The sequence below is a fragment of the Streptomyces sp. NPDC057854 genome (genome assembly GCF_042797055.1).
Taxonomy (GTDB): Bacteria; Actinomycetota; Actinomycetes; order Streptomycetales; family Streptomycetaceae; genus Streptomyces.
In genome coordinates, this window is sequence record NZ_JBHVMF010000032.1 from 1 (window position 1) to 52,810 (window position 52,810).

At 71.4% G+C, this 52,810-nt stretch carries 68 protein-coding genes (1 of these 68 cut by a window edge); 59 read left to right on the top strand and 9 right to left on the bottom strand.

The window, feature by feature from the left end; all coding sequences use genetic code 11:
- Positions 1 to 109 precede the first annotated feature (109 nt).
- From ACFVQZ_RS32800 to ACFVQZ_RS32810, 3 genes are read right to left on the bottom strand one after another with little or no spacing between them, the layout of a single operon-like run.
- Positions 110 to 319 carry a hypothetical protein gene (locus ACFVQZ_RS32800; protein WP_030494240.1) on the bottom strand — a complete coding sequence of 70 codons (210 nt, stop codon included), beginning with the start codon at positions 317 to 319 and terminating at the stop codon, positions 110 to 112.
- The gene (locus tag ACFVQZ_RS32805) at positions 313 to 1,044 is read right to left on the bottom strand and encodes a hypothetical protein (protein ID WP_383628454.1); all 732 of its coding nucleotides are present in this window, start codon (positions 1,042 to 1,044) and stop codon (positions 313 to 315) included. The genes ACFVQZ_RS32800 and ACFVQZ_RS32805 overlap by 7 nt, the downstream gene beginning before the upstream one ends.
- A complete protein-coding gene (locus ACFVQZ_RS32810; RefSeq protein WP_321192667.1) occupies positions 1,041 to 1,391 on the bottom strand; it encodes a WhiB family transcriptional regulator in 351 nt (116 codons plus the stop codon). Before ACFVQZ_RS32810 ends, ACFVQZ_RS32805 begins: the two co-directional genes overlap by 4 nt.
- Before the next feature lie 256 nt (positions 1,392 to 1,647).
- Here ACFVQZ_RS32810 and ACFVQZ_RS32815 point away from each other — a divergent pair, with 256 nt between their 5' ends.
- From ACFVQZ_RS32815 to tuf, 5 genes are all read left to right on the top strand, one after another.
- Entirely contained in the window at positions 1,648 to 2,097 is a 450-nt protein-coding gene (locus tag ACFVQZ_RS32815) for a helix-turn-helix domain-containing protein (RefSeq protein WP_383628456.1), read from the top strand.
- Between the two features lie 345 nt (positions 2,098 to 2,442).
- Complete coding sequence (gene rpsL / locus ACFVQZ_RS32820; protein ID WP_003948652.1) at positions 2,443 to 2,814, top strand: 30S ribosomal protein S12; 372 nt, start codon at positions 2,443 to 2,445, stop codon at positions 2,812 to 2,814.
- Between the two features lie 2 nt (positions 2,815 to 2,816).
- A complete protein-coding gene (gene rpsG / locus ACFVQZ_RS32825; RefSeq protein ID WP_030494244.1) occupies positions 2,817 to 3,287 on the top strand; it encodes a 30S ribosomal protein S7 in 471 nt (156 codons plus the stop codon).
- Between the two features lie 39 nt (positions 3,288 to 3,326).
- Positions 3,327 to 5,453, top strand: coding sequence for an elongation factor G (fusA, locus tag ACFVQZ_RS32830; protein ID WP_030494245.1), 2,127 nt, complete (start codon positions 3,327 to 3,329; stop codon positions 5,451 to 5,453).
- A 157-nt stretch (positions 5,454 to 5,610) separates the two neighbouring features.
- Positions 5,611 to 6,804 carry an elongation factor Tu gene (gene tuf, locus ACFVQZ_RS32835; RefSeq protein WP_030494246.1) on the top strand — a complete coding sequence of 398 codons (1,194 nt, stop codon included), beginning with the start codon at positions 5,611 to 5,613 and terminating at the stop codon, positions 6,802 to 6,804.
- Between the two features lie 102 nt (positions 6,805 to 6,906).
- Here the strand turns inward: tuf and ACFVQZ_RS32840 are convergent, their stop codons facing one another.
- On the bottom strand, positions 6,907 to 8,847 hold the full coding sequence (locus ACFVQZ_RS32840) for a PIG-L family deacetylase (protein ID WP_383628459.1): 1,941 nt from the start codon (positions 8,845 to 8,847) through the stop codon (positions 6,907 to 6,909).
- Positions 8,848 to 9,159: 312 nt separating this feature from the next.
- Here ACFVQZ_RS32840 and gdhA point away from each other — a divergent pair, with 312 nt between their 5' ends.
- From gdhA to truA, 34 genes are all read left to right on the top strand, one after another.
- Entirely contained in the window at positions 9,160 to 10,533 is a 1,374-nt protein-coding gene (gdhA, locus tag ACFVQZ_RS32845) for an NADP-specific glutamate dehydrogenase (RefSeq protein WP_030494248.1), read from the top strand.
- 139 nt (positions 10,534 to 10,672) lie between these two features.
- Complete coding sequence (locus tag ACFVQZ_RS32850; RefSeq protein ID WP_383628462.1) at positions 10,673 to 11,035, top strand: YciI family protein; 363 nt, start codon at positions 10,673 to 10,675, stop codon at positions 11,033 to 11,035.
- Positions 11,032 to 12,276 (top strand): RNA polymerase sigma factor, encoded by a 1,245-nt coding sequence (locus tag ACFVQZ_RS32855; RefSeq protein ID WP_383628464.1) that lies wholly within the window; start codon positions 11,032 to 11,034, stop codon positions 12,274 to 12,276. Before ACFVQZ_RS32850 ends, ACFVQZ_RS32855 begins: the two co-directional genes overlap by 4 nt.
- A gap of 429 nt (positions 12,277 to 12,705) precedes the next feature.
- On the top strand, positions 12,706 to 13,014 hold the full coding sequence (gene rpsJ, locus ACFVQZ_RS32860) for a 30S ribosomal protein S10 (RefSeq protein ID WP_003948644.1): 309 nt from the start codon (positions 12,706 to 12,708) through the stop codon (positions 13,012 to 13,014).
- A gap of 13 nt (positions 13,015 to 13,027) precedes the next feature.
- Positions 13,028 to 13,672, top strand: a complete 645-nt coding sequence (rplC, locus tag ACFVQZ_RS32865) for a 50S ribosomal protein L3 (protein WP_030494251.1) — start codon at positions 13,028 to 13,030, stop codon at positions 13,670 to 13,672.
- Positions 13,673 to 13,676: 4 nt separating this feature from the next.
- Complete coding sequence (gene rplD / locus ACFVQZ_RS32870; protein ID WP_030494252.1) at positions 13,677 to 14,327, top strand: 50S ribosomal protein L4; 651 nt, start codon at positions 13,677 to 13,679, stop codon at positions 14,325 to 14,327.
- Positions 14,327 to 14,644, top strand: a complete 318-nt coding sequence (gene rplW / locus ACFVQZ_RS32875; RefSeq protein WP_030494253.1) for a 50S ribosomal protein L23 — start codon at positions 14,327 to 14,329, stop codon at positions 14,642 to 14,644. Before rplD ends, rplW begins: the two co-directional genes overlap by 1 nt.
- A 39-nt stretch (positions 14,645 to 14,683) precedes the next feature.
- Positions 14,684 to 15,520 (top strand): 50S ribosomal protein L2, encoded by an 837-nt coding sequence (rplB, locus tag ACFVQZ_RS32880; protein ID WP_030494254.1) that lies wholly within the window; start codon positions 14,684 to 14,686, stop codon positions 15,518 to 15,520.
- Positions 15,521 to 15,532: 12 nt separating this feature from the next.
- Positions 15,533 to 15,814 (top strand): 30S ribosomal protein S19, encoded by a 282-nt coding sequence (gene rpsS / locus ACFVQZ_RS32885; RefSeq protein ID WP_030494255.1) that lies wholly within the window; start codon positions 15,533 to 15,535, stop codon positions 15,812 to 15,814.
- A gap of 43 nt (positions 15,815 to 15,857) precedes the next feature.
- Positions 15,858 to 16,205, top strand: coding sequence for a 50S ribosomal protein L22 (rplV, locus tag ACFVQZ_RS32890; protein ID WP_009327087.1), 348 nt, complete (start codon positions 15,858 to 15,860; stop codon positions 16,203 to 16,205).
- Entirely contained in the window at positions 16,205 to 17,035 is an 831-nt protein-coding gene (rpsC, locus tag ACFVQZ_RS32895) for a 30S ribosomal protein S3 (protein ID WP_030494256.1), read from the top strand. The genes rplV and rpsC overlap by 1 nt, the downstream gene beginning before the upstream one ends.
- Before the next feature lie 5 nt (positions 17,036 to 17,040).
- Positions 17,041 to 17,460 (top strand): 50S ribosomal protein L16, encoded by a 420-nt coding sequence (rplP, locus tag ACFVQZ_RS32900; RefSeq protein WP_030494257.1) that lies wholly within the window; start codon positions 17,041 to 17,043, stop codon positions 17,458 to 17,460.
- Complete coding sequence (gene rpmC, locus ACFVQZ_RS32905) at positions 17,460 to 17,684, top strand: 50S ribosomal protein L29 (RefSeq protein ID WP_030494258.1); 225 nt, start codon at positions 17,460 to 17,462, stop codon at positions 17,682 to 17,684. Before rplP ends, rpmC begins: the two co-directional genes overlap by 1 nt.
- Positions 17,684 to 17,965 carry a 30S ribosomal protein S17 gene (gene rpsQ, locus ACFVQZ_RS32910; RefSeq protein ID WP_030208995.1) on the top strand — a complete coding sequence of 94 codons (282 nt, stop codon included), beginning with the start codon at positions 17,684 to 17,686 and terminating at the stop codon, positions 17,963 to 17,965. Before rpmC ends, rpsQ begins: the two co-directional genes overlap by 1 nt.
- Before the next feature lie 97 nt (positions 17,966 to 18,062).
- A complete protein-coding gene (gene rplN, locus ACFVQZ_RS32915) occupies positions 18,063 to 18,431 on the top strand; it encodes a 50S ribosomal protein L14 (RefSeq protein WP_003956455.1) in 369 nt (122 codons plus the stop codon).
- 2 nt (positions 18,432 to 18,433) lie between these two features.
- The gene (gene rplX, locus ACFVQZ_RS32920; RefSeq protein ID WP_030494259.1) at positions 18,434 to 18,745 is read left to right on the top strand and encodes a 50S ribosomal protein L24; all 312 of its coding nucleotides are present in this window, start codon (positions 18,434 to 18,436) and stop codon (positions 18,743 to 18,745) included.
- Positions 18,742 to 19,299, top strand: coding sequence for a 50S ribosomal protein L5 (gene rplE, locus ACFVQZ_RS32925; protein ID WP_107645419.1), 558 nt, complete (start codon positions 18,742 to 18,744; stop codon positions 19,297 to 19,299). Before rplX ends, rplE begins: the two co-directional genes overlap by 4 nt.
- Before the next feature lie 5 nt (positions 19,300 to 19,304).
- Positions 19,305 to 19,490, top strand: a complete 186-nt coding sequence (locus tag ACFVQZ_RS32930) for a type Z 30S ribosomal protein S14 (protein WP_003956452.1) — start codon at positions 19,305 to 19,307, stop codon at positions 19,488 to 19,490.
- A 222-nt stretch (positions 19,491 to 19,712) separates the two neighbouring features.
- Positions 19,713 to 20,111 carry a 30S ribosomal protein S8 gene (rpsH, locus tag ACFVQZ_RS32935; protein WP_030494261.1) on the top strand — a complete coding sequence of 133 codons (399 nt, stop codon included), beginning with the start codon at positions 19,713 to 19,715 and terminating at the stop codon, positions 20,109 to 20,111.
- Positions 20,112 to 20,131: 20 nt separating this feature from the next.
- Complete coding sequence (gene rplF / locus ACFVQZ_RS32940) at positions 20,132 to 20,671, top strand: 50S ribosomal protein L6 (protein ID WP_030494262.1); 540 nt, start codon at positions 20,132 to 20,134, stop codon at positions 20,669 to 20,671.
- 3 nt (positions 20,672 to 20,674) lie between these two features.
- On the top strand, positions 20,675 to 21,058 hold the full coding sequence (rplR, locus tag ACFVQZ_RS32945) for a 50S ribosomal protein L18 (RefSeq protein ID WP_030494263.1): 384 nt from the start codon (positions 20,675 to 20,677) through the stop codon (positions 21,056 to 21,058).
- A 45-nt stretch (positions 21,059 to 21,103) separates the two neighbouring features.
- On the top strand, positions 21,104 to 21,709 hold the full coding sequence (rpsE, locus tag ACFVQZ_RS32950; RefSeq protein WP_030201551.1) for a 30S ribosomal protein S5: 606 nt from the start codon (positions 21,104 to 21,106) through the stop codon (positions 21,707 to 21,709).
- Positions 21,709 to 21,891 carry a 50S ribosomal protein L30 gene (rpmD, locus tag ACFVQZ_RS32955; protein WP_005313525.1) on the top strand — a complete coding sequence of 61 codons (183 nt, stop codon included), beginning with the start codon at positions 21,709 to 21,711 and terminating at the stop codon, positions 21,889 to 21,891. Before rpsE ends, rpmD begins: the two co-directional genes overlap by 1 nt.
- A 2-nt stretch (positions 21,892 to 21,893) precedes the next feature.
- Positions 21,894 to 22,349 carry a 50S ribosomal protein L15 gene (gene rplO / locus ACFVQZ_RS32960; RefSeq protein WP_030494264.1) on the top strand — a complete coding sequence of 152 codons (456 nt, stop codon included), beginning with the start codon at positions 21,894 to 21,896 and terminating at the stop codon, positions 22,347 to 22,349.
- Between the two features lie 217 nt (positions 22,350 to 22,566).
- Positions 22,567 to 23,886, top strand: coding sequence for a preprotein translocase subunit SecY (gene secY, locus ACFVQZ_RS32965; protein WP_383628470.1), 1,320 nt, complete (start codon positions 22,567 to 22,569; stop codon positions 23,884 to 23,886).
- Positions 23,886 to 24,533 (top strand): adenylate kinase, encoded by a 648-nt coding sequence (locus tag ACFVQZ_RS32970; protein ID WP_383628472.1) that lies wholly within the window; start codon positions 23,886 to 23,888, stop codon positions 24,531 to 24,533. Before secY ends, ACFVQZ_RS32970 begins: the two co-directional genes overlap by 1 nt.
- Before the next feature lie 96 nt (positions 24,534 to 24,629).
- The gene (map, locus tag ACFVQZ_RS32975) at positions 24,630 to 25,481 is read left to right on the top strand and encodes a type I methionyl aminopeptidase (RefSeq protein WP_383628474.1); all 852 of its coding nucleotides are present in this window, start codon (positions 24,630 to 24,632) and stop codon (positions 25,479 to 25,481) included.
- 150 nt (positions 25,482 to 25,631) lie between these two features.
- The gene (infA, locus tag ACFVQZ_RS32980; RefSeq protein WP_003956442.1) at positions 25,632 to 25,853 is read left to right on the top strand and encodes a translation initiation factor IF-1; all 222 of its coding nucleotides are present in this window, start codon (positions 25,632 to 25,634) and stop codon (positions 25,851 to 25,853) included.
- A 64-nt stretch (positions 25,854 to 25,917) separates the two neighbouring features.
- Complete coding sequence (rpmJ, locus tag ACFVQZ_RS32985) at positions 25,918 to 26,031, top strand: 50S ribosomal protein L36 (protein WP_003956441.1); 114 nt, start codon at positions 25,918 to 25,920, stop codon at positions 26,029 to 26,031.
- A gap of 188 nt (positions 26,032 to 26,219) precedes the next feature.
- Positions 26,220 to 26,600 carry a 30S ribosomal protein S13 gene (rpsM, locus tag ACFVQZ_RS32990; RefSeq protein WP_015035595.1) on the top strand — a complete coding sequence of 127 codons (381 nt, stop codon included), beginning with the start codon at positions 26,220 to 26,222 and terminating at the stop codon, positions 26,598 to 26,600.
- Positions 26,601 to 26,666: 66 nt separating this feature from the next.
- Positions 26,667 to 27,071, top strand: coding sequence for a 30S ribosomal protein S11 (gene rpsK, locus ACFVQZ_RS32995; RefSeq protein WP_003956432.1), 405 nt, complete (start codon positions 26,667 to 26,669; stop codon positions 27,069 to 27,071).
- Between the two features lie 147 nt (positions 27,072 to 27,218).
- Positions 27,219 to 28,241 carry a DNA-directed RNA polymerase subunit alpha gene (locus ACFVQZ_RS33000; protein WP_004946635.1) on the top strand — a complete coding sequence of 341 codons (1,023 nt, stop codon included), beginning with the start codon at positions 27,219 to 27,221 and terminating at the stop codon, positions 28,239 to 28,241.
- Between the two features lie 169 nt (positions 28,242 to 28,410).
- Positions 28,411 to 28,881: a 50S ribosomal protein L17 gene (rplQ, locus tag ACFVQZ_RS33005; protein ID WP_030494268.1), complete on the top strand. Its 471-nt coding sequence runs from the start codon at positions 28,411 to 28,413 to the stop codon at positions 28,879 to 28,881.
- A gap of 83 nt (positions 28,882 to 28,964) precedes the next feature.
- Positions 28,965 to 29,822, top strand: coding sequence for a tRNA pseudouridine(38-40) synthase TruA (truA, locus tag ACFVQZ_RS33010; RefSeq protein ID WP_030494269.1), 858 nt, complete (start codon positions 28,965 to 28,967; stop codon positions 29,820 to 29,822).
- A gap of 16 nt (positions 29,823 to 29,838) precedes the next feature.
- Here truA and ACFVQZ_RS33015 read toward each other — a convergent pair whose 3' ends face one another.
- Positions 29,839 to 30,837: a hypothetical protein gene (locus ACFVQZ_RS33015; RefSeq protein WP_383628476.1), complete on the bottom strand. Its 999-nt coding sequence runs from the start codon at positions 30,835 to 30,837 to the stop codon at positions 29,839 to 29,841.
- Positions 30,838 to 30,893: 56 nt separating this feature from the next.
- Between ACFVQZ_RS33015 and ACFVQZ_RS33020 the strand changes: the two genes are divergently transcribed.
- The 4 genes from ACFVQZ_RS33020 (at position 30,894) to glmM (ending at position 35,239) form a co-directional block, all read left to right on the top strand.
- Positions 30,894 to 32,516, top strand: coding sequence for an ABC-F family ATP-binding cassette domain-containing protein (locus ACFVQZ_RS33020; protein ID WP_383628478.1), 1,623 nt, complete (start codon positions 30,894 to 30,896; stop codon positions 32,514 to 32,516).
- A 244-nt stretch (positions 32,517 to 32,760) separates the two neighbouring features.
- Positions 32,761 to 33,204, top strand: a complete 444-nt coding sequence (gene rplM / locus ACFVQZ_RS33025; RefSeq protein WP_030494272.1) for a 50S ribosomal protein L13 — start codon at positions 32,761 to 32,763, stop codon at positions 33,202 to 33,204.
- A gap of 44 nt (positions 33,205 to 33,248) precedes the next feature.
- On the top strand, positions 33,249 to 33,761 hold the full coding sequence (rpsI, locus tag ACFVQZ_RS33030; protein WP_030494273.1) for a 30S ribosomal protein S9: 513 nt from the start codon (positions 33,249 to 33,251) through the stop codon (positions 33,759 to 33,761).
- A gap of 119 nt (positions 33,762 to 33,880) precedes the next feature.
- Entirely contained in the window at positions 33,881 to 35,239 is a 1,359-nt protein-coding gene (gene glmM / locus ACFVQZ_RS33035) for a phosphoglucosamine mutase (RefSeq protein ID WP_030494274.1), read from the top strand.
- Between the two features lie 66 nt (positions 35,240 to 35,305).
- Here glmM and ACFVQZ_RS33040 read toward each other — a convergent pair whose 3' ends face one another.
- Entirely contained in the window at positions 35,306 to 36,256 is a 951-nt protein-coding gene (locus ACFVQZ_RS33040) for a DUF389 domain-containing protein (protein WP_383628481.1), read from the bottom strand.
- Positions 36,257 to 36,274: 18 nt separating this feature from the next.
- On the bottom strand, positions 36,275 to 37,282 hold the full coding sequence (gene coaA, locus ACFVQZ_RS33045) for a type I pantothenate kinase (RefSeq protein ID WP_030494276.1): 1,008 nt from the start codon (positions 37,280 to 37,282) through the stop codon (positions 36,275 to 36,277).
- A gap of 130 nt (positions 37,283 to 37,412) precedes the next feature.
- On the opposite strand from coaA, the gene glmS reads away from it, so the two are divergent.
- The 8 genes from glmS (at position 37,413) to ACFVQZ_RS33085 (ending at position 45,196) form a co-directional block, all read left to right on the top strand.
- Complete coding sequence (gene glmS / locus ACFVQZ_RS33050) at positions 37,413 to 39,260, top strand: glutamine--fructose-6-phosphate transaminase (isomerizing) (protein WP_030494277.1); 1,848 nt, start codon at positions 37,413 to 37,415, stop codon at positions 39,258 to 39,260.
- Positions 39,261 to 39,269: 9 nt separating this feature from the next.
- Entirely contained in the window at positions 39,270 to 39,638 is a 369-nt protein-coding gene (locus ACFVQZ_RS33055; protein ID WP_030494278.1) for a holo-ACP synthase, read from the top strand.
- Positions 39,639 to 39,707: 69 nt separating this feature from the next.
- Positions 39,708 to 41,159 carry an NAD(P)H-hydrate dehydratase gene (locus ACFVQZ_RS33060; RefSeq protein ID WP_383628484.1) on the top strand — a complete coding sequence of 484 codons (1,452 nt, stop codon included), beginning with the start codon at positions 39,708 to 39,710 and terminating at the stop codon, positions 41,157 to 41,159.
- Between the two features lie 91 nt (positions 41,160 to 41,250).
- Positions 41,251 to 42,102 (top strand): L,D-transpeptidase family protein, encoded by an 852-nt coding sequence (locus ACFVQZ_RS33065; RefSeq protein WP_030494280.1) that lies wholly within the window; start codon positions 41,251 to 41,253, stop codon positions 42,100 to 42,102.
- A 21-nt stretch (positions 42,103 to 42,123) separates the two neighbouring features.
- Positions 42,124 to 43,275, top strand: a complete 1,152-nt coding sequence (alr, locus tag ACFVQZ_RS33070) for an alanine racemase (protein ID WP_383628486.1) — start codon at positions 42,124 to 42,126, stop codon at positions 43,273 to 43,275.
- A gap of 6 nt (positions 43,276 to 43,281) precedes the next feature.
- Positions 43,282 to 44,370: an alpha/beta fold hydrolase gene (locus ACFVQZ_RS33075; RefSeq protein ID WP_383628488.1), complete on the top strand. Its 1,089-nt coding sequence runs from the start codon at positions 43,282 to 43,284 to the stop codon at positions 44,368 to 44,370.
- A 10-nt stretch (positions 44,371 to 44,380) separates the two neighbouring features.
- Positions 44,381 to 44,881, top strand: coding sequence for a tRNA (adenosine(37)-N6)-threonylcarbamoyltransferase complex ATPase subunit type 1 TsaE (gene tsaE, locus ACFVQZ_RS33080; RefSeq protein ID WP_030494283.1), 501 nt, complete (start codon positions 44,381 to 44,383; stop codon positions 44,879 to 44,881).
- A 138-nt stretch (positions 44,882 to 45,019) separates the two neighbouring features.
- Positions 45,020 to 45,196 (top strand): hypothetical protein, encoded by a 177-nt coding sequence (locus ACFVQZ_RS33085; RefSeq protein WP_383628491.1) that lies wholly within the window; start codon positions 45,020 to 45,022, stop codon positions 45,194 to 45,196.
- A 32-nt stretch (positions 45,197 to 45,228) separates the two neighbouring features.
- Here the strand turns inward: ACFVQZ_RS33085 and ACFVQZ_RS33090 are convergent, their stop codons facing one another.
- Positions 45,229 to 45,771: a hypothetical protein gene (locus ACFVQZ_RS33090; RefSeq protein ID WP_030494284.1), complete on the bottom strand. Its 543-nt coding sequence runs from the start codon at positions 45,769 to 45,771 to the stop codon at positions 45,229 to 45,231.
- A gap of 145 nt (positions 45,772 to 45,916) precedes the next feature.
- Here ACFVQZ_RS33090 and tsaB point away from each other — a divergent pair, with 145 nt between their 5' ends.
- The 8 genes from tsaB to ACFVQZ_RS33130 all read left to right on the top strand — a co-directional run bounded on the left by tsaB (position 45,917) and on the right by ACFVQZ_RS33130 (position 51,762).
- Entirely contained in the window at positions 45,917 to 46,576 is a 660-nt protein-coding gene (tsaB, locus tag ACFVQZ_RS33095) for a tRNA (adenosine(37)-N6)-threonylcarbamoyltransferase complex dimerization subunit type 1 TsaB (protein ID WP_383628493.1), read from the top strand.
- A 38-nt stretch (positions 46,577 to 46,614) separates the two neighbouring features.
- Positions 46,615 to 47,076 (top strand): ribosomal protein S18-alanine N-acetyltransferase, encoded by a 462-nt coding sequence (gene rimI, locus ACFVQZ_RS33100; protein ID WP_030494286.1) that lies wholly within the window; start codon positions 46,615 to 46,617, stop codon positions 47,074 to 47,076.
- The gene (gene tsaD / locus ACFVQZ_RS33105; protein WP_383628495.1) at positions 47,076 to 48,179 is read left to right on the top strand and encodes a tRNA (adenosine(37)-N6)-threonylcarbamoyltransferase complex transferase subunit TsaD; all 1,104 of its coding nucleotides are present in this window, start codon (positions 47,076 to 47,078) and stop codon (positions 48,177 to 48,179) included. The genes rimI and tsaD overlap by 1 nt, the downstream gene beginning before the upstream one ends.
- On the top strand, positions 48,176 to 48,430 hold the full coding sequence (locus ACFVQZ_RS33110; protein WP_030494288.1) for a hypothetical protein: 255 nt from the start codon (positions 48,176 to 48,178) through the stop codon (positions 48,428 to 48,430). The genes tsaD and ACFVQZ_RS33110 overlap by 4 nt, the downstream gene beginning before the upstream one ends.
- A gap of 56 nt (positions 48,431 to 48,486) precedes the next feature.
- A complete protein-coding gene (locus tag ACFVQZ_RS33115; protein WP_030494289.1) occupies positions 48,487 to 49,329 on the top strand; it encodes a polysaccharide deacetylase family protein in 843 nt (280 codons plus the stop codon).
- Positions 49,330 to 49,433: 104 nt separating this feature from the next.
- Positions 49,434 to 49,799 carry a YciI family protein gene (locus ACFVQZ_RS33120; RefSeq protein WP_319010182.1) on the top strand — a complete coding sequence of 122 codons (366 nt, stop codon included), beginning with the start codon at positions 49,434 to 49,436 and terminating at the stop codon, positions 49,797 to 49,799.
- A gap of 60 nt (positions 49,800 to 49,859) precedes the next feature.
- Entirely contained in the window at positions 49,860 to 51,095 is a 1,236-nt protein-coding gene (locus ACFVQZ_RS33125; RefSeq protein ID WP_383628515.1) for an RNA polymerase sigma factor, read from the top strand.
- Between the two features lie 10 nt (positions 51,096 to 51,105).
- The gene (locus ACFVQZ_RS33130) at positions 51,106 to 51,762 is read left to right on the top strand and encodes a hypothetical protein (protein WP_030494292.1); all 657 of its coding nucleotides are present in this window, start codon (positions 51,106 to 51,108) and stop codon (positions 51,760 to 51,762) included.
- Here ACFVQZ_RS33130 and ACFVQZ_RS33135 read toward each other — a convergent pair.
- Positions 51,707 to 52,810: the 3' portion of a methyltransferase domain-containing protein gene (locus ACFVQZ_RS33135; RefSeq protein ID WP_383628498.1), read on the bottom strand. The gene runs 72 nt beyond the window's last position; only the last 1,104 of its 1,176 coding nucleotides appear in the window; the start codon falls outside the window, past its right edge; the stop codon is at positions 51,707 to 51,709. The genes ACFVQZ_RS33130 and ACFVQZ_RS33135 overlap by 56 nt on opposite strands.

Genomic DNA, 52,810 nt, shown 5'->3' on the forward strand with positions numbered 1-52,810 from the left:
ATGCCGGGCGGGGGGAGGGGGCACTCCCTAACGGGCGCCGCGCCCCGTGTCCGGACCGGACACGGGGCGCTCCGCCGTTCCCGCGCGGGCGCGCGGTCGAGGGGCTGGATCAGGTCGTACGGGGCCGGGCCCGCCGCCGGGCCGCCCGCTCCGCCGCGAAGACGTCCTCCAGGCGGAAGAGCTGGGCGCGGCCCGCGCGGCCCGCGGCCCGCAGGTGGCCCAGCTGGACCCACTTGCGGATGGTCGCGGGCGCGACCCCGGCCTCGGCGGCGGCCAGCGGCCCCGGGATCAGGGCCGGCAGGTGGGGCGTGCTCAGCATGGGGTCTCCTCCGTGTCGTCCATCGCCGCCTCGATCTCCTCCGCGCGGGCGCCGGACGCCGCCGCCAGCTCCCGCCACGCGTCCTCCCGCCACAGGTGCCGGTAGGCCGGGTCGTCCTGGCAGCCGCACACCGGATCGGCGCACACACAGGCCGGGTTGACGCACAGCACCGCCCGGCGGTCCGGGAACGCGCGCAGCGAGACCGAGTCGCACCACGGGCAGCGGCCGGCCACCCGCACCACCGGCTCCGTCGCGCCGAGCGTCCGCGCGCACCGGCGGGCCATCCGCCGCAGCTCGTCCCGCACGTGGCGGGCCAGGTCGGGGTGGGCGGCGACGGCGTCGAGGAGCCCGACGACCCGGCGGACCCGGTCGGTGACCCCGGCGCGCGGCGGCCGCGGCAGCCCGAGCCGCGCGCACACGGCCTCCTCCAGCTCCACCACGCCGTCGGTCACGTCCCGGATGCAGTCGGAGACGTGCAGCCGGATCGGGGCGGCGCCGTGGCCGGGGACGGCGAGCCCGTGCCGCTGCTCCATGAGCAGCGCCTCGCGCCGTTCCTGGCGCAGGAGTTCGGCGTCGCCGGGGCGGGGGACGGCCGGCGCGGCGCCGGCGGGGGAGCGGCGGACGGGGGCCAGCTCCTCGGCGAGTTCGGGGAACTGCCGGACGAGCGCGGCGGCCCAGAGCGTCACGTCCCGCAGGACGGCCTCGGCGGCGGCCCGCCCGGTCACGCGGTCCCCCCGGCGCGGCCGCCGCCCGCGACGGCGGCGAGCGCGGCGTCGAGCTGCGCGGCGACGGCACGGGGGTCGAGGGGACCGGCGGTGCCCGGTGTCGTGTGACGGGTGGCCGAACGGGGCTGCACCGGGCGGCCGTTGCGCCACAGGCGGCCGGCGCAGACGCCGTCGAACCAGCTCTCGGCGGGGGCGACGGCGGCCTCGCACTCACGGGGGACGGGACAGGCGGCGCAGGCCCGCAGGGCGGGGGCTGCCTGCCGCTCGCGGCGGGCGAAGACGACGGCCGGGGAGAGGCCGGCGCACGCGGCGGCGGCCTGCCAGGGGGTCGGGTCGGGCTGGGACAAGACGTTCTCTCCACGGTCCGGGGCCGCGGGGCGCGGGCCACGAGGGCCGGCGTCCGGGGCCGGCGAGTGCGGCGGACAGCAGACTGACATGTTGCGTGCGAGCTCGCAACTAACGCCCAGGCGGTCATCTTGCCGCTCCGGTGGTGGTCTTCATCGTTTCGACACGATTGCGTGCCCGAAAGCACGTAATTCCGTGCGCGCAAGCACGCTAGAGTGAGGGGCCCGGAGGGTGGGGATGATGAGGGAGCGGTAGAGCATGAACAGTCATGGGCTCGACGAGTTCGCCGGCTGGGTCGAAGGCCTGATGAGACGGCGCGGGTACGACATCGACAGCCCGCGTGGCGGCGGCAAGTCCCGGATCGCGGACGAGGCCGGGGTCCACCGGGCCGCGGTGACCCGCCTGCTCCAGCGGCAGAGCATGCCCGACCTGGAGACCATGCGCCGGATCGCCCCGCTGCTCGGGGTCTCCGTCCGGGACATGCTGATCCGCTCCGGCCGGGTCACCCCCGAGGAACTCCCGCTCGCGGCGGACCTGCTCCCGCCGACCGACTGGCAGCCCACCATGGAGGACTTCGCGCGCTGGCTCGGCGTCCCCGACGAGCGCATGGGCGTCTTCGTCAAGGTGGTCAGCCAGTTCCTGGAGCCCGACGCCGCCCCCGAGGCCGAGGACGTCCGCCCCGAATCCCGCCGCACCGCCCGCGACTGACCCCGCCCCGCCGGGCGCCGCGCGGTGCCGGCCGGGCGCTGGTGCGGTGCCGCCGGGGGCCGCCGGGGCGGGTCGTATCAAGATCGGCCCCGGCCGTCCCCGGGCCGCCGGGTTCCTTTTCTTTTGACCGCAGTCCGTGCGGTAGGTACGCTCATGCCTTGTGCCTGGGGTGTGCCTGGGCTCCTGTGCGTGTCCACAACCGCACGTGAGTCCCTAGACCGGCCGCCGTGATCCGCGCCCTTTCCGCGCTCTGTGGAAGTACGCCGGGTCCGACACGCCCGACCGCGTGGGTCGGTGAATGTTCCAGGTTAGTAGTACTTACGGCACACAGAAACCGGAGAAGTAGTGCCTACGATCCAGCAGCTGGTCCGGAAGGGCCGGCAGGACAAGGTCGAGAAGAACAAGACGCCCGCTCTCGAGGGTTCGCCCCAGCGCCGTGGCGTCTGCACGCGTGTGTTCACGACCACCCCGAAGAAGCCGAACTCGGCCCTCCGTAAGGTCGCGCGTGTGCGTCTGACCAGCGGCATCGAGGTCACGGCCTACATCCCGGGTGAGGGACACAACCTGCAGGAGCACTCCATCGTGCTCGTGCGTGGTGGCCGTGTGAAGGACCTGCCTGGTGTTCGTTACAAGATCATCCGCGGTTCCCTCGACACCCAGGGTGTCAAGAACCGCAAGCAGGCCCGCAGCCGCTACGGCGCCAAGAAGGAGAAGTAAGAATGCCTCGTAAGGGCCCCGCCCCGAAGCGCCCGGTCATCATCGACCCGGTCTACGGTTCTCCTCTTGTCACGTCGCTGATCAACAAGATCCTGCTCGACGGCAAGCGCTCCACCGCCGAGCGCATCGTCTACGGCGCCATGGAGGGCCTGCGCGAGAAGACCGGTGCTGACCCGGTCGTCACGCTGAAGCGCGCCCTCGAGAACGTCAAGCCGGCTCTCGAGGTCAAGTCCCGTCGTGTCGGTGGCGCCACCTACCAGGTGCCGATCGAGGTCAAGCCCGGTCGTGCCTCCACCCTCGCGCTGCGCTGGCTCGTCGGTTACTCCCGCGCCCGTCGCGAGAAGACCATGACCGAGCGCCTCATGAACGAGCTCCTGGACGCCTCCAACGGCCTGGGCGCTTCGGTCAAGAAGCGTGAGGACACGCACAAGATGGCCGAGTCCAACAAGGCCTTCGCGCACTACCGCTGGTAGTCGCAACCCCCATCGAGACCGAGAGAAGACTGAAGCCTTATGGCTACCACTTCGCTTGACCTGGCCAAGGTGCGCAACATCGGCATCATGGCCCACATCGACGCGGGCAAGACGACCACCACCGAGCGGATCCTGTTCTACACCGGCGTTTCGTACAAGATCGGTGAGGTCCACGACGGCGCTGCCACGATGGACTGGATGGAGCAGGAGCAGGAGCGTGGCATCACGATCACGTCCGCTGCCACCACCTGCCACTGGCCGCTCGAGAACGTCGACCACACGATCAACATCATCGACACGCCGGGTCACGTCGACTTCACCGTCGAGGTGGAGCGTTCGCTGCGCGTGCTCGACGGTGCTGTCACCGTGTTCGACGGCGTGGCCGGTGTCGAGCCCCAGTCCGAGACCGTCTGGCGTCAGGCGGACCGCTACGGCGTTCCGCGCATCTGCTTCGTCAACAAGCTCGACCGCACGGGTGCCGACTTCTTCCGCTGTGTCGACATGATCGTGAGCCGCCTCGGCGCGACCCCGATCGTCATGCAGCTCCCGATCGGTGCCGAGGCCGACTTCCAGGGCGTCATCGACCTCGTGCGGATGAAGGCCCTCGTCTGGTCCGCCGAGGCGACCAAGGGCGAGATGTACGACGTCGTCGACATCCCGGCCGACATGCAGGAGCTCGCCGACGAGTGGCGCGCCAAGCTCGTCGAGGCCGTCGCCGAGAACGACGAGGAGCTCATGGAGCTCTTCCTCGAGGGCCAGGAGCCCACCGAGGAGCAGCTCTACACCGCGATCCGTCGCATCACCATCGCCTCCGGCAAGGGCGGCGACACCACGGTCACCCCGGTGTTCTGTGGCACCGCGTTCAAGAACAAGGGCGTCCAGCCCCTGCTCGACGCCGTCGTCCGCTACCTGCCGTCGCCCCTCGACGTCGAGGCCATCGAGGGCCAGGACGTCAAGGACGCCGAGGTCGTCGTCCGGCGCAAGCCGTCCGACGAGGAGCCGCTGGCCGCCCTCGCGTTCAAGATCGCGAGCGACCCGCACCTCGGCAAGCTCACCTTCGTCCGGATCTACTCCGGTCGCCTGGACGCCGGCACCGCGGTGCTGAACTCCGTCAAGGGCAAGAAGGAGCGCATCGGCAAGATCTACCGCATGCACGCGAACAAGCGTGAGGAGATCGACTCGGTGGGCGCCGGCGACATCGTCGCCGTCATGGGCCTGAAGCAGACCACCACCGGTGAGACGCTGTGCGACGAGAAGAACCCGGTCATCCTGGAGTCCATGGACTTCCCGGCGCCGGTCATCCAGGTCGCGATCGAGCCCAAGTCCAAGGGTGACCAGGAGAAGCTGGGTGTCGCCATCCAGCGTCTCGCGGAGGAGGACCCCTCCTTCCAGGTGCACTCGGACGAGGAGACCGGCCAGACCATCATCGGTGGCATGGGCGAGCTCCACCTCGACATCCTCGTCGACCGCATGCGTCGCGAGTTCAAGGTCGAGGCGAACGTCGGCAAGCCGCAGGTGGCGTACCGCGAGACGATCCGCAAGGCCGTCGAGCGCGTCGACTTCACGCACAAGAAGCAGACCGGTGGTACGGGTCAGTTCGCCAAGGTCCAGATCGGCATCGAGCCGATCGAGGGCGGCGAGGCGTCGTACGAGTTCGTGAACAAGGTCACCGGTGGCCGCATCCCCAAGGAGTACATCCCCTCGGTGGACGCGGGTGCGCAGGAGGCCATGCAGTTCGGCATCCTCGCCGGCTACGAGATGACCGGCGTCCGCGTCATCCTGCACGACGGTGCGTACCACGAGGTCGACTCCTCCGAGCTCGCCTTCAAGATCGCCGGCTCGCAGGCCTTCAAGGAGGCCGCGCGCAAGGCTTCGCCCGTGCTCCTCGAGCCGATGATGGCCGTCGAGGTCACCACGCCCGAGGACTACATGGGTGAGGTCATCGGCGACATCAACTCCCGCCGTGGCCAGATCCAGGCCATGGAGGAGCGGGCCGGTGCCCGCGTCGTGAAGGGCCTCGTGCCCCTCTCGGAGATGTTCGGCTACGTCGGCGACCTGCGCAGCAAGACGTCCGGCCGTGCCAGCTACTCCATGCAGTTCGACTCCTACGCCGAGGTTCCGCGGAACGTCGCCGAGGAGATCATCGCGAAGGCCAAGGGCGAGTAACGCACCGCGTTCAACGCACCGCGTCCACACGCTTTAGGCTTGTCACCGACCGATGGGGGCTGTCCCGAGAGGGACACCCCCTGTCGGACGGCACCCCAGCAAAGATCACCTGGCGCCGATGAAGCAAGGCGTTCAGAACCACTCCAGGAGGACCCCAGTGGCGAAGGCGAAGTTCGAGCGGACTAAGCCGCACGTCAACATCGGCACCATCGGTCACATCGACCACGGTAAGACGACCCTCACGGCCGCCATTACCAAGGTGCTGCACGACGCGTACCCGGACCTGAACGAGGCCTCGGCCTTCGACCAGATCGACAAGGCTCCCGAGGAGCGCCAGCGCGGTATCACCATCTCCATCGCGCACGTCGAGTACCAGACCGAGTCGCGTCACTACGCCCACGTCGACTGCCCCGGTCACGCGGACTACATCAAGAACATGATCACGGGTGCCGCGCAGATGGACGGCGCCATCCTCGTGGTCGCCGCCACCGACGGCCCGATGCCGCAGACCAAGGAGCACGTGCTCCTGGCCCGCCAGGTCGGCGTTCCGTACATCGTCGTCGCCCTGAACAAGGCCGACATGGTGGACGACGAGGAGATCCTGGAGCTCGTCGAGCTCGAGGTCCGTGAGCTCCTCTCCGAGTACGAGTTCCCGGGCGACGACCTGCCGGTCGTCCGCGTCTCCGCGCTCAAGGCCCTCGAGGGCGACAAGGAGTGGGGCGAGAAGCTCCTCGGCCTCATGAAGGCCGTGGACGAGTCCATCCCGCAGCCCGAGCGCGACGTCGACAAGCCGTTCCTGATGCCGATCGAGGACGTCTTCACGATCACCGGTCGTGGCACCGTCGTCACCGGCCGCATCGAGCGTGGTGTCCTCAAGGTCAACGAGACCGTCGACATCATCGGCATCAAGCCGGAGAAGACCACCACCACGGTCACCGGCATCGAGATGTTCCGCAAGCTCCTCGACGAGGGCCAGGCCGGTGAGAACGTCGGTCTGCTCCTCCGTGGCATCAAGCGCGAGGACGTCGAGCGCGGCCAGGTCATCATCAAGCCGGGCTCGGTCACGCCGCACACCTCCTTCGAGGCCCAGGCGTACATCCTGTCGAAGGACGAGGGTGGCCGTCACACCCCGTTCTTCAACAACTACCGCCCGCAGTTCTACTTCCGTACCACGGACGTGACCGGCGTCGTGACCCTCCCCGAGGGCACCGAGATGGTCATGCCGGGCGACAACACCTCCATGTCCGTCGAGCTGATCCAGCCCGTCGCCATGGAGGAGGGCCTCAAGTTCGCCATCCGTGAGGGTGGCCGGACCGTCGGCGCCGGCCAGGTCGTCAAGATCAACGCCTGATCTTGAACTGACCTGGTGGCTCGCAGGAGCCGCTGAGCAGTAGGGGAAGGCCCCGCACCGGAAGGTGCGGGGCCTTCTCGCGTTCCCGGCCGTACGCCGCCGCTACGGCCGCCAGGACCAGGGCCGCCCGTCCGGGCCGAGCCCCACCACCGTCACCCCGCGCGCGCCCACGTGCAGCGCGGGCGTCCCCACCGCCGGCGGCCCCTCCGTCCGGGTCCGCAGCCGCCCGCCGGCCCGCGCGCACACCCGCCCCGCGGCGTCCGCGCCCACCAGCACCGTGCCCCCGCCGGCGTCGACCGCCGCCCGCACCTCCCCGAAGCCGTCCAGACCCGCGTCCGTGCCGTCCGGACCGGTCAGCCGCGCCGACGCCGGCGCCCGGAGGTAGAGCAGGCCGCCCGCGCTCGCCACCGTCGAACCCGACGGCGGCAGGGCCCCCGGCGCCTCCCGGCCGTCCACCCAGTGCCGTACGGACCGCTCGCCCGCCGCGTACACGTGCGTCCGGCCGGCCGCGTCCGGCGAGACCGCCAGGCCGTCCTGCACCACCGCGTCCCCCGGCAGCGCCCGCCACGGCCCCCAGGTGCCGTCCGGCTCGCGGACCCGCTCGGCGACGCCCCGCGCCGCGTTCCGCACGTACAGCCGCACCCGGCCGTCCGGGGCCGCCACCGCGACCGGGGCGCCCAGCCGGCGGCTGCGGTCCGCGCCCCGGTCCGGGGTGCCGAGACCGCGCCAGGCGAGGAACGGGCCGCCGGGGGACCGCTGTTCGAGCAGGACGACCTCGCGCCGGTTCGGGCCGCCGCGCCCCGCCAGGGCCGCGAACCGCACCCCGAAGAGCAGCACCCGCCCGTCCGGCAGCACCGCCGACCCCAGCACGGGCGCCAGCGGCCCGCCGCCCAGGTCCTCCGGCGCGCTCCACACCCCGGGGGAGGTCTCCCGCCGGCGCACCGCCCGCAGCCCCAGCACCCCGTACGCGGCGAGCCGCCCGTCCGGCTCCTCGGCGAGCGCGAGCGCCGGGCCCGGCCAGCGGCGGTGGGTGGAGCGGACCCAGCCCTTGCGGTTGGTCAGCGGCCGGTCGCCGCCGACCCCGTAGTCGCCGCACCCCGACGGATTGCCGCACGCCCAGGACGGGTCCCCGCCGTACGGCACCAGCCGGGCCGCCTTCGCCGCCAGCACGGCCGGCGGCAGGTTCTTCGGCCAGTGCCGGTTGTAGTAGCCGCGGAAGGCGGTCGCCGTGAACACCGGGACCGGCGCCCCGGCCCGTACCTCCTCCGCCACCCAGCGGACCAGCGCCGCCCACGCGAAGCAGGCCGCCGCCGTGTGGTCGCCGTGGTCCGAGAAGCCCGGCTGCTCGGAGTTCCGGCGGCGGGTCGCCTCGTCGCCGGGCTGGACGTCCGGGTCCGGGTCGAGGGTGTGCACCACCGTCGGCCGGTAGCGGCGCAGCAGCCCGGTCAGCGCCGCCACCAGACCCTCGTGGTCGTACGGCCCCGGGCGGGTCACCGGCGAGCCCGCCGAGCGGTGCGGCGCCAGCTCCAGCGCCCGGTCCTCCCAGAGCGCGGGCAGCGCCATGTAGCGGCGCGGGGTGTGCATCGGCAGGTCCAGGAAGACCAGCTCCACCCGGCGCCCGCCGTGCGCCAGCACCGCGCGCTCGGCGGTCCGGCCGCCGCCGAGCGCCGCCGCCTCCCGCCGCCACGGCGTGAACAGCGGCAGGCCCAGCGCCTCCGCGTAGCTCTGCCGCAGGCCCTGGCGGCGGGCCGAGGAGTACGCGGCCCGGTCCGGCCGCGCCTCCGGCATGCCCGCGACCCGGTTGACGCCGGTGTGCTCGCCGGCCGTCACGTACACACAGACCAGCGGCACCCCGGCGGCGAGCAGCCGCTGCGCGTCCGGGTTCATGAAGTACAGGTCGTCGTCCGGGTGCGCCACGATCTGGAGCAGCAGCGCCCGGCGCGGCTCCCCGCCCGCGAACGGCTTGCCCGGGGCCGGGTCGGCGGCCGGGACGGCGCGGCGCGGAGCGGGTACGGAACAGCCCGCGGCCAGGGCCGTGGTCACGGCGGTGGCCAGGAGCGTACGGCGGGACGGTCGGTGCACGGCGGATGGCCCTTCCCCCAAGGTCGGTCCCTGGCTAGACGGCCCGCGCGGGCCCCGGGTTGCCCCTCCGGCGTGGACCGGCCGCCGTCTTGCATGCCGGGACGGACCGGATCGCTTACTGGTGCGTGCATTCACCTGGATGTCACACTGCGGCAGGCGGCGGTCCCACAGGTGCGGGGGCGCGCGAGGACGCCGCCCGTCAACGCTCGGCAACGGCGCCGAGCTCCGCACCGCTTCCCTGGCGCGCACCGGCGTGCCAGAAGGGGGTACTCCGTGCCGTCCCGTCCCACCGCCGAGACCACCGCCGCCCGGTCCGCGCTCGACGCGCTGCGCGCCGAGATCGAACAGCGCAACCCGGCCCAGCCCGAGTTCCACCAGGCCGTCCACGAGGTGCTCGACAGCCTCGCGCCGGTGCTCGCCGCGCGCCCCGAGTACGCCGAACCCGGCCTCCTGGAGCGGCTGGTCGAGCCCGAGCGGCAGATCGTGTTCCGGGTCCCGTGGCAGGACGACCGGGGCCGCGTGCACGTCAACCGCGGCTTCCGCGTCGAGTTCAACAGCGCCCTCGGCCCCTACAAGGGCGGCCTGCGCTTCCACCCGTCGGTGAACCTCGGCATCGTCAAGTTCCTCGGCTTCGAGCAGATCTTCAAGAACGCCCTCACCGGCCTCGGCATCGGCGGCGGCAAGGGCGGCAGCGACTTCGACCCGCACGGCCGCAGCGACGCCGAGGTCATGCGCTTCTGCCAGTCCTTCATGACCGAGCTGTACCGGCACCTCGGCGAGCACACGGACGTCCCCGCCGGCGACATCGGCGTCGGCGGGCGCGAGATCGGCTACCTCTTCGGCCAGTACCGGCGCATCACCAACCGCTGGGAGGCCGGCGTCCTCACCGGCAAGGGCACCGGCTGGGGCGGCTCCGCGATCCGCCCCGAGGCCACCGGCTACGGCAGCGTCCTCTTCGCCGCCGCCATGCTCCGCGAGCGCGGCGAGGACCTGGAGGGGCAGAGCGCCGTCGTCTCCGGCTCCGGCAACGTGGCGCTGTACACGATCGAGAAGCTGCTCGCCCTCGGCGCCAACCCGCTGACCTGCTCCGACTCCAGCGGTTACGTCTACGACGACAAGGGCATCGACCTCGACCTGCTCAAGCAGGTCAAGGAGGTCGAGCGCGGCCGGGTCGCCGACTACGCCGAGCGGCGCGGCGGCTCCGCCCGCTTCGTGCCCGGCGGCCGGGTCTGGGAGGTCCCCGCGGACGTGGCCCTGCCGTCCGCGACCCAGAACGAGCTGGACGCGGACGACGCCGCCGCGCTGGTCCGCAACGGCGTGAAGGCGGTCGCCGAGGGCGCCAACATGCCCACCACCGCCGCCGCCGTGCACCTCCTCCAGGAGGCCGGCGTCGCCTTCGGCCCCGGCAAGGCGGCCAACGCGGGCGGCGTCGCCGTCAGCGCCCTGGAGATGGCCCAGAACCACTCCCGGACGTCCTGGTCCGCGGCCCGCGTCGAGGAGGAACTGGCCGCGATCATGACCGGCATCCACCGCACCTGCCACGAGACCGCCGAGCGGTACGGCGCCCCCGGCGACTACGTCACCGGCGCCAACATCGCCGGCTTCGAGCGGGTCGCCGACGCGATGCTGGCGCAGGGCGTGATCTGACCCGGTCCCCGTACGGCCTCTCCCCCCGGAAAGAATTCTTCGGAAGATCTTTCCGGAGGATGTCGAGGACCCGGACACCGGCTCCGACCGTAGGGTGACAGCGCGCCGACGGGGCGCGCGGGACGGGGAGGGACCCGGCATGAAGTACGTCGCGATGATCTACGGCAACCAGGCCAAGTGGGACGCGTTCCCGGCCGAGGCGTGGCCGGAGGCGATCGCCCGCCAGGAGGCGTTCAACCGGAAGTACCGGGAGACCGGCGAGCTGATCGGCGCGTACGGACTCGCCGACGCCGCCTCCGCGATGCTGGTCCGCCGCGAGGCCGGCGCCCCCGCCGTCACCGACGGCCCCTACCTGGAGACCAAGGAGTACCTGGCCAGCTTCTACCTGCTGGACTGCGAGTCCCTGGAGCGCGCCCAGGCCATCGCCGCCGACATGCCCTTCGCGGACGTCGACCCGGTGGAGCTGTGGCCGGTGCTGCACGAGTCCGCGGCGGACGTGTGAGCGAGCCGGCCGGCGTCGAGGACCTGCTGCGGGCGAGCGCCCCGCGGGTCCTCGGCGCGCTCGTCCGCCGCCACGGCGACTTCTACGGCTGCGAGGACGCCGTCCAGGAGGCGCTGATCGCGGCGGCCCGGCAGTGGCCGGAGCAGGGCGTCCCCGAGCGCCCCGGCAGCTGGCTGCTGACCGTCGCCCAGCGCAAGTACGTCGACCAGGTGCGCAGCGAGGCCGCGCGCCGGCGCCGCGAGGACACCGTCGCGCTCGCCACCCCGGCGGCCGAGCTGCTCGCGCCGCCCGCCGACCGGGCGGGGGAGGGGGACGCGGACGACTCGCTCGCGCTGCTGTTCCTCTGCTGCCACCGGGACCTGTCGCCGCCGAGCCGGATCGCGCTGACCCTGCGCGCCGTCGGCGGCCTCACCACGGCGCAGATCGCGGCGGCCTTCCTGGTGCCGGAGGCGACGATGGCGCAGCGGATCAGCCGCGCCAAGCAGACCGTCCGGGCCGCCGGGGACGACTCCCTCGCGCTGCCGGAGGGCGAGGACCGCACCGCCCGGCTCGCCGAGGTGCGGCACGTGCTCTACCTGGTCTTCAACGAGGGGTACACGGCGAGCGGCGGCGAGGCGCTGACGGCGCCCGAGCTGTCGTCGGAGGCGATCCGGCTGGCCCGGCTGCTGCACCAGCTGGTCCCGGACGACACCGAGACGGCCGGCCTGCTGGCGCTGATGCTGCTCACCGACGCCCGCCGCCCGGCGCGCACCGGTCCGCACGGCGAGCTGGTGCCGCTGGCGGAGCAGGACCGCGGCCGGTGGGACGCGGCGCTGGTCGCCGAGGGCGTGGCGCTGATCAGCCGGACGCTGCCTAAGGGGCGGGTGGGGCCGTACCAGATCCAGGCGGCGATCGCGGCGGTGCACGACGAGGCGGAGACGGCGGAGGCGACCGACTGGCCGCAGATCCTCGCCCTGTACGACCTGCTGGAGCAGGCCGGCCCGAACCCGATGGTGTCCCTGAACCGGGCGGTGGCGGTGGCCATGGTGGACGGCCCCCGGGCCGGTCTCGCGCTGCTGGACGAGCTGGCCGCCGACAAGCGGCTGGCCCGTCACCACCGGCTGCTCGCCACCCGGGCCCACCTGCTGGAGCTGGCCGGCGAGCCGGAGGCCGCGGCGGCGGCGTACCGGGAGGCGGCGCGGCGGACGACGAGCGCGCCGGAGCGGCGGCACCTGTCGGAGCGGGGCCGGCGGCTGGGCTGAGCGGGAAGGGCGCGTACGGGAATCCGCGCGCCCCCTGCGTGTACCCGGACGTGACGTGGGGTACAGTCTTCGACCCCGATTGGCGGCCCGCCGGGGCCGTATGGCAGACTAGCGGGGTTGCTCGGTTGAGTGCCGATGCTGCGCGCCTCCCGCCGGGAGGACCGGAAGCGAGTCCCACAGTACTCGTCGCCCCTTCTCAGGGGCGGACGTACGGGAATCTTCCGGGAAGCGTCAGCGGGGTACCGGCCAGGCACCCGGTGGGTGTTCTGCCCCCGTTCCGCGGTCCACGGCCCGCACCCCCTTGGTTGGGAAATCCTTCGGGACTTCTTCGTAGAGGGAGTGCGACACGCCCGACCGCGTGGGTCGGAGGAAGAACGCGAACCCCCCGGGTTCCGGAGCGTTACGAAGAGACAGGACTACGAAGTAGCCATGGCGGGACAGAAGATCCGCATCCGGCTCAAGGCCTACGACCACGAGGTCATCGACTCCTCGGCGAAGAAGATCGTCGAGACGGTGACCCGCACTGGTGCGTCGGTCGCGGGCCCGGTGCCGCTGCCCACTGAGAAGAACGTGTACTGCGTCATCAAGTCGCCGCACAAGTACAAGGACTCGCGCGAGCACTTCGAGATGCGCACGCACAAGCGCCTCATCGACATCCTCGACCCCACGCCGAAGACGGTTGACTCGCTGATGCGTCTCGACCTGCCGGCGGGCGTCGACATCGAGATCAAGCTCTGAGGTGACGCGCGAGATGGCTAAGAACATCAAGGGCATCCTGGGCGAGAAGCTCGGCATGACGCAGGTCTGGGACGAGAACAACCGGGTCGTCCCGGTGACCGTCGTCAAGGCCGGCCCGAATGTCGTGACCCAGGTGCGTACGAACGACGTCGACGGCTACGAGTCGGTCCAGATCGCCTTCGGCGAGATCGACCCGCGCAAGGTGAACAAGCCCCTCAAGGGCCACTTCGCCAAGGCCGACGTCACCCCGCGCCGTCACCTTGTCGAGATCCGTACCGCCGACGCCGGCGAGTACACCCTCGGCCAGGAGATCACCGCCGAGGTCTTCGAGGCGGGCATCAAGGTCGACGTGACCGGCAAGAGCAAGGGCAAGGGCTTCGCCGGTGCCATGAAGCGCCACAACTTCCGTGGTGGCAAGGCTTCCCACGGTGCCCACCGCGTGCACCGCAAGCCCGGTTCGATCGGTGGCTGCGCCACCCCGGGCCGCGTCTTCAAGGGCATGCGCATGGCCGGCCGCATGGGCAACGAGCGCGTGACCACCCAGAACCTGACCGTTCACGCCGTTGACGCGGAGAAGGGCCTGCTGCTCATCAAGGGCGCGGTTCCTGGTCCGAACGGCGGCCTCGTCCTGGTCCGCACCGCGGCCAAGGGGGCCTGAGGATATGAGCACCATTGACATTCTGTCGCCCTCCGGCGACAAGGCGGGGACCATCGAGCTCCCGGCCGAGATCTTCGACGCCAAGATCAGCGTCCCGCTGATCCACCAGGTCGTCGTCGCGCAGCTTGCGGCTGCCCGCCAGGGCACCCACAAGACCAAGACGCGCGGCGAGGTCCGCGGTGGTGGCAAGAAGCCGTACCGCCAGAAGGGCACCGGCCGCGCCCGTCAGGGTTCGACCCGCGCCCCGCAGTTCGCCGGTGGTGGCGTCGTGCACGGTCCCGTGCCGCGTGACTACTCGCAGCGGACCCCCAAGAAGATGAAGGCCGCCGCCCTCCGCGGTGCCCTCTCCGACCGGGCGAACCACTCCCGCATCCACGTCGTCTCCGGCGTGGTCGAGGGTGACGTCTCCACCAAGGCCGCCAAGGTCCTGTTCGGCAAGATCTCGGAGCGCAAGAACCTGCTCCTGGTCGCCGAGCGCACCGACGAGGCCGCGTGGCTGTCCGCCCGCAACCTGCCCCAGGTCCACATCCTGGAGCCGGGCCAGCTGAACACGTACGACGTGATGCGATCCGACGACGTGGTCTTCACCCAGGCCGCCTTCGAGTCCTTCGTGTCTGGCCCCAAGGCCGACGACAACGAGGGGAACGACGCCTGATGGCCGAGATCACCAGCAAGACCTTCACGGACCCGCGCGACGTCCTCGTCAAGCCGGTTGTCTCCGAGAAGAGCTACGCGCTGCTCGACGAGAACAAGTACACGTTCATCGTCGCGCCGGGCGCCAACAAGACGCAGATCAAGCAGGCCGTCGAGGCGGTCTTCTCGGTCAAGGTCACCGGGGTCAACACGATCAACCGCCAGGGCAAGCGCAAGCGCACCCGCACCGGTTTCGGCAAGCGCGCCAACACCAAGCGCGCCATCGTGACCCTCGCCGAGGGCAACCGAATCGACATCTTCGGCGGCCCGACCGCCTGACGGCGGTCGAGTCGTCCGATATCGGACGAGGACTGAGAAATGGGTATCCGCAAGTACAAGCCGACTACGCCGGGCCGCCGTGGCTCCTCCGTAGCCGACTTCGTCGAGATCACGCGGTCCACGCCGGAGAAGTCGCTGGTCCGCCCCCTGCACAGCAAGGGCGGCCGTAACAACACCGGTCGTGTGACCGTCCGTCACCAGGGCGGTGGCCACAAGCGCGCCTACCGCGTGATCGACTTCCGTCGTCACGACAAGGACGGCGTGCCGGCCAAGGTCGCTCACATCGAGTACGACCCCAACCGCACCGCGCGCATCGCGCTGCTCCACTACGCGGACGGCGAGAAGCGCTACATCATCGCTCCCAAGGGTCTGACGCAGGGTGACCGCGTCGAGAACGGCCCGGGCGCGGACATCAAGCCCGGCAACAACCTGGCCCTCCGCAACATCCCGGTCGGTACCACGATCCACGCGATCGAGCTCCGTCCCGGCGGTGGCGCCAAGTTCGCCCGCTCCGCGGGTGCCTCCGTGCAGCTGCTGGCGAAGGAGGGCACCATGGCCCACCTCCGCATGCCCTCCGGTGAGATCCGTCTCGTCGACGCCCGCTGCCGCGCCACCATCGGCGAGGTCGGCAACGCCGAGCAGTCGAACATCAACTGGGGTAAGGCCGGCCGCAAGCGCTGGCTGGGCGTTCGCCCGACCGTTCGCGGTGTGGCGATGAACCCGGTTGACCACCCGCACGGTGGTGGTGAGGGCAAGACCTCCGGTGGTCGCCACCCGGTCTCCCCGTGGGGTCAGAAGGAGGGTCGTACTCGTTCGCCGAAGAAGGCTTCGAACAAGTACATCGTCCGCCGCCGCAAGACGAACAAGAAGCGCTAGGAGCGGGTTTAGATGCCGCGCAGTCTCAAGAAGGGGCCCTTCGTCGACGACCACCTGATCAAGAAGGTGGACGCCCAGAACGAAGCCGGCACCAAGAACGTCATCAAGACCTGGTCCCGTCGCTCCATGATCATCCCGGCGATGCTCGGGCACACGATCGCGGTGCACAACGGCAAGACCCACGTCCCGGTGTTCGTCACCGAGTCGATGGTCGGGCACAAGCTCGGCGAGTTCTCGCCGACGCGTACCTTCCGGGGTCACGTCAAGGAAGACCGGAAGTCGAAGCGCCGCTAGTAGCGGATCGCATTCAGACACGTAAGTAACTGAAGGGACAACCATGGAAGCCAGGGCCCAGGCGCGGTACATCCGCGTCACGCCCATGAAGGCCCGCCGCGTGGTGGACCTGATCCGTGGCATGGATGCCACGGAGGCTCAGGCTGTTCTGCGATTCGCTCCGCAGGCAGCCTCCGTGCCGGTCGGCAAGGTGCTCGACAGCGCCATCGCCAACGCCGCGCACAACTACGACCACACGGACGCCTCTTCGCTGTTCATCAGCGAGGCGTACGTCGACGAGGGCCCGACCCTGAAGCGGTTCCGTCCGCGCGCCCAGGGCCGTGCCTACCGGATCCGCAAGCGGACCAGCCACATCACCGTGGTCGTCAGCAGCAAGGAAGGAACCCGGTAATGGGCCAGAAGGTTAACCCGCATGGGTTCCGGCTCGGCATCACCACGGACTTCAAGTCCCGCTGGTACGCCGACAAGCTGTACAAGGACTACGTCAAGGAAGACGTCGCCATCCGCCGGATGCTGACGTCCGGCATGGAGCGCGCCGGCATCTCGAAGGTGGAGATCGAGCGCACCCGTGACCGTGTCCGCGTGGACATCCACACCGCTCGTCCGGGCATCGTCATCGGTCGCCGCGGCGCCGAGGCCGACAAGATCCGCGGCCAGCTGGAGAAGCTGACCGGCAAGCAGGTCCAGCTGAACATCCTCGAGGTCAAGAACCCCGAGGTCGACGCTCAGCTCGTGGCCCAGGCCGTCGCCGAGCAGCTCTCCTCCCGCGTCTCCTTCCGTCGGGCCATGCGCAAGAGCATGCAGTCCGCCATGAAGGCCGGCGCCAAGGGCATCAAGATCCAGTGCGGTGGCCGCCTCGGCGGCGCCGAGATGTCCCGCTCGGAGTTCTACCGCGAGGGCCGTGTGCCGCTGCACACGCTCCGCGCGAACGTCGAGTACGGCTTCTTCGAGGCCAAGACGACCTTCGGCCGCATCGGCGTGAAGGTCTGGATCTACAAGGGCGACGTCAAGAACATCGCCGAGGTCCGCGCCGAGAACGCCGCCGCCCGCGCCGGCAACCGTCCGGCCCGTGGCGGTGCTGACCGCCCGGCCGGCCGCGGTGGCCGCGGTGGCGAGCGTGGCGGTCGCGGTCGCAAGCCGCAGTCGGCTCCCGCTGCCGAGGCCCCCAAGGCCGAGGCCGCCGCCGCTCCGGCTGCCGAGAGCACCGGAACGGAGGCCTGACCGAAATGCTGATCCCCCGTAGGGTCAAGCACCGCAAGCAGCACCACCCGAAGCGCAATGGCATGTCCAAGGGTGGCACGCAGGTTGCGTTCGGCGAGTACGGCATTCAGGCCCTCACCCCGGCCTACGTGACCAACCGCCAGATCGAGGCCGCGCGTATCGCGATGACCCGCCACATCAAGCGTGGCGGCAAGGTCTGGATCAACATCTACCCGGACCGCCCGCTCACGAAGAAGCCTGCCGAGACCCGCATGGGTTCCGGTAAGGGTTCCCCGGAGTGGTGGATCGCGAACGTCAAGCCCGGTCGGGTGATGTTCGAGCTGTCCTACCCGAACGAGAAGATCGCGCGTGAGGCTCTGACTCGTGCGGCTCACAAGCTGCCGATGAAGTGCAAGATCGTTAAGCGCGAGGCAGGTGAGCTGTGATGTCGGCCGGTACCAAGGCGTCCGAGCTGCGCGAGCTGGGCAACGAGGAGCTTGTCGCCAAGCTCCGCGAGGCCAAGGAAGAGCTGTTCAACCTCCGCTTCCAGGCGGCGACGGGTCAGCTCGAGAACCACGGCCGTCTGCGGGCGGTCCGTAAGGACATCGCCCGGATCTACACCCTCATGCGTGAGCGTGAGCTCGGCATTGAGACGGTGGAGAACGCCTGATGAGCGAGAGCAACGTGACTGAGAAGACGGAGCGCAACGCCCGCAAGGTCCGCGAGGGCCTGGTCGTCAGCGACAAGATGGACAAGACCGTCGTCGTCGCCGTCGAGGACCGCGTCAAGCACGCGCTGTACGGCAAGGTCATCCGCCGTACCAACAAGCTCAAGGCTCACGACGAGCAGAACGCCGCCGGCATCGGTGACCGTGTCCTCCTGATGGAGACCCGGAAGCTGTCGGCGACGAAGCACTGGCGCGTCGTCGAGATCCTCGAGAAGGCCAAGTAATCCCTCCTAGGGGGACCCCCTAGGAACAGTTCCGCCAGGCTCGGCAGGGGCACTCCGGTGCCCCTGCCGGGAACCGGCAGACAATCAGGAGATAGACGTGATCCAGCAGGAGTCGCGACTTCGCGTCGCCGACAACACTGGTGCCAAGGAGATCCTTTGCATCCGTGTTCTCGGTGGCTCGGGTCGCCGCTACGCGGGCATCGGTGACGTCATCGTCGCCACCGTCAAGGACGCGATCCCCGGTGGCAACGTGAAGAAGGGTGACGTCGTCAAGGCGGTCATCGTTCGCACCGTCAAGGAGCGCCGCCGCCAGGACGGCTCGTACATCCGCTTCGACGAGAACGCCGCCGTCATTCTGAAGAACGACGGCGACCCTCGCGGCACCCGTATCTTCGGCCCCGTCGGCCGTGAGCTGCGCGAGAAGAAGTTCATGAAGATCATCTCGCTCGCGCCGGAGGTGCTGTAAGCATGAAGATCAAGAAGGGCGACCTGGTTCAGGTCATCACCGGCAAGGACAAGGGCAAGCAGGGCAAGGTCATCGCGGCCATGCCGGCGGAGAACCGTGTCCTCGTCGAGGGTGTCAACCGGGTCAAGAAGCACACGAAGGCCGGCCCGAACCAGGCCGGCGGCATCGTGACCACCGAGGCGCCGGTCCACGTCTCCAACGTCCAGCTGGTCGTGGAGAAGGACGGCAAGAAGGTCGTCACGCGTGTCGGTTACCGCTTCGACGACGAGGGCAACAAGATCCGCGTTGCCAAGCGGACGGGTGAGGACATCTGATGGCTACCACCACTCCGCGTCTCAAGACGAAGTACCGCGAGGAGATCGCGGGCAAGCTGCGTGACGAGTTCCAGTACGAGAACGTCATGCAGATCCCCGGCCTCGTGAAGATCGTGGTCAACATGGGTGTCGGCGACGCCGCCCGTGACTCGAAGCTGATCGAGGGCGCCATCCGCGACCTCACCACGATCACCGGTCAGAAGCCGGCCGTCACCAAGGCCCGCAAGTCCATCGCGCAGTTCAAGCTGCGCGAGGGTCAGCCGATCGGTGCCCACGTCACGCTCCGTGGCGACCGCATGTGGGAGTTCCTGGACCGCACCCTGTCGCTCGCGCTGCCGCGCATCCGCGACTTCCGCGGCCTGTCCCCGAAGCAGTTCGACGGCCGTGGCAACTACACCTTCGGTCTCACGGAGCAGGTCATGTTCCACGAGATCGACCAGGACAAGATCGACCGTGTCCGGGGTATGGACATCACCGTGGTCACCACGGCGACCAACGACGACGAGGGCCGTGCCCTTCTGCGTCACCTCGGCTTCCCGTTCAAGGAGGCGTAAGCGAGATGGCGAAGAAGGCTCTCATCGCGAAGGCTGCCCGTAAGCCCAAGTTCGGTGTGCGTGCGTACACCCGCTGCCAGCGCTGCGGTCGCCCCCACTCCGTGTACCGCAAGTTCGGCCTGTGCCGCGTGTGCCTCCGTGAGATGGCTCACCGTGGCGAGCTGCCGGGCGTGACCAAGAGCTCCTGGTAATTCCCCCTCGCCCTCTGGGCGTTGGGAACGACAGGAGTCTCTCGGTAGGCATTGGGCCGGCGGAGGCCCGACCCGGCATGCCGTAGGCTTGAAGGGTTGGGCGTCCGCCGCCCGTACGACTTACTACGCCGTAGGTCCACCGCACCGCACCCGCCCCGTCTCGGATCGGGGAGAGGGATGGTGCACCAGGAAACCCCGGCGAGAGAGGCCGAAGGCCAATTCATGACCATGACTGATCCGATCGCAGACATGCTCACGCGTCTGCGTAACGCGAACTCGGCGTACCACGACTCCGTGACGATGCCGCACAGCAAGATCAAGTCTCACATCGCGGAAATCCTCCAGCAGGAGGGCTTCATCACGGGCTGGAAGGTCGAGGACGCCGAGGTCGGCAAGAACCTCGTCATCGACCTCAAGTTCGGTCCGAACCGTGAGCGCTCCATCGCGGGCATCAAGCGGATCTCGAAGCCGGGCCTCCGGGTTTACGCGAAGTCCACCAACCTGCCGAAGGTCCTCGGCGGCCTGGGCGTGGCGATCATCTCCACGTCCCACGGTCTCCTGACCGGCCAGCAGGCGCAGAAGAAGGGCGTGGGTGGGGAAGTCCTCGCCTACGTCTGGTAGTCGGGAACGGAGGAATAGCAATGTCGCGAATCGGCAAGCTCCCCATCACGGTTCCCGCCGGCGTGGACGTCACCATCGAGGGCCGCACGGTCACGGTGAAGGGTTCCAAGGGCACCCTGAGCCACACCGTCGCCGCGCCGATCGAGATCGTTAAGGGCGAGGACGGCGTTCTGAACGTCACCCGTCCGAACGACGAGCGTCAGAACAAGGCCCTCCACGGCCTGTCCCGCACGCTGGTGGCCAACATGATCACCGGTGTGACCACGGGATACACGAAGGCGCTCGAGATCAGCGGTGTCGGTTACCGCGTGGCCGCGAAGGGCTCCAGCCTGGAGTTCCAGCTCGGCTACAGCCACCCGATCCTGGTGGAGGCCCCCGAGGGCATCTCCTTCAAGGTCGAGTCGCCGACCAAGTTCTCGGTCGAGGGCATCGACAAGCAGAAGGTCGGCGAGGTCGCCGCGAACATCCGCAAGCTGCGGAAGCCCGACCCGTACAAGGCCAAGGGCGTCAAGTACGCGGGCGAGGTCATCCGCCGCAAGGTCGGAAAGGCTGGTAAGTAAGCCATGGCATACGGTGTCAAGATCGCCAAGGGCGACGCTTACAAGCGCGCCGCGAAGGCGCGCCGTCACCTGCGCATCCGTAAGAACGTGTCGGGTACGGCGGAGCGTCCGCGTCTCGTCGTGACGCGCACGAACCGCGGTATCACCGCGCAGGTCATCGACGACCTCAAGGGTCACACCGTGGCGTCGGCCTCCCACCTGGACGCTTCCGTCCGCGGTGGCGAGGGCGACAAGTCCTCGGTGGCCCAGAAGGTCGGCGCCCTGGTCGCCGAGCGCGCCAAGGCCGCCGGTGTCGAGGCCGTCGTGTTCGACCGTGGTGGCAACAGGTACGCCGGGCGCATTGCCGCTCTGGCTGACGCCGCCCGCGAAGCCGGGCTGAAGTTCTAAGCCCCGGTTCCGGGACTAACGGACGTAACAGAGAGAGGTATTCCAATGGCTGGACCCCAGCGCCGCGGCAGCGGTGCCGGTGGCGGCGAGCGGCGGGACCGGAAGGGCCGCGACGGTGGCGCTGCCGCCGCCGAGAAGACCGCGTACGTTGAGCGCGTAGTCGCGATCAACCGCGTCGCCAAGGTTGTCAAGGGTGGTCGTCGTTTCAGCTTCACCGCGCTGGTCGTGGTGGGCGACGGTGACGGCACCGTGGGTGTCGGTTACGGCAAGGCCAAGGAGGTGCCGGCCGCCATCGCCAAGGGTGTGGAGGAGGCCAAGAAGCACTTCTTCAAGGTCCCCCGTATCCAGGGCACCATCCCGCACCCCATCCAGGGTGAGAAGGCCGCGGGCGTCGTCCTGCTCAAGCCTGCTTCCCCCGGTACCGGTGTGATCGCCGGTGGCCCGGTGCGCGCGGTTCTCGAGTGCGCCGGCGTCCACGACATCCTGTCGAAGTCGCTCGGCTCCGACAACGCGATCAACATCGTGCACGCGACCGTGGAGGCCCTGAAGGGCCTGCAGCGTCCCGAGGAGATCGCGGCCCGCCGCGGTCTGCCGCTCGAGGACGTCGCCCCCGCGGCTCTGCTTCGTGCGCGTGCTGGGGCGGGTGCGTAATGGCTCGCCTCAAGATCACGCAGACGAAGTCGTACATCGGCAGCAAGCAGAACCACCGCGACACGCTGCGTTCGCTCGGGCTCAAGCGCCTGAACGACGTGGTCGTCAAGGAGGACCGTCCCGAGTTCCGCGGCATGGTGCACACCGTCCGCCACCTCGTGACGGTTGAGGAGGTCGACTGATCATGGCGGAGAACAACCCGCTCAAGATCCACAACCTCCGTCCCGCCCCGGGCGCCAAGACCGCCAAGACCCGTGTGGGTCGTGGTGAGGCGTCGAAGGGTAAGACGGCCGGTCGTGGTACCAAGGGCACCAAGGCCCGCTACCAGGTTCCGGAGCGCTTCGAGGGTGGGCAGATGCCCCTCCACATGCGCCTCCCGAAGCTCAAGGGCTTCAAGAACCCGTTCCGCACCGAGTACCAGGTCGTGAACCTGGACAAGCTGGCCGCGCTCTACCCGCAGGGTGGCGAGGTCACGGTGGCCGACCTGGTCGCCAAGGGTGCGGTTCGTAAGAACCAGCTCGTCAAGGTGCTCGGCACCGGCGAGGTCTCCGTGGCGCTGCAGGTGACGGTCGACGCCGTCTCCGGCTCCGCCAAGGAGAAGATCGCCGCCGCCGGCGGCACCGTCACCGAGCTCGTCTGAGACGACTCGATGGCATGAACATCCGACCGGGGATGCCTCCCAAAAGGGGCATCCCCGGTTGGTCGTTCCTAGGGGGGCATGGTCGCCGGTAAGGTGGCGTGCACCGTCCATGCTCATGCGGTATAGACCGCGAGGGCCGGGACCGATCTCTCTCAGTCCTTATCGAATCTCAAGACCGTCACCTCTGACGCTTAGCGCGGGGGTCGCAGGAGGCACCGTGCTCACCGGCTTCGCCCGGGCGTTCAAGACGCCCGACCTGCGCAAGAAGCTGCTCTTCACGCTGGCGATCATCGTGCTGTACCGCCTCGGGGCCCACGTCCCCGTCCCCGGCGTCAGCTACGAGGCCGTCCAGATGTGCGTGGACCAGGCGAGCGAGGGCAACAACAGCCTGTTCGGCCTGGTGAACATGTTCAGTGGCGGCGCACTGCTGCAGATCACCATCTTCGCGCTCGGCATCATGCCGTACATCACGGCGAGCATCATCCTGCAGCTGCTGACCGTCGTGATCCCGCGTCTGGAAGCCCTCAAGAAGGAGGGCCAGAGCGGCACCGCGAAGATCACGCAGTACACCCGCTACCTGACGATCGCGCTGGCGATCCTCCAGGGCACCGGTCTCGTGGCCACCGCGAAGAGCGGCGCGCTCTTCAGCGGCTGCAGCGTCGCGGACCAGGTCGTCCCGGACCCGTCGATCTTCACCATCGCCACCATGGTCATCACCATGACCGCGGGCACCGCCCTCGTCATGTGGCTCGGTGAGCTCATCACCGACCGCGGCATCGGCAACGGCATGTCGATCCTGATGTTCATCTCGATCGCCGCCGGCTTCCCGGGCGCGCTGTGGGCCATCAAGGAGAGCGGCAAGCTCGCCCAGGGCTGGATCGAGTTCGGCACCGTCATCCTCATCGGCTTCGTGATGGTGGCCCTCGTCGTCTTCGTCGAGCAGGCCCAGCGCCGCATCCCGGTGCAGTACGCGAAGCGCATGATCGGCCGCAGGTCGTACGGCGGTACGTCCACTTACATCCCGTTGAAGGTGAACCAGGCAGGTGTGATTCCTGTCATCTTCGCCTCGTCGCTGCTCTACATCCCCGCGCTGATCGCGCAGTTCTCCAGCAGCACCGCCGGCTGGAAGACCTGGATCGAAGCCCACTTCGTCAAGGGTGACCACCCCTACTACATCGCGACGTACTTCCTCCTGATCGTGTTCTTCGCCTTCTTCTACGTGGCGATCTCGTTCAACCCCGAGGAAGTCGCCGACAACATGAAGAAGTATGGTGGCTTCATCCCGGGTATCCGGGCTGGTCGACCTACTGCCGAGTACCTGAGCTACGTGCTCAACCGGATCACTTGGCCGGGCTCGCTGTACTTGGGTCTGATCGCTCTTGTGCCGACGATGGCGTTGGCAGGCTTCGGCGGTGCCAATGCCAACTTCCCGTTCGGCGGGACGAGCATCCTCATCATCGTGGGTGTCGGGCTGGAGACCGTGAAGCAGATCGAGAGCCAGCTCCAGCAGCGCAATTACGAAGGGTTCCTCCGCTGATGCGAATCGTCCTCGTCGGACCGCCCGGGGCCGGCAAGGGAACGCAGGCCGCGTTTCTTGCCAAGAACCTGGCCATCCCGCACATCTCCACGGGTGACCTGTTCCGTGCCAACATCTCGCAGGGCACGGCGCTGGGCCTGGAGGCGAAGGGTTACATGGACCGGGGCGAGCTCGTCCCGGACGAGGTGACCATCGGGATGGCCAAGGACCGCATGAAGCAGGCGGACGCCGCGAACGGCTTCCTGCTCGACGGGTTCCCGCGCAACGTGGCCCAGGCCGAGGCCCTGGATGTCGTGCTGAAGGCCGACGACATGCAGCTGGACGCGGTCCTGGACCTGGAGGTCCCCGAGGACGAGGTCGTGAAGCGGATCGCGGGTCGCCGCATCTGCCGCAACGACTCCTCGCACGTCTTCCACGTGACGTACAACGCCCCGAAGACCGAGGGTGTCTGCGACGTCTGCGGAGGCGAGCTCTACCAGCGCGCGGACGACTCCGAGGAGACGGTCCGCACCCGCCTGGAGGTCTACCACACGCAGACCGAGCCGATCATCGACTACTACCGGGCGCAGAACCTGGTCGTGACGATCTCCGCGCTCGGCAAGGTGGACGAGGTCACGGCGCGTGCGATGGACGCGCTGAAGAAGTAACCCCACGCTCACGCGGTACGGCCGCGGTGCCCCTGACGGGCGCCGCGGCCGTATCGTTGTTCTGTCCCGTACTCCCCTGGAAAGGCCCCCGTCACGATGGTGCAGATCAAGACCCCCGAGCAGATCGCGAAGATGCGCGAGGCGGGGCTGGTCGTCGCCGCCATCCACGCGGCGACCCGCGAGGCGGCCGTGCCGGGCGCCACGACCAAGGACCTGGACGAGGTCGCGCGGAAGGTGATCGCCGACCACGGGGCGAAGTCGAACTTCCTCGGGTACGGCGGCTTCCCCGCGACCATCTGCACCTCGGTCAACGAGGTCGTCGTCCACGGCATCCCGGACGAGAAGACGGTCCTCAAGGACGGCGACATCATCTCCATCGACGCCGGCGCGATCGTGGACGGCTGGCACGGCGACGCCGCGTACACGGCGTTCGTCGGCACCGGCCACGCGCCGGAGCTGATCGAGCTGTCCCGGGTGACCGAGGAGTCGATGTGGGCCGGCATCGCCGCGATGCGGGTGGGCGCCCGGCTGGTCGACATCTCGAAGGCGGTCGAGACGTACATCAAGCGCCAGCCGCGGCCGGCCGTCGGCGAGCACAGCCTCGGCCGGTACGGCATCGTCGAGGACTACGGCGGCCACGGCATCGGCACCGAGATGCACATGGACCCGCACCTGTTGAACTACGTCTCCCGCAAGCGCGGCAAGGGCCCCAAGCTGGTCCCCGGCTTCTGCCTGGCGATCGAGCCGATGGTGTCCCTCGGCACCCCGCGCACGGAGGTCCTGGAGGACGACTGGACCGTCGTCTCCACGGACGGCACCTGGTCCTCGCACTGGGAGCACAGCGTCGCCCTGACGGAGGAGGGCCCGCTGGTCCTGACCGCCGTCGACGGCGGCAGGGCGAAGCTGGCGGAACTGGGCGTCACCGCGGCCCCGGACCCGCTGGCGTAGTCCGGAGTAAGGATCTTCCGCGCTGGGCACACTCCCCGGATTCGTTTTTTCCTGGGGCCTGGCGTAGACTGATGCGTCGGCTCTCGTGTACCCGTGTGTCCGCACCGGAGAACGAGAGTCGATCAAGGTAGCCGATTCGAAGGGCGAAGCGTGGCCAAGAAGCAAGGTGCCATCGAGATCGAGGGCACCGTGATCGAGTCCCTGCCGAACGCCATGTTCAAGGTGGAGCTCCAGAACGGTCACAAGGTCCTCGCGCACATCTCCGGCAAGATGCGGATGCACTACATCCGTATCCTCCCGGACGACCGGGTCGTCGTGGAGCTGTCTCCGTACGACCTGACGCGTGGCCGGATCGTCTACCGGTACAAGTAGATCTTGCCCGCACCCCCGCCTCCGCGCGCGGGTGGTGGCACTGACCCGGAGAACCTCACATCCCATGAAGGTCAAGCCGAGCGTCAAGAAGATCTGCGACAAGTGCAAGGTGATCCGCCGTCACGGCCGGGTCATGGTCATCTGCGACAACCTGCGCCACAAGCAGCGCCAGGGCTGACGCACGCCGACCGAACCTGCATCTCGCAGTTCTTCGCGCGACGCATAGCAACACGTACATACGCAGAGCCCGCCCAGCCCATCAAGGGTCGGCGACACCTCCGGCGGGGGCCGGGGACCCGATCCGTACCTCATACGGCGGTCGGGACCGGTTCTGCGGCAGACCCCCGAGAACACAGGAGCCATTGAATGGCACGCGTTTCCGGTGTTGACATCCCGCGCGAAAAGCGTGTGGTGGTCGCACTCACCTACGTCTTCGGCATCGGGCGCACCCGGTCCGAGGAGATTCTCGCCGCGACCGGCGTGAACCCGTCCACCCGTGTCCGCGACCTTGCCGAGGAAGACCTCGTCAAGATCCGCGAGTACGTGGACGCCAACCTCCAGACCGAGGGTGACCTCCGCCGCGAGATCGCCGCCGACATCCGCCGCAAGGTCGAGATCGGCTGCTACCAGGGTCTGCGCCACCGTCGTGGCCTGCCCGTCCGCGGTCAGCGCACCAGCACGAACGCTCGTACCCGCAAGGGCCCGCGTCGCGCCATCGCCGGCAAGAAGAAGCCGGGCAAGAAGTAGTCCTCAGCGGACGCTTGACCAAGCGGTCTTCGCTGTAGGACCGACCACCTCCCGTAGGAGTAAGAGATGCCCCCCAAGGGTCGTCAGGGCGCTGCCAAGAAGGTGCGCCGCAAGGAAAAGAAGAACGTCGCTCACGGCCACGCGCACATCAAGAGCACGTTCAACAACACGATCGTCTCGATCACGGACCCGTCCGGCAACGTGATCTCCTGGGCCTCCGCCGGCCACGTCGGCTTCAAGGGCTCGCGCAAGTCCACCCCCTTCGCCGCGCAGATGGCCGCCGAGTCGGCCGCCCGCCGCGCGCAGGAGCACGGCATGCGCAAGGTCGACGTCTTCGTCAAGGGTCCCGGCTCCGGCCGTGAGACCGCGATCCGCTCCCTCCAGGCCACCGGCCTCGAGGTCGGCTCGATCCAGGACGTCACCCCCACGCCGCACAACGGCTGCCGTCCCCCCAAGCGCCGCCGCGTCTGACGCGTCGCCTGCTTGACCTGGGCATTCGGGCGGTGCGTCCCCCTCGGGGGGCGTACCGCCCGTACCCTTGCAGTACGCAGTACCCGCAGTACCGCAAGACCCCCGTCGGGCGTCAAATAGTGGGCGTCCACGACTGAAGGAACACACATGCTTATCGCTCAGCGTCCGTCGCTGACCGAAGAGGTCGTCGACGAGTTCCGCTCGCGGTTCGTGATCGAGCCGCTGGAGCCGGGCTTCGGCTACACCCTCGGCAACAGCCTCCGCCGTACCCTCCTGTCCTCGATCCCGGGTGCCGCCGTCACCAGCATCCGCATCGACGGCGTCCTGCACGAGTTCACCACCGTGCCGGGCGTCAAGGAGGACGTCACCGACCTCATCCTCAACATCAAGCAGCTGGTCGTCTCCTCGGAGCACGACGAGCCGGTCGTGATGTACCTGCGCAAGCAGGGCCCGGGTCTGGTCACCGCCGCCGACATCGCGCCCCCGGCCGGTGTCGAGGTGCACAACCCCGACCTCGTCCTGGCGACCCTGAACGCCAAGGGCAAGCTGGAGATGGAGCTGACCGTCGAGCGCGGTCGCGGCTACGTCTCCGCCGTCCAGAACAAGCAGGTGGGCCAGGAGATCGGCCGCATCCCGGTCGACTCCATCTACTCGCCCGTCCTCAAGGTCACCTACAAGGTCGAGGCGACCCGAGTCGAGCAGCGCACCGACTTCGACAAGCTCATCGTCGACGTCGAGACCAAGCAGGCCATGCGCCCGCGCGACGCCATGGCGTCCGCCGGCAAGACCCTGGTCGAGCTGTTCGGTCTCGCCCGCGAGCTGAACATCGACGCCGAGGGCATCGACATGGGCCCGTCCCCGACGGACGCCGCCCTGGCCGCCGACCTCGCGCTGCCGATCGAGGAGCTGGAGCTCACCGTCCGCTCCTACAACTGCCTCAAGCGTGAGGGCATCCACTCCGTGGGTGAGCTCGTGGCGCGCTCCGAGGCCGACCTGCTCGACATCCGCAACTTCGGTGCGAAGTCGATCGACGAGGTCAAGGCGAAGCTGGCCGGCATGGGCCTCGCGCTCAAGGACAGCCCGCCCGGATTCGACCCGACCGCCGCGGCCGACGCCTTCGGCGCCGACGACGACGCGGACGCCGGGTTCGTCGAGACCGAGCAGTACTAAGGGCTCGGGCCTTCGGGTCCGTACTCGGGTGCGGGTGGACTGTGGCTGTTCGCGCAGTTCCCCGCGCCCCTTTCCGGGGCGTACGCCCCGGTCTCCGACAGGTATCCGCCTGCTCGGACACTGACTCCGGTACCTGACACGGCCGGGGCAGACACTAGGAGAAACACCAATGCCGCGTCCCACCAAGGGTGCCCGCCTCGGCGGTTCCGCCGCGCACGAGAAGCTGCTCCTCGCCAACCTGGCGAAGTCGCTCTTCGAGCACGGCCGCATCACGACGACCGAGGCCAAGGCCCGCCGCCTGCGTCCGGTCGCCGAGCGCCTGATCACCAAGGCGAAGAAGGGCGACATCCACAACCGTCGCCTGGTGCTGCAGACGATCACCGACAAGGGCATCGTCCACACCCTCTTCACCGAGATCGCCCCGCGCTACGCGGAGCGTCCGGGTGGTTACACCCGCATCACGAAGATCGGCAACCGTCGTGGCGACAACGCCCCGATGGCCGTGATCGAGCTGGTCGAGGGCGAGATCGCCAAGAAGGCGACCGTCGCCGAGGCCGAGGCCGCCACCAAGCGCGCCGTCAAGGAGGCCGACGAGGCCGCCGCCGTCGAGGCGACCGAGGACGAGGCGAAGGACGCGTAAGCGTTCCGCCGACGTTTCTCACGGAACGGGCCCGTACCCCCTGGGGTGCGGGCCCGTTCCCGTGCGTCTGAGAGGATTCCCCGGTGAGTGATGACGTGCAGCCCGGGTTCGTACGGGTACGGCTGGACCTTTCGTACGACGGCCGGGACTTCTCCGGCTGGGCCAAGCAGGCCCGTGGGCAGCGGACCGTGCAGGGCGAGATCGAGGACGCGCTGAGGACCGTGACGCGGTCCCCGGAGACGTACGAGCTGACCGTCGCCGGCCGGACCGACGCCGGGGTGCACGCGCGCGGGCAGGTCGCGCACGTGGACCTGCCGGCGGAGCTGTGGGAGGAGCACCGCGAGAAGCTGCTGCGGCGGCTCGCGGGACGGCTCCCGCACGACGTGCGGGTGTGGCGCGTCGCGGAGGCCCCCGAGGGCTTCAACGCCCGCTTCTCGGCGATCTGGCGCCGGTACGCGTACCGGGTCACCGACCACCCGGGCGGCGTCGACCCGCTGCTGCGCGGGCACGTGCTGTGGCACGACTGGACGCTCGACATGGACGCCATGAACGAGGCCGCCGCCGCGCTGATCGGCGAGCACGACTTCGCCGCGTACTGCAAGAAGCGCGAGGGCGCCACCACCATCCGCACGCTCCAGGCGCTGCGCTGGGAGCGGCGGCCGGACGGCATCCTGGAGGCCACGGTCAAGGCCGACGCCTTCTGCCACAACATGGTCCGCTCGCTGGTCGGCGCGCTGCTCTTCGTCGGCGACGGGCACCGGCCGGTCGACTGGCCGGGCAAGGTGCTGGCCGCGGGCGTCCGCGACTCCGCCGTGCACGTCGTCCGCCCGCACGGCCTCACCCTCGAAGAGGTCGGCTACCCGGCCGACGACCAGCTCGCCGCCCGCAGCCGCGAGGCCCGCAACAAGCGCACCCTCCCGGGCGTCGCGGGCTGCTGCTGAGCCGGCGGCGACCCGGTCAGCGCGGCGGGGCCGAGGCCGCCGCCGCGGCGTTCGCCTGGCTCTTGCCGCGGGCGTAGATCTGGTTGAAGACGAAGGTGCCGAGGTCGTCGCTGGCCTGGAAGACGGGCTTGTCCTTCGTGGTGACCTTGGTGCCGTCGGTGAAGCCGGCCTGGGTGAAGTAGGCGTAGCGGCCGACGGAGTTGGCGCGGCGGAGGCAGACGGTGGCGTGGCAGAAGGTGTTCACGCCCTGGCCGGCGAGGACCGCGATGCCGCCGGTCGCCTGCTTCTTCGCGGCCAGGGCCGCCTTCCCGGAGGGGAAGACGGCGACGCCGACGGTGATCGCCACCCCGTCCTTGACGTAGGTGGCGCGCAGCACGCGCTCGCAGCCGTTCTTCTGGAGGACCGGGCCGAGGCCGCCCTGGGTGACGGCGGCGCAGTTCTTCGTCGCGGCGGTCGCGCCCTTCTTGTAGGGGCGGCCGAACATGGTGAGCTTCTTGCCGGGGAAGAGCCCTTCGGCGGTCAGCGGCGCCTTGTCCTTCTTCGGGTCGGTGATGTAGTCCTTCGGGTCCGGCGGGGGCGGCGGGGCCACGGAGGAGAAGGTCGGCGCGGGGGTGGGGGTGGTCGCCGTGAGGACCGGGCTGGTCGGGGTCGGGCCGCCGGTCTTGGCCTCGTCGTTCTTCTTGTTCGTCGCCACGACGGCGGTGGCGACGAGCGCGCCCACCGCGACGGTGGCGAGGACGCCGCCCGCGACGAGCAGGCGGCGCTTGCGGCGGCTGCCGGCCTCGGATGCCGCGGCGAGGGCGCTCCAGTCAGGGGTGCCGTCGCCGGGCGCGCCGCCGAAGGGGTCCTGCGGCGGCGGGTAGCCGTACCCGTGCCGCGGCTGCTGCGGCGGCTGCTGCTGTCCGTACGGCCCCGGCTGCGGCGGGTAGCCGTACCCGGGCTGCTGTCCGTACCCCGGCTGCCCCTGCCCCTGCTGCTGCGGCTCCTGCGGCCACTGCGGTCCCCCAAAGCTCATGCCGCGCATCCTAAACCGCTTGGGGGAAGCGGACGTGGGCGGTGACAATGCACCTCATGGGACATGTCGAGGCCGCGCATCTGGAGTACTACCTTCCCGACGGGAGGGTCCTCCTCGGGGACGCCTCCTTCCGGGTCGGGGAGGGCGCGGTCGTCGCGCTGGTCGGCGCCAACGGCGCCGGCAAGACCACCCTGCTGCGGATGATCGCCGGGGACCTCCAGCCGCACGGCGGGACCGTCACCGTGAGCGGCGGACTCGGTGTGATGCCGCAGTTCATCGGCTCCGTACGGGACGAGTCGACCGTCCGCGACCTCCTCGTCTCCGTGGCGCACCCGAGGATCCGGGAGGCGGCGAAGGCGGTCGACGAGGCCGAGCACCTGATCATGACCGTCGACGACGAGGCCGCGCAGATGCGGTACGCGCAGGCCCTCGCCGACTGGGCGGAGGTGCAGGGGTACGAGGCCGAGACGCTGTGGGACATCTGCACCATGGCGGCGCTGGGCGTGCCGTACGAGAAGGCGCAGTTCCGTCAGGTGCGGACGCTGTCCGGCGGCGAGCAGAAGCGGCTCGTCCTGGAGTCGCTGCTGCGCGGCACCGACGAGGTGCTGCTCCTGGACGAGCCGGACAACTATCTGGACGTGCCCGGCAAGCGGTGGCTGGAGGAGCGGCTGCGGGAGACCCGCAAGACCGTGCTCTTCATCTCCCACGACCGGGAGCTGCTGGCCCGGGCCGCGCAGAAGATCATCGCGGTGGAGCCCGGCGCGGCCGGCTCGGACGTGTGGGTGCACGGCGGCGGCTTCGACACCTTCCACGAGGCGCGGCGGGAGCGGTTCGCCCGCTTCGAGGAGCTGAAGCGGCGCTGGGAGGAGAAGCACGCGCAGCTGAAGAAGCTGGTCGTCAACCTGCGGCAGGCGGCGGCGGTCAGCCACGAGATGGCGTCCCGGTACGCGGCGGCGCAGACGCGGCTGCGGAAGTTCGAGGAGGCCGGGCCGCCGCCGGAGCCGCCGCGCGAGCAGGACATCCGGATGCGGCTGCGCGGCGGCCGGACCGGTGTCCGCGCCGTGACCTGCGAGAACCTTGAGCTGACCGGGCTGATGAAGCCGTTCTCGCTGGAGATCTTCTACGGGGAGCGGGTCGCCGTCCTCGGCTCGAACGGCTCCGGCAAGTCGCACTTCCTGCGGCTGCTGGCCGGCGACGAGTCGGTCGCCCACACCGGTGCGTGGAAGCTGGGCGCGCGGGTCGTCCCCGGGCACTTCGCGCAGACCCACGCCCACCCCGAGCTGGCCGGCCGCCCGCTGGTGGACATCCTGTGGACCGAGCACGCCAAGGACCGCGGCGCGGCCATGTCCATGCTGCGCCGGTACGAGCTGGAGCGGCAGGGCGACCAGTCCTTCGACAAGCTGTCCGGCGGCCAGCAGGCGCGCTTCCAGATCCTGCTGCTGGAGCTGGCCGGCACCACGGCGCTGCTGCTGGACGAGCCGACGGACAACCTGGACCTGGAGTCCGCCGAGGCCCTGCAGGACGGCCTGGAGTCGTACGAGGGCACGGTCCTCGCGGTCACCCACGACCGCTGGTTCGCGAAGAGCTTCGACCGCTACCTGGTCTTCGGCTCGGACGGCGTCGTCCGCGAGACGAGCGAGCCGGTGTGGGACGAGCGGCGGGTCGAGCGGGCGCGCTGACCCCGGGCGGCGTACGGCGGGGGCGGCCCGGGCGCGTTTTGACCCGCCCGGGGGCGCCCGGGTACGCTTCTGGTTTGTTATGCGTATTGGCTTCTTCGTTCTCACGCGGAGGGGCCTTACGCGGTTCCCTGGAGCAGTTACCAGTGGCTCGCATACGGGCGGTGTCCCGGCAGTGTGTGCCCCAGCTGCATGATCGCTTCAGGTGTGTCTGGACTCCATCCACTGAAGAAGCGAAGGCTACGAAGTGCGTACGTACAGCCCCAAGCCCGGCGATGTCACTCGCCAGTGGCACATCATCGACGCGCAGGACATCGTCCTGGGCCGTCTGGCGACGACGGCTGCGAACCTCCTGCGAGGCAAGCACAAGCCGGTCTACGCCCCCCACATGGACATGGGCGACTTCGTCATCATCATCAACGCCGACAAGGTTCACCTGTCCGGCAACAAGAAGACCCAGAAGATGGCGTACCGCCACTCCGGCTACCCGGGTGGTCTGCGCTCCGTCCGTTACGACGAGCTTCTGGAGAAGAACCCCGAGAAGGCCGTCGAGAAGGCCATCAAGGGCATGATCCCCAAGAACTCCCTGGGCCGTCAGATGCTCTCGAAGCTGAAGGTCTACGCGGGCGAGAACCACCCGCACGCTGCCCAGCAGCCGGTCCCGTTCGAGATCACCCAGGTCGCGCAGTAGTTCCGGCCACACCCCCTAAGAACGAAAGAAATCTGAGGAGCATCGTGGCCGAGACCACCCCTGAGACCCCCGTCGACGAGTTCGAGGGCGTCGAGGAGTACACCACCGAGACCGAGGTCGTCGAGGGTGACTACACCTCCGAGTCCCTCGCGTCGCGCTTCGGCGACCCGCAGCCGGCCGCCGGCCTGGGCCGTCGCAAGAACGCCATTGCCCGCGTCCGGATCGTCCCGGGCACCGGCAAGTGGAAGATCAACGGGCGTACGCTCGAGGACTACTTCCCGAACAAGGTCCACCAGCAGGAAGTCAACGAGCCCTTCAAGGTGCTCGAGCTCGACAACCGCTACGACGTGATCGCCCGCATCGCGGGTGGCGGCGTCTCCGGCCAGGCCGGTGCCCTGCGCCTCGGTGTCGCCCGCGCCCTGAACGAGGCCGACGTCGAGAACAACCGCCCGGCGCTGAAGAAGGCCGGCTTCCTCTCCCGTGACGACCGTGCGGTCGAGCGGAAGAAGGCCGGTCTCAAGAAGGCCCGCAAGGCTCCGCAGTACAGCAAGCGCTAATCGCCTGCTCGCACTGCTTGTACGTACGCCCCGGCGCACTGCGCGTGCCGTCGGGGCGTACGTTTTTTCGTAACCTCTTCACCTTCCCGTCTTCGGACACGCAATTTCGGAGGACAGCTGTGGGACGACTCTTCGGCACCGACGGCGTACGCGGCGTCGCCAACGCCGACCTGACGGCGGAGCTCGCGCTCGGCCTGTCGGTCGCGGCGGCGCACGTGCTCGCCGAGGCGGGGACCTTCGAGGGCCATCGGCCGACCGCCGTGGTCGGGCGGGACCCGCGCGCGTCCGGAGAGTTCCTGGAGGCGGCCGTCGTCGCCGGCCTCGCCAGCGCCGGCGTCGACGTGCTCCGCGTCGGCGTCCTGCCGACCCCGGCCGTCGCCCACCTCACCGGCGTCCTCGGCGCCGACCTCGGCGTGATGCTCTCCGCCAGCCACAACGCCATGCCCGACAACGGCATCAAGTTCTTCGCCCGCGGCGGCCACAAGCTCGCCGACGAGCTGGAGGACAAGATCGAGGCCGTGTACGAGGAGCACCGCACCGGCGCCCCCTGGGACCGCCCGACCGGTGCCGGCGTCGGCCGCGTCCGCGACTACGACGAGGGCTTCGAGACGTACGTCTCCCACCTCCTCGACGTGCTGCCCAACCGCCTCGACGGCCTGAAGATCGTCCTCGACGAGGCCCACGGCGCCGCCTCCCGCGTCTCGCCCGAGGCGTTCACCCGGGCCGGCGCCCAGGTCGTCACCATCGGCGCCGCCCCCGACGGCCTCAACATCAACGACGGCTGCGGCTCCACCCACCTGGAGCTGCTGAAGGCCGCCGTGGTCGAGCACGGCGCCGACTTCGGCATCGCGCACGACGGCGACGCCGACCGCTGCCTCGCCGTCGACCACACCGGCGCGGAGGTGGACGGCGACCAGATCCTCGCCGTGCTGTCCCTCGCCATGCGCGAGGCCGGCACCCTGCGCGGCGACACCGTCGTCGCCACCGTCATGTCCAACCTGGGCTTCAAGCTCGCCATGGAGCGCGAGGGCCTCACCCTCGTCCAGACCGCGGTCGGCGACCGCTACGTCCTGGAGTCCATGAAGGAGCACGGCTACGCCCTCGGCGGCGAGCAGTCCGGGCACGTCATCGTGCTCGACCACGCCACCACCGGCGACGGCACCCTCACCGGCCTCATGCTGGCCGCCCGGGTCGCCGCCACCGGCAAGCCGCTCGCGGAGCTGGCCTCCGTGATGGAGCGGCTGCCGCAGATCCTCATCAACGTGAAGGACGTCGACAAGTCCCGCGTCGCCACCTCCGGCGAGCTGGCCGCCGCCGTCGCCGACGCCGAGCGCGAGCTCGGCAGCACCGGCCGCGTGCTGCTCCGCCCCTCCGGCACCGAGCCGCTGGTCCGCGTCATGGTCGAGGCCGCCGACATCGAGCAGGCCCGCTCGGTCGCGCAGCGCCTCGCCGACGCGGTGAAGTCCGCGCTGGGCTGAACCCCCTGAGCGGTACGGGACGGGCCCCGCGCACTCCGGTGCGGCGGGGCCCGTCCCGTACCCGGCTCAGCTCCTGCGCAGCCGGCGCTTCAGCTTGCCCCGCTGGGTGTCCCACAGCCACTTCTGCGCCAGCAGCGTCGCCGTGCCCGCCAGCATGATGCCCAGCAGGTTCAGCAGCAGCTGCTCGACCGAGCCCCAGGTCTGGCCGACCTCGCCGTAGCTCAGCGCCACCGCCGCGTTCGCCGCCGCCGGGACCGTCGTCACCGAGATCGCCACGCCCACCAGCGCGCCCGCCTTCGACGAGGTCAGCGACAGGGTGCCGGCCGCGCCCGCGAGCAGCGCCACCACGAAGGAGAACGGGTCCGGCTGCCAGATGAACGACGTCTGCGGCCGTTCCGCGTCCAGCTGCGCCCTGCTGAACAGTCCCAGCGCGTCCATCACCAGGCTGAACAGCGCCGTCACCGCGATCGCCGCCAGGAAGCCGACGAGCAGCGCCACCAGACAGCGGACCGCCAGCCGCGGCACCCGCTTCACGATCGCCGTGCACACCCCGGCGAGCGGCCCGAACTCCGGGCCGACGGCCATCGCGCCGACGATCAGGATCGCGTTGTCGAGGACCACACCGCAGGCTGCGATCATCGTCGCCAGCAGCATGAAGGCGAGATACGTGAGGGAGAGCGTCGACTCCTCGTGGGTCGACTCCGCCAGCTGCTCCCAGATCACCGCGTCCGCGCCCTCGCCCGGGGCCTCCTCCTCGGCGGCGTCCGCCCGCTCCGACATCGACAGGTCGATGTTCTCGACGGCGATCGAACCGTCCTGATCGAGCTTCAGCTCCCGCAGCCCGTGCAGCAGTTCGTCACCCGCCTCGCGGGCCACGTCGCACAGCACGAGGTCCCCGGACGGGTCCCGGGCCGCCCCGGTGAGCACCACCAGGTGGGTGGTGCCGACCGTGGCGCCGATCAGCTCGGTCACCGCCTCCGTGCGGTCCGGGGGCACGATCATCCGCAGATGCAACATCCCCCGAGCTTACGGAGGTCAGAGCTTGCGCAGGCTCAGGCGCTGCACCTTGTGGTCCGGGCCCTTGCGGACGACGAGCGTCGCCCGGCCGCGCGTCGGCGCCACGTTCTCCAGCAGGTTCACCTTGTTGACGGTCCGCCACATCGTGCGGGCGTATTCCAGCGCCTCCTCCTCGGACACCTGCGTCCACCGGCGGAAGTACGACGACGGGTCCTGGAAGGCGGTCTCGCGCAGCTTGCGGAAGCGGTTGAGGTACCAGCCCTCGATGTCCTCCGGCCGCGCGTCCACGTACACCGAGAAGTCGAAGTAGTCCGCCAGACCGACCCGGGTCCGGCCGTCCTTGCCGGGCAGCGCCGGCTGGAGCACGTTCAGCCCCTCGACGATCAGGATGTCGGGGCGGCGGACGACGAGCTGCTCGCCCGGCACCCGGTCGTAGATGAGGTGCGAGTAGACCGGGGCGGTGACCTCCTCCTTGCCCGCCTTCACGTCGGCGACGAACCGGGTCAGCGCCCGCCGGTCGTACGACTCGGGGAAGCCCTTCCGGGACATCAGGCCGCGCGCCTTCAGCTCCGCCATCGGGTACAGGAAGCCGTCCGTGGTGATCCGCTCCACCCGGGGGTGCTCGGGCCAGCGGGCGAGGAGCGCCTGGAGGAGGCGCGCCACCGTCGACTTGCCGACCGCGACCGACCCGGCCACCCCTATGACGAACGGGGTGCCGCGCTGCTCGCCGCTCTCCCCGAGGAAGGTGTTCAGCGCCCCCCGCAGACCGCTGGTGGCCTGCACGTACAGGTTGAGCAGCCGGGACAGCGGCAGGTAGATGTCCCGGACCTCGTCGAGGTCGATGACGTCCCCGAGGCCCTGGAGCCGCTCGACCTCCTCGGCGGTGAGGGGGAGCGGGGTCTTGTCGCGCAGGGCGCTCCACTCGGCGCGGGTGAGGTCGACGTACGGGGTCGGCTCGGCGGCCCTGCGGGGGCCTCCGCTTCCGGCTCCGTTGCCGTTGGCGCTTCGTGGCGGCGAAGTGATCACCCCGCCATTGTCCCGGCTCTCCGGGCCGCGTGGGTCGTGGGGTGGGTCACGTGCCGCGCGGTTGACGCCGGGCGGACCCGTGCCGTGCGGGCTACGGGCCCGGCGCGGGGTTCGGCCGTAGGCTGCCGCCATGTGCGGAATCGTGGGATACGTCGGCGGGCAGTCGGCGCTTGATGTGGTCGTCGCGGGGCTGAAGCGGCTGGAGTACCGGGGGTACGACTCGGCCGGCGTCGCCGTGCTGGCGGACGGCGGGCTCGCCGCCGCGAAGAAGGCGGGCAAGCTCGTCAACCTGGAGAAGGAACTCGTCGAGCGGCCGCTGGCCGGCGGCTCCGTCGGCATCGGGCACACCCGGTGGGCCACCCACGGCGGCCCCACCGACGCCAACGCCCACCCGCACCTCGACAACGCGGGCCGGGTCGCCGTCGTCCACAACGGCATCATCGAGAACTTCGCCGCCCTGCGCGAGGAGCTGACCGAACGCGGCCACGACCTGCTGTCCGAGACCGACACCGAGGTCGTCGCCCATCTGCTGGCGGAGGAGTTCTCGTCGGTCGGCGACCTCGCCGAGGCGATGCGGCTGGTCTGCCGGCGGCTCGACGGGGCGTTCACCCTGGTCGCCGTGCACGCCGACCAGCCGGACGTGGTCGTCGGCGCCCGCCGCAACTCGCCGCTCGTCGTCGGCGTCGGCGAGGGCGAGAACTTCCTCGCCTCCGACGTCTCCGCGTTCATCGCCCACACCCGGTCCGCGATCGAGCTCGGCCAGGACCAGGTCGTCGAGCTGACCCGGGACGGCGTCACCGTCACCGACTTCGAGGGCGCGCCCGCCGACGTCCGCGCCTTCCACGTCGACTGGGACGCGTCCGCCGCCGAGAAGGGCGGCTACGACCACTTCATGCTGAAGGAGATCGCCGAGCAGCCCAAGGCGGTCGCCGACACCCTGCTCGGGCGGATCGACGCGAACGGGCGGCTCACCCTCGACGAGGTGCGGATCGCCGACGCGGTGCTCCGCGAGGCCGACAAGGTCGTCATCGTGGCCTGCGGCACCGCCTTCCATGCCGGGCTCATCGCCAAGTACGCCATCGAGCACTGGACCCGGATCCCGTGCGAGGTGGAGCTGGCCAGCGAGTTCCGCTACCGCGACCCGATCCTCGGGCAGCGGACCCTCGTCATCGCGATCTCGCAGTCCGGCGAGACCATGGACACCCTGATGGCGCTGCGGCACGCCCGCGAGCAGGGCGCGAAGGTCCTCGCGATCTGCAACACCAACGGGTCGACGATCCCGCGCGAGTCGGACGCCGTGCTGTACACGCACGCCGGGCCGGAGGTCGCCGTCGCCTCCACGAAGGCGTTCCTGACCCAGCTGGTGGCCTGCTACCTGCTGGCGCTGTACCTGGGGCAGGTCCGCGGCACCAAGTGGGGCGACGAGATCCACGCCGTCGTCCGCGAGCTGGCCCGGATCGGCGAGGAGGTCGAGCGGGTCCTGGAGACGATGGAGCCCGTGCGGGCCCTCGCCCGCTCCCTCGCCCACAAGGACACGATCCTGTTCCTCGGCCGGCACGTCGGCTACCCGGTGGCCCTGGAGGGCGCGCTGAAGCTGAAGGAGCTGGCGTACATGCACGCCGAGGGCTTCGCGGCCGGCGAGCTGAAGCACGGGCCGATCGCGCTCATCGAGGAGGACCTGCCGGTCGTCGTCGTGGTGCCCTCGCCGAAGGGCCGCTCGGTGCTCCACGACAAGATCGTCTCGAACATCCAGGAGATCCGGGCCCGGGGTGCCCGGACGATCGTGATCGCGGAGGAGGGCGACGAGGCCGTCGTCCCCTTCGCCGACCACCTGGTCCGCGTCCCGGCCACGCCCACGCTGCTCCAGCCGCTGGTCTCGACGGTGCCGCTCCAGGTCTTCGCCTGCGAGCTGGCCACCGCCCGGGGCAACGAGGTGGACCAGCCGCGCAACCTGGCCAAGTCCGTGACGGTGGAGTGAGGACGACAGATGATCATCGGGGTGGGGATCGACGTGGCGGAGATCGACCGCTTCGCCGCGTCGCTGGAGCGGACGCCGGCGCTGGTCGAGCGCCTCTTCGTGGACGCCGAGCTGCTGCTGCCGAGCGGTGAGCGCCGCGGCCCGGCGTCCCTCGCGGTGCGGTTCGCCGCGAAGGAGGCGCTGGCGAAGGCGCTCGGCTCGCCGGGGAACCTGCACTGGACGGACGCGGAGGTGTACGCCGAGTCCACCGGCCAGCCGCGCATCCGCGTCCGCGGCACGGTCGCGGCCCGCGCGGCCGAACTGGGCGTGAAGCACTGGCACGTGTCCCTCAGCCACGACGCCGGTGTCGCGTCCGCGGTGGTGATCGCGGAGGGCTGACCCGTACGGGGGCGGGCGCGGCGTCCGTCCTTCCGGCGGCGGGCGCGCGGCTGGGGCAGACTGCTGGGCATGCGTACCGCTCATCGCGTGGAGACCGTCCGGGCCGCCGAGGCCGTGGAGCTGGCGCGGGTGCCGGAGGGCGGGCTGATGCTGCGGGCCGCCGCCGGGCTCGCCGCCGCCTGCTGCTCGCTGCTCGGGAAGGGCCGGGTGTACGGGGCCCGGGTGGTGCTGCTCGTCGGAAGCGGCGACAACGGCGGCGACGCCCTGTACGCCGGCGCCCGGCTCGCCCGGCGCGGCGCCGGCGTCACCGCCGTGCTGCTCGGCGGCCGGGTGCACGAGGCCGGGCTGGGCGCGCTGCGGGCGGCCGGCGGGCGCGTCGCCGACGACCCGTACGAGGCGCTGGCCGCCGCCGACCTGGTCCTGGACGGCATCACCGGCATCGGCGGGCGCGGCGGGCTGCGCCCCGAGGCCGTGCCGGTCGCCCGGGCCGCCCGCGGCTCGGACGCGGTCGTGGTCGCCGTCGACCTGCCCAGCGGCGTCGACGCGGACACCGGCGAGGTCACGGGCGAGGCGCTGCGCGCCGACGCCACCGTCACCTTCGGCACGTACAAGCCCGGGCTGCTCGTCGACCCCGGCCGGGAGTACGCGGGCGCCCTGCGGCTCGTCGACATCGGCATCGGCCCGCACCTGCCGTCGGTGCCGGACCTGGAGGCGCTCCAGCACGAGGACGTGGCCCGGCTGCTGCCCGTGCCGTCCGCCGAGAGCGACAAGTACCGGCGCGGGGTCCTCGGGATCGTCGCCGGCTCCGCGCGCTACCCCGGCGCCGCCGTCCTCGCCGTCGCGGGCGCGCTGCGCGGCGGCGCCGGCGCCGTGCGGTACGTCGGCCCCGCGGGCGAGGCGGTGATCGCCGCCCATCCGGAGACCCTGGTGCACTCCGGGCCGCCGGAGAAGGCCGGGCGGGTCCAGGCGTGGGCGGTCGGGCCGGGGCTCGGCGACGGGCCGGACGCCGAGGCCGCGGTCGCCGGGGTGCTCGCCTCGGCGGTGCCGGTCCTGGTCGACGCCGACGGCCTGCGCCAGGTCACCCCGGAGGCCGTTCGCGCGCGGTCCGCGCCCACGCTGCTGACCCCGCACGCGGGCGAGGCGGCGGCGCTGCTCGGCACCGACCGGGCCGCCGTGGAGGCCGGGCGGCTCGCCGCCGTCCGCGAGCTCGCCGCCCGCTACGGCGCCACCGTCCTGCTCAAGGGCTCCACCACGCTGGTGTGCGGCGCCGGCGGCACCGGCCCGGTCCGGGTCAACCCCACCGGCACCCCGTGGCTCGCCACCGCCGGCTCCGGTGACGTGCTGTCCGGTCTGGCGGGCTCGCTCCTCGCCGGCGGCCTCGGCCCCGTCGACGCCGCCTCCTGCGCCGCGTACCTGCACGGGCTCGCCGCCCGCCGGGCCGCCTCCGGGACCGGCCCGATCACCGCCACCGAGGTCGCCGGCGCGCTGCGCGCCGCCTGGCGGGACGTCCGCGAGCCCTGACCGGCGGCACGCCCACGGTCGGCCCAACTCCGCTGCTCCGGGCGGGGGTCAGCGCGCGCCGGGCCGGCCGGCGGCGGGTTCGGATGGACCGGTGACCCGATGGAGAAGCCGCATCCTGCCGCCGTTGCTCGCCGCCGCCCTCCTGGCCGGCGCCGCCCCCACGCACGCGGACGAGCCCGGCCCCGCGCCCGACGCGCTCGTCCCCGGCATCGCCGGCGCCGGGCGCCCCGCGTACCCGATGGACACCCCCGACCAGGTGCTGCCGCCGACCGCGCCCGACGGCGAGGTCCCGGTGCCCGAGCCGGCGGAGGAGGTCGACGAACTCGTCGAGTACCTGCCGCGCCGCGCCGTGAAGGCCGCCTGCACCGCCGAGACCGGGCTCTACCAGCGGCAGGTCGAACGGCTGCTGAAGCTCAGGGTGGACGGGAAGCAGTCGGCCGCCGACTGCCGGGCCATCCGCGCCTTCCAGGTCCGGGAGAAGATCAAGCCCGCCAACGGCTACGCGGGCCCGGTCACCTGGGGCCGCGCCGAACTCCTCGCCGCCCGCAAGAACCCCAACGCCGCCGGGAAGTGCCCGGTCCGCTCCCACCCGGTCGCCTGCGTCGACCTGAACCGCGAGCTGATGTGGGTGCAGAAGGGCCGGAAGGTCACGTACGCCGTGGTCAACATCCGCAGCGGCCGGCCCGGCTACCGCACCCGCACCGGCTGGCACACCGTCTACTGGCGCAACAAGGACCACTGGTCGACCCTCTACGACACGCCGATGCCGTTCGCCCAGTTCTTCGACGGCGGGCAGGCGTTCCACGGCGTGTACGGGCCGATCGCCACCCCCACCGGAAGCCGCGGCTGCGTGAACCTGAGCTATCGCAACGCCGAGAAGCTGTGGTCCGTCCTCCGCAAGGGTGACCGGGTCTACATCTGGGGCAAGCGGCCGGGGCGGTGACCACCTGAGAGACTGGGCGCGATGACTGACACAGCACTGCCGCCCCGCCGAGTCCGCGCCGAGATCGACCTCGGGGCGCTGCGCGCGAACGTCCGCGCGCTGCGCGCCCGCGTCGCCCCCCACGCCCGGGTCATGGCCGTGGTCAAGGCCGACGCGTACGGGCACGGCGCGGTGCGCTGCGCCCGCGCCGCCCTGGAGGCGGGCGCGGAGTGGCTGGGCACGGCCACCCCGCAGGAGGCGCTGGCGCTGCGGGCCGCCGGGATCACCGGCGTCCCCGTCATGTGCTGGCTGTGGACGCCCGGCGACCCGTGGGACGAGGGCATCGAGGCCGGGCTGGACATGGCGGTCAGCGGCCGGTGGGCCCTGGACGAGGTCACCGCCGCGGCCCGCCGCACCGGCGGCACGGCCCGTATCCAGCTCAAGGCCGACACCGGTCTCGGCCGCAACGGCTGCCAGCCCGCCGACTGGCCGGAGCTGGTCGCCGCCGCGCTGGACGCCGAGAAGGAGGGCCTGGTCAAGGTGACGGGCCTGTGGTCCCACTTCGCGTGCGCGGACGAACCGGGCCACCCGTCGATCGCCGCCCAGCTCGACGTCTTCCGCGCGATGCTCGACCACGCGGAGAAGGCCGGCGTCGAGCCGGAGGTCCGGCACATCGCCAACTCGCCCGCCACCCTGACCCTGCCCGAGGCCCACTTCGACCTGGTCCGGACGGGCATCGCGATGTACGGCGTGTCGCCCGCGCCCGAGCTGGGCACCCCCGCCGAGCTGGGGCTGCGGCCGGTGATGTCGCTGAAGGCGGGTGTCGCCCTGGTGAAGGAGGTGCCGCCCGGCCACGGCGTGTCGTACGGCCACCACTACGTCACCGGCGGCGAGACCACCCTCGGCCTGATCCCGGCCGGCTACGCCGACGGCATCCCCCGGCACGCCTCGGGCCGCGGCCCGGTCCTGGTCGGCGGCAGGGTCCGGACGGTCGCCGGGCGGGTCGCCATGGACCAGTTCGTGGTGGACCTCGGCGGCGACCGGCCCGCGCCCGGCAGCGAGGCCGTCCTCTTCGGCCCCGGCGACCACGGCGAGCCGACGGCCCAGGACTGGGCGGACGCCGCCGGCACGATCGCGTACGAGATCGTCACCCGGATCGGCGCGCGGGTGCCGCGCGTGTACGTGGGGGAGTAGCCCGGCGTGGGGGAGACGAGCGGCGGCGGGGGCTGGCGGCGCGCGGGGATCGCGGGGGCCGCGATAGGCGTGCTCGCCGCGGGCGCGGCGGCCGGCGTGGCGATCGAGCGCCTGACGGTGGGCCGCTCCGTACGCCGGAAGGCGCGGCTCGCGCTGGACGCCACCGGTCCGTACGGCACCCTCCGCGGCACGCCGGGCCGGGCGCTCGCCGACGACGGCACCGCCCTCGCGTACGAGACCGAGGAGGCGGCCGGCGGCGCGGACGTGACGGTGGTCTTCTCGCACGGCTTCTGTCTGAGCCAGGACTCCTGGCACTACCAGCGGGCCGCCCTGCGCGGCCGGGTCCGGGCCGTCTACTGGGACCAGCGCGGGCACGGCCGCTCGGCCCGCGGCCCCGAGGAGCCCGTCACCATCGACCGGCTCGGCCGCGACCTGAAGGCGGTCGTCGACGCCGCCGCGCCCGAGGGGCCGCTCGTGCTCGTCGGGCACTCGATGGGCGGCATGACCGTGATGGCGCTGGCCGACCGGTACCCGGAGCTGATCCGGGACCGGGTCGTCGCCGTCGCCTTCGTCGGCACCTCCCCGGGGCGCCTGGAGGAGGTCTCGTACGGGCTGCCGCTCGCCGGCGTCAACGCCGTCCGGCGGGTCCTGCCGGGGATGCTGCGGGCCCTCGGCTCCCAGGCGGAGCTGGTCGAGAAGGGGCGCCGGGCCACCGCCGACCTGTTCGCCGGGCTGGTGAAGAAGTACTCCTTCGCCTCGGCGGACGTGGACCCGGCCGTGGTCCGCTTCGCCGAGCGGATGATCGAGTCGGTGCCGGTCGACGTGGTCGCGGACTTCTACCCGGCCTTCGGCGTCCACGACAAGCTGGCCGCGCTCGCCGCGTTCCGCGGGCTGCCCGCGCTGGCCCTGGCCGGCGAGCAGGACCTCGTCACCCCCGCCTCGCACACCGAGGCCATCGCCGCCGAACTGCCGGGCAGCGCGCTGCTCGTCGTCCCGGACGCCGGCCACCTGGTGATGCTGGAGCGGCCCGGCACCGTCACCGACGCGCTCACCGCCCTGCTGGCCCGGGCCGGGGAGGGTCCGGACAACGGATAGGTTGGCGGGTATGGAAGCAGCGCACCCGCCCGTCTCCGGCGCCACCCTCTCCGTCGACTCCCCCGAGCGCATGCAGGAGCTCGGCCGCCGGCTCGCGAAGATCCTCCGTCCCGGCGACCTCGTCATGCTCACCGGCGAGCTGGGCGCCGGCAAGACCACGCTGACCCGCGGCCTCGGCGAGGGCCTGGGCGTGCGCGGCGCGGTCACCTCGCCGACGTTCGTGATCGCCCGCGTCCACCCGTCGCTGACCGGCGGCCCGGCCCTGGTGCACGTGGACGCCTACCGGCTCGGCGGCGGGCTCGACGAGATGGAGGACCTGGACCTCGACGTGTCGCTGCCCGACTCCGTGATCGTCGTGGAGTGGGGCGACGGCAAGGTGGAGGAGCTGACCGACGACCGGCTGCACGTGCTGATCCACCGGGTCACCGGCGACACCGACGACGACCGGCGCACGGTGGTGCTGCGGGGGATCGGGGAGCGCTGGGCCGGGGAGGACCTGGCGCTGCTCTGAGCCGTGCGCCCGGGAGGCACGTCCGTAGGTTCCGACAGATTCCGACAGCATGTCGGGAAAATGTTGCGCCGCAGCTCCGCGCCGTGGTCACATGGAGGCAGGAGCTGGTTAGGTGTACCTAACCTACGGGAGGCATGCATGGCGACGCAGAGGCCGGAGCGCGACGACCAGGGCGCCGAGGAGCGCGTCTCGATGAGCGAGCTGCTGGCCTCCTGCGCCGCGGCCAGCGCCGTCTCGACCCCGCCCAGGACCACCCCCGCAGAGGACTCCGAGGACTCCGAGGCCGCCGAGGAACGCCGGGACCGGGCGGCCTGACCGCGCGACGGGCGCGGCGGCCGGCGGATCCGTCAGGGGACGACCACGACCTTCGCGCCGATCGACGCGAAGGTCCACATCGCGTCGCCGTCCGCCCGCTTCATCCGGATGCCGCCGGTCCGCTTCGTCGGGTCCGCCGCCGGCATCGAGCCGTCCACCGCCGCGCTGAAGCCGACCGTCACCCCGTCCACGCTCGCGAAGCGCACCACGTGCTCGATCTGCACCCCGTCGGAGCCGGTCACCGAACCCGACCGGGACGTCACCGCGTACGCCCCCGGCGCCGGGGAGACCGAGCTCGGCGCCACCACGAAGGTGCGCACCGCCTTGTTCTTCCCGTCGACCAGCCACACCCGGCGGTCCCGCAGCGCGTACACCACCCGCTCGCCCGTGCCGGAGGCCGCCGGCACCGCCAGCGGGTCCGCGGCCGGCTTCGTCGCGCCGGCCGACGCCGACGCCGACGGCGCCACCGTGCCCGGCGTCCGCGGCTGCTCCGCGAGGTCCGCCGGCACGCTCGCCGACGCCTGGTAGGCGAGGAAGGCGACCACGGCGACGGCCGCCGCGGTGAGCCCGGCCACGAATCCCGAGCTGCTCCTTGCCACCGTCTCCACCTCTTCGTACGTACGTGCCGAGCCTGACGAGCTGTCGCGCCCGACGGTAGCAGCCGGGCCCCCGGACGGCCGCGCGCCGCATCGCCCGCTCGTGGCGCCGTAGGCTGTTCGCGTGCTGTTGCTCGCCATGGATACCGCCACCCCCGCCGTCACCGTCGCCCTCCACGACGGCACGGACGTCGTCGCCGAGTCGACCGGAGTCGACGCCCGCCGCCACGGGGAGCTGCTGCTGCCCGCCGTCGACCGGGTCCTCAAGGAGGCCGGGACCGCTCTCGACGCGGTCACCGGGATCGTCGTCGGCGTCGGCCCCGGCCCGTACACCGGCCTCCGGGTCGGCCTCGTCACCGCCACGACCTTCGCGTCCGCCCTCGGCGGGGTGCCCGTGCACGGCCTGTGCACCCTCGACGGCCTCGCCTACGCCTCCGGCATCGAGGGACCCTTCGCGGTGGCGACCGACGCCCGCCGCAAGGAGGTCTACTGGGCGCGCTACGCCGACGCCCGCACCCGCGTCACCGACGCCTCCGTCGACCGGCCCGTCGACATCGCCGCCGAGCTCGCCGGCCTTCCCGTCGTCGGCGCGGGCGCGCTGCTCTACCCGGACGCCTTCCCCGACGCCCGCGGCCCCGAGCACCAGTCCGCCGCCGCGCTCGCCGCCCTCGCGGCCGAGCGGATCGCGGCCGGCGGCGACGGCTTCCTCGACCCGCTGCCGATGTACCTGCGGCGACCCGACGCGCAGGTGCCGAAGAACTACAAGGTGGTCACCCCCCAGTGAGCGGGGCAGCGGTGACCGGCGGTGCCGTCCTGCGCGAGATGCGCTGGTGGGACCTGCCGGAGGTGCTCGCCCTGGAGGCCGACCTCTTCCCCGAGGACGCCTGGTCGGAGGGGATGTTCTGGTCCGAGCTGGCGCACGCGCGCGGCCCCGCCGCCACCCGGCGGTACGTCGTCGCCGAGACCCCGGACGGGAAGCTGGCCGGGTACGCGGGGCTGGCGGCGGCCGGCGGCCTCGGCGACGTGCAGACCATCGCCGTCGCCCGCGAGCAGTGGGGCACCGGGCTCGGCGCCCGGCTCCTCACCGACCTCCTCCAGCACGCCACCGCCTTCGAGTGCGACGAGGTCCTGCTCGAAGTGCGGGTGGACAACACCCGGGCTCAGAAGCTGTACGAGCGCTTCGGCTTCGAGCCCATCGGCTTCCGGCGCGCCTACTACCAGCCGGGCAATGTCGACGCGCTCGTGATGCGACTGATCGTTCAAGGAACTGGGACCGATATCTGATGGCTGCTGACGAACCCCTCGTGCTCGGCATCGAGACCTCCTGCGACGAGACCGGCGTCGGCATCGTGCACGGCACCACCCTGCTCGCCGACGCCGTGGCCTCCAGCGTGGACACCCACGCCCGCTACGGCGGCGTCGTGCCCGAGATCGCCTCCCGGGCCCACCTGGAGGCCATGGTCCCGACGATCGAGCGGGCCCTGAAGACCGCCGGCGTCTCCCCGAAGGACCTCGACGGCATCGCCGTCACCGCCGGTCCCGGTCTCGCGGGCGCCCTGCTCGTCGGCGTCTCCGCCGCCAAGGCGTACGCCTACGCCCTCGGCAAGCCGCTCTACGGCGTCAACCACCTGGCCTCGCACATCTGCGTCGACCAGCTGGAGCACGGCCGGCTGCCCGAGCCGACGATGGCGCTGCTGGTCTCCGGCGGGCACTCCTCGCTGCTGCTCTCCACCGACATCACCTCCGACGTGCGGCCGATGGGCGCCACCATCGACGACGCCGCCGGAGAGGCGTTCGACAAGATCGCCCGCGTCCTCGACCTGGGCTTCCCCGGCGGTCCGGTCATCGACCGGCTCGCCAGGGAGGGCGACCCGGCCGCCATCGCGTTCCCGCGCGGCCTGAGCGGTGCCAAGGACCCCGCGTACGACTTCTCCTTCTCCGGCCTGAAGACCGCGGTGGCCCGCTGGATCGAGGCGAAGAAGGCGGCCGGCGAGGAGGTGCCGGTCCGCGACGTGGCCGCGTCCTTCCAGGAGGCCGTCGTCGACGTGCTCACCCGCAAGGCCGTCCGGGCCTGCAAGGACGAGGGCGTCGACCACCTGATGATCGGCGGCGGCGTCGCCGCGAACTCGCGGCTGCGGGCGCTCGCCGAGGAGCGCTGCGCGCGCGCGGGCATCCGGCTCCGGGTGCCCCGGCCGGGCCTGTGCACCGACAACGGCGCCATGGTCGCCGCGCTCGGCTCCGAGATGGTCGCCCGCGGCCGGGCCGCCTCCGACCTGGAGCTGTCGGCGGACTCGTCCCTGCCGGTGACCGACCCGCACGTCCCCGGGGCGCACGCCCACGACCACGACCACGTGCACGAGATCAGCAAGGAGAACCTGTACTCGTGAGGGTCGCGCTGATGTGGGAGGCCCGGGCCGTCCAGGGCCGCGGCGCCGAGCTCCTGGAGTGGGCCCGGGCCTCGGTCCTGGCCCGTGAGCCGCTGCGCCGGGAGCACCTCCGGGCCCCGCAGGACCGGGTCCTCGTGCTCACCTGGTGGGAGGCGGACGCCCTCGACGCGGAGCTGCCCGAGCTGCCCGAACCGGATGCCGAGCTGATCACCCGTCCGGTGCACCGCTGGCGCTTCGAATCGGTCGAATAGGCGAACCGTCCCGCTTTCGGGGCAACCTTTCGGCGCGAACGGGCATCCCACAGCCCGTGAAGAAGCAGATCGCGGTGTGGGCGGCGCTGACCGCGGTGACCCTCCTCATGACGGGCTGTACGGCCGAGACCCCGCCGCCGGCGGTCGCGCAGACCCCGGCGGCGCCGGCGACGACCGCCGCCGCTCCGGAACCGGCGCCCGCCCCGGAGGCCGCCCGGGCCGCCGCGTACCGCGCCTGGGGCCTGAAGCCGCTCGCCGCGCCGCCCGCCCCGCCCGCCGTCAAGCCGGTGCGGCGGACGCCCGGCGGCCCGGTGCCCGTCATCAGCGACGTCCCGACCACCGACAAGGTCGTCTTCCTCACCATCGACGACGGCGCCGAGAAGGACCCCGAGTTCACCCGCATGATGGACGAGCTCGGCGTCCCCTTCACGATGTTCCTCACCGACTCCGCGATCCGCGGCGACTACGCGTACTTCGCGCCGCTCGTCGCCCAGGGCCACGGCCTCGCCAACCACACCCTCACCCACCCGAACCTGCGCACCCTCTCCCCGGAGGCCCAGCGCCGCGAGATCTGCGGGCAGCAGGAGAAGCTGAAGCAGCGGTACGGCACCGCCCCGCGCCTCTTCCGCCCGCCCTACGGCAACTGGAACGAGGCCACCCGCGCCGCCGCCGGCGCCTGCGGCATCGACGCGATCGTCCTGTGGCGCGAGTCCATGCAGATCAAGAACATGCAGTACCAGCGCGGCGACCGGAAGCTGCACCCCGGCGACATCGTCCTCGCCCACTTCCGCGGCCCCGCCGAACTCAAGGGCCGCACGATGACCGAGATGACGGCGACCATGCTCCGCAGGATCCAGGAACAGGGCTTCACGGTGGCCCGCCTGGAGGACTACGTCTGAGAACGTCCGAGAAAAATCCGGCGCGGTGTCGATGCGGGCCCGGCCCGTTCGACGTACGAGTGGAAGGCGGGGAACGGCCCCGCCACCGCACCCCAGGAGTCACCATGCCCCGCTTCCTCTCCCTCGTCCGCATCGAGGAGAACACCATCGACATGGAGAGCGCCGACCCCGGCTTCGAGGAGCGGATGGGCGCCCTCTTCGAGGAGATCACCAAGGCCGGCGCCATGGTGGACACCGCCGGGCTGAAGCCGACCGCCGAGGCCACCCGGATCACCTGGTCGGACGGGAAGCTGTCCTTCACCGACGGCCCCTTCACCGAGACCAAGGAGGTCGTCGGCGGCTACGCGATGCTCCAGTGCAAGGACATGGCCGAGGCCGTCGAGTGGGGCAAGCGGTTCCTCGCCGTCCACCCGCCGCACTGGAAGGTCGGCCTGGAGGTCCGCGAGGTCGAGGAGATGCCCGAGGGCTGACCCGCGCCGTGCTGTCATAGGGGCGTGACGGTGGAGAGCACGCTGGAGACGGTCTTCCGGATGGAGTCGGCGCGGATCATCGCCACGGTGACGCGGATCGTCCGGGACGTCGGCATCGCCGAGGAGATCGCCCAGGACGCCCTCGTCGCCGCCCTGGAGCAGTGGCCCGAGGCGGGCGTCCCGGACCGGCCGGGCGCCTGGCTGACGGCCACCGCCAAGCACCGCGCCGTCGACCTCGTGCGGCGCCGCGAGACGTACGCGCGCAAGCTCGCCGAGGTCGGCCGGACGCTCCCGGAGGAGGCGTACGACCCCGAGCCCTCCGGGCCCGGCGACATCGACGACGACGTGCTCCGGCTGGTCTTCACCACCTGCCACCCGGTGCTCTCCGCCGAGGCCCGCGCCGCCCTCACCCTCCGGCTCGTCGGCGGGCTGCGGACGGACGAGATCGCCCGCGCCTTCCTCGTCCCCGAGGCGACCGTCGCGGCCCGGATCACCCGGGCCAAGCGGGCGCTCGCGAAGGCGGGCGTGGAGTTCGAGGTGCCGTACGGGGCGGACCGGGCCGCCCGGCTCGGCTCCGTCCTGGAGGTCGTCTACCTGATCTTCAACGAGGGGTACGCGGCCACCGCCGGCGACGACCTGCTGCGGCCCGCGCTCTGTGAGGACGCGCTCCGGCTCGCCCGCGGCCTCGCCGCCCTGATGCCCGGCGAGAGCGAGGCGCACGGCCTCGCCGCCCTCCTCGAACTCCAGGCGTCCCGCATCCCCGCCCGCACCGGGCCCGGCGGCCGGCCGGTGCTCCTCGCCGAGCAGGACCGGCGGCGCTGGAACCGGCTGCTCGTCCGGCGCGGCTACGCCGCCCTCGCCCGGGCCTGGGAGTCCCCCCGGACGGAGTCCGGGGGAGGGCGCGGCTACGGCCCGTACGCCCTCCAGGCCGCGATCGCCGCCTGCCACGCGCGGGCCGCCTCGTACGAGGAGACCGACTGGGCGGTGATCGCCGGCCTCTACGGGCGGCTCATGGAGCTGGCCCCCTCGCCGGTGGTCGAACTCAACCGGGCCGTGGCCGTCTCGATGGCCGAGGGCCCGGCCGCAGCCCTCCCGCTGGTCGACGCGCTCGCCGCCGAACCGGCCCTGGCCCGCTACCACCTGCTGCCGAGCGTCCGCGGCGACCTGCTCGCCCGGCTGGGGCGGGACGCGGAGGCGCGGGCGGAGTTCGCGCGGGCCGCGGAACTGACCCGGAACGAGCGGGAACGGGCGCTGCTGCGGGCCCGAGCCCGGCATGATCCGGAAGAGACGGCCTAGGGTGCTGGGCATGTCGTCGCGCATACCGCTGCCCCCGCCGCCCCCGCCCGCCGAACTCCGCAGCTGGCCCGACCGGGACGCGCTGCTCGCCGACCGGGCGATGGCCCTGGAGGAGTTGACGCGGCGTCTGCTCGGGGGCGGGCGGTTCGGGCTGTTCGCGGGCGCGGTCCTGGTGCTCCAGGTGGGCTGGGGCATGACCGGCATGCTGCTCGTCGAGCTGGGCCACGGGTCGGCCTTCGACCCGATCGCGTTCTTCGTCGGGCTGTTCGCCGCCCTCCTGGGCCTCGGCGTGATGGTGCCGGGCGTGTGGCTCGTGGTGCGCGGGGTGCGCCGGGACCGGGTGGCGGGCGAGCGGCTGCTGCTGTGGGCGGCCCTGGACCGGCACGGGCCGACGGACGCGCGGCTGCGCAGGCCGGTGCTGAGCGCCTGCTGGATGGTGGTCTCCAGCCTGCTGTGCGGGCTCGGGCTGTGGCTGGGCTTCGCCGTGCCCGCCGCGGCGAGCCCGTCGGAGGGCTACGGCCTCGTCGCGTACGGCATGGGCGTCGCCCTGATCTTCTGGATCAACGGCCTGATCGGGCTCTTCAAGGCCGTCGGGCACTTCCGGACGGCGCTCAGGCTCGCGCCGGCCGGCCGATCAGCATCGTCGGGGCGCCCGCGACACGTGTGAGCAGCACCGTCGCCGCGTTCGGGCCCTTGGGCCGCACCTTGCGGCGGATCTCCTCGGGCTCGACGGCCGAGCCGCGCTTCTTCACCGTCAGGTTGCCCACCTCCCGCTCGCGCAGCAGGGCCTTCAGCTTCTTGAGGTTGAAGGGGAGTTCGTCGGTGATCTCGTAGGCGGAGGCGTACGGGGTGGGGACCAGGGCGTCGGCGGTGACGTAGGCGATCGTCGCGTCGATCAGGCCGCCGTCCAGCTCCTCGGCGACCTCGGCGACCAGGTGGGCGCGGATGACGGCGCCGTCCGGCTCGTACAGGTAGCGGCCGACCGGGCGGACCGGCGGGTCGGGCAGGCCGCGGCCGGTGAGGCTCGCGCCGGAGGGCAGCAGGGTGGCGCGGCGCGCGCCCGGCTCCGTACCGAACCAGAGCACGGCCTCCTTCACGTCGCCGCCGTCCGAGATCCACTCGGCCTCGGCCTCGTCCGGGACGGTCTCGTGGGGGATGCCGGGCGCGATCTTCAGGGCCGCGTGCGGGGCCTTCCGGGCGGCGTCCATGGCCCAGGAGAGCGGCGGCGAGTAGGCCTCGGGGTCGAAGATCCGGCCACGGCCGCCGCGCCGTGCCGGGTCGACGAAGACGGCGTCGTACGGGCGGGTGTCGATCTCGGTGACGTCGGCGCAGCGGACCTCGATGAGGCCGTCGAGGCCGAGCGCGGCGGCGTTGGCGCGGGCGACCTCGGCGGTGAGCGGGTCGCGGTCGACGGCGAGGACGGAGATGCCGGCGCGGGCGAGCGCGAGCGCGTCGCCGCCGACGCCGGAGCAGAGGTCGGCGACCGAGCCGACGCCGAGGGCCTTGAGGCGGGCCGCGCGGTAGGTGCCGACGGTCGCGCGGGTGGACTGCTCGACGCCGTTCGGCGTGAAGTACATGCGGTACGCGTCCTCGGCGCCGAACTTCGCCACCGCGCGCTGCCGCAGCCGGGCCTGCCCGAGGGCCGCCGAGACCAGCTCGGCGGGGTGGTCGCGGCGCAGCCGGGAGGCGACGGCCAGCTCCTGGGCGGGGTCGTA

What these genes read in the sequence shown, in the direction of transcription:
- ACFVQZ_RS33130 (WP_030494292.1), top strand. Translation starts at nt 51,106, where the DNA reads ATGTCGTCGCGCATACCGCTGCCCCCGCCGCCCCCGCCCGCCGAACTC.
- rplF (WP_030494262.1), top strand. Translation starts at nt 20,132, where the DNA reads ATGTCGCGAATCGGCAAGCTCCCCATCACGGTTCCCGCCGGCGTGGAC.
- rimI (WP_030494286.1), top strand. Translation starts at nt 46,615, where the DNA reads ATGCGCTGGTGGGACCTGCCGGAGGTGCTCGCCCTGGAGGCCGACCTC.
- glmS (WP_030494277.1), top strand. Translation starts at nt 37,413, where the DNA reads ATGTGCGGAATCGTGGGATACGTCGGCGGGCAGTCGGCGCTTGATGTG.
- rplV (WP_009327087.1), top strand. Translation starts at nt 15,858, where the DNA reads ATGGAAGCCAGGGCCCAGGCGCGGTACATCCGCGTCACGCCCATGAAG.
- rplR (WP_030494263.1), top strand. Translation starts at nt 20,675, where the DNA reads ATGGCATACGGTGTCAAGATCGCCAAGGGCGACGCTTACAAGCGCGCC.
- alr (WP_383628486.1), top strand. Translation starts at nt 42,124, where the DNA reads ATGACTGACACAGCACTGCCGCCCCGCCGAGTCCGCGCCGAGATCGAC.
- rpsM (WP_015035595.1), top strand. Translation starts at nt 26,220, where the DNA reads ATGGCACGCGTTTCCGGTGTTGACATCCCGCGCGAAAAGCGTGTGGTG.
- rpsH (WP_030494261.1), top strand. Translation starts at nt 19,713, where the DNA reads ATGACCATGACTGATCCGATCGCAGACATGCTCACGCGTCTGCGTAAC.
- rpsC (WP_030494256.1), top strand. Translation starts at nt 16,205, where the DNA reads ATGGGCCAGAAGGTTAACCCGCATGGGTTCCGGCTCGGCATCACCACG.
- ACFVQZ_RS33040 (WP_383628481.1), bottom strand. Translation starts at nt 36,256, where the DNA reads ATGTTGCATCTGCGGATGATCGTGCCCCCGGACCGCACGGAGGCGGTG.
- map (WP_383628474.1), top strand. Translation starts at nt 24,630, where the DNA reads ATGGTGCAGATCAAGACCCCCGAGCAGATCGCGAAGATGCGCGAGGCG.
- rpsQ (WP_030208995.1), top strand. Translation starts at nt 17,684, where the DNA reads ATGAGCGAGAGCAACGTGACTGAGAAGACGGAGCGCAACGCCCGCAAG.
- rpsS (WP_030494255.1), top strand. Translation starts at nt 15,533, where the DNA reads ATGCCGCGCAGTCTCAAGAAGGGGCCCTTCGTCGACGACCACCTGATC.
- rplD (WP_030494252.1), top strand. Translation starts at nt 13,677, where the DNA reads ATGAGCACCATTGACATTCTGTCGCCCTCCGGCGACAAGGCGGGGACC.
- tsaE (WP_030494283.1), top strand. Translation starts at nt 44,381, where the DNA reads ATGGAAGCAGCGCACCCGCCCGTCTCCGGCGCCACCCTCTCCGTCGAC.
- ACFVQZ_RS33125 (WP_383628515.1), top strand. Translation starts at nt 49,860, where the DNA reads ATGGAGTCGGCGCGGATCATCGCCACGGTGACGCGGATCGTCCGGGAC.
- rpsJ (WP_003948644.1), top strand. Translation starts at nt 12,706, where the DNA reads ATGGCGGGACAGAAGATCCGCATCCGGCTCAAGGCCTACGACCACGAG.
- rpmJ (WP_003956441.1), top strand. Translation starts at nt 25,918, where the DNA reads ATGAAGGTCAAGCCGAGCGTCAAGAAGATCTGCGACAAGTGCAAGGTG.
- ACFVQZ_RS33000 (WP_004946635.1), top strand. Translation starts at nt 27,219, where the DNA reads ATGCTTATCGCTCAGCGTCCGTCGCTGACCGAAGAGGTCGTCGACGAG.
- ACFVQZ_RS33015 (WP_383628476.1), bottom strand. Translation starts at nt 30,837, where the DNA reads ATGAGCTTTGGGGGACCGCAGTGGCCGCAGGAGCCGCAGCAGCAGGGG.
- rpsE (WP_030201551.1), top strand. Translation starts at nt 21,104, where the DNA reads ATGGCTGGACCCCAGCGCCGCGGCAGCGGTGCCGGTGGCGGCGAGCGG.
- tsaD (WP_383628495.1), top strand. Translation starts at nt 47,076, where the DNA reads ATGGCTGCTGACGAACCCCTCGTGCTCGGCATCGAGACCTCCTGCGAC.
- rpmC (WP_030494258.1), top strand. Translation starts at nt 17,460, where the DNA reads ATGTCGGCCGGTACCAAGGCGTCCGAGCTGCGCGAGCTGGGCAACGAG.
- fusA (WP_030494245.1), top strand. Translation starts at nt 3,327, where the DNA reads ATGGCTACCACTTCGCTTGACCTGGCCAAGGTGCGCAACATCGGCATC.
- ACFVQZ_RS32970 (WP_383628472.1), top strand. Translation starts at nt 23,886, where the DNA reads ATGCGAATCGTCCTCGTCGGACCGCCCGGGGCCGGCAAGGGAACGCAG.
- ACFVQZ_RS33020 (WP_383628478.1), top strand. Translation starts at nt 30,894, where the DNA reads ATGGGACATGTCGAGGCCGCGCATCTGGAGTACTACCTTCCCGACGGG.
- rpsG (WP_030494244.1), top strand. Translation starts at nt 2,817, where the DNA reads ATGCCTCGTAAGGGCCCCGCCCCGAAGCGCCCGGTCATCATCGACCCG.
- ACFVQZ_RS32815 (WP_383628456.1), top strand. Translation starts at nt 1,648, where the DNA reads ATGAACAGTCATGGGCTCGACGAGTTCGCCGGCTGGGTCGAAGGCCTG.
- ACFVQZ_RS32930 (WP_003956452.1), top strand. Translation starts at nt 19,305, where the DNA reads ATGGCGAAGAAGGCTCTCATCGCGAAGGCTGCCCGTAAGCCCAAGTTC.
- rpmD (WP_005313525.1), top strand. Translation starts at nt 21,709, where the DNA reads ATGGCTCGCCTCAAGATCACGCAGACGAAGTCGTACATCGGCAGCAAG.
- ACFVQZ_RS32800 (WP_030494240.1), bottom strand. Translation starts at nt 319, where the DNA reads ATGCTGAGCACGCCCCACCTGCCGGCCCTGATCCCGGGGCCGCTGGCC.
- ACFVQZ_RS33060 (WP_383628484.1), top strand. Translation starts at nt 39,708, where the DNA reads ATGCGTACCGCTCATCGCGTGGAGACCGTCCGGGCCGCCGAGGCCGTG.
- ACFVQZ_RS32850 (WP_383628462.1), top strand. Translation starts at nt 10,673, where the DNA reads ATGAAGTACGTCGCGATGATCTACGGCAACCAGGCCAAGTGGGACGCG.
- rplC (WP_030494251.1), top strand. Translation starts at nt 13,028, where the DNA reads ATGGCTAAGAACATCAAGGGCATCCTGGGCGAGAAGCTCGGCATGACG.
- rplW (WP_030494253.1), top strand. Translation starts at nt 14,327, where the DNA reads ATGGCCGAGATCACCAGCAAGACCTTCACGGACCCGCGCGACGTCCTC.
- ACFVQZ_RS33120 (WP_319010182.1), top strand. Translation starts at nt 49,434, where the DNA reads ATGCCCCGCTTCCTCTCCCTCGTCCGCATCGAGGAGAACACCATCGAC.
- ACFVQZ_RS33085 (WP_383628491.1), top strand. Translation starts at nt 45,020, where the DNA reads ATGGCGACGCAGAGGCCGGAGCGCGACGACCAGGGCGCCGAGGAGCGC.
- rplP (WP_030494257.1), top strand. Translation starts at nt 17,041, where the DNA reads ATGCTGATCCCCCGTAGGGTCAAGCACCGCAAGCAGCACCACCCGAAG.
- rpsK (WP_003956432.1), top strand. Translation starts at nt 26,667, where the DNA reads ATGCCCCCCAAGGGTCGTCAGGGCGCTGCCAAGAAGGTGCGCCGCAAG.
- rplO (WP_030494264.1), top strand. Translation starts at nt 21,894, where the DNA reads ATGGCGGAGAACAACCCGCTCAAGATCCACAACCTCCGTCCCGCCCCG.
- rplX (WP_030494259.1), top strand. Translation starts at nt 18,434, where the DNA reads ATGAAGATCAAGAAGGGCGACCTGGTTCAGGTCATCACCGGCAAGGAC.
- rplB (WP_030494254.1), top strand. Translation starts at nt 14,684, where the DNA reads ATGGGTATCCGCAAGTACAAGCCGACTACGCCGGGCCGCCGTGGCTCC.
- ACFVQZ_RS33055 (WP_030494278.1), top strand. Translation starts at nt 39,270, where the DNA reads ATGATCATCGGGGTGGGGATCGACGTGGCGGAGATCGACCGCTTCGCC.
- rplQ (WP_030494268.1), top strand. Translation starts at nt 28,411, where the DNA reads ATGCCGCGTCCCACCAAGGGTGCCCGCCTCGGCGGTTCCGCCGCGCAC.